50 protein-coding genes and 1 pseudogene (2 of these 51 cut by a window edge) are annotated in these 55947 nt (G+C 65.5%); 16 read left to right on the plus strand and 35 right to left on the minus strand.

The window, feature by feature from the left end; translation table 11 throughout:
• The 4 genes from AC1Q6Z_RS12305 to AC1Q6Z_RS12320 all read left to right on the plus strand — a co-directional run.
• Positions 1-1371, plus strand: the 3' portion of a protein-coding gene (locus AC1Q6Z_RS12305; protein WP_492648014.1) for a glycerol-3-phosphate dehydrogenase/oxidase. Its footprint begins 378 nt before the window's first position; the window shows 1371 of its 1749 coding nt (coding positions 379-1749); its start codon lies off the left edge, out of view; its stop codon occupies positions 1369-1371.
• Positions 1344-2186: a class I fructose-bisphosphate aldolase gene (locus AC1Q6Z_RS12310; RefSeq protein ID WP_492648015.1), complete on the plus strand. Its 843-nt coding sequence runs from the start codon at positions 1344-1346 to the stop codon at positions 2184-2186. The genes AC1Q6Z_RS12305 and AC1Q6Z_RS12310 overlap by 28 nt, the downstream gene beginning before the upstream one ends.
• Before the next feature lie 88 nt (positions 2187-2274).
• The gene (locus AC1Q6Z_RS12315) at positions 2275-3804 is read left to right on the plus strand and encodes an FGGY-family carbohydrate kinase (RefSeq protein WP_492648016.1); all 1530 of its coding nucleotides are present in this window, start codon (positions 2275-2277) and stop codon (positions 3802-3804) included.
• Between the two features lie 221 nt (positions 3805-4025).
• Entirely contained in the window at positions 4026-6035 is a 2010-nt protein-coding gene (locus AC1Q6Z_RS12320) for a putative bifunctional diguanylate cyclase/phosphodiesterase (RefSeq protein WP_492648017.1), read from the plus strand.
• 14 nt (positions 6036-6049) lie between these two features.
• On the opposite strand, the gene AC1Q6Z_RS12325 is transcribed toward AC1Q6Z_RS12320, so the two are convergent.
• On the minus strand, positions 6050-6712 hold the full coding sequence (locus AC1Q6Z_RS12325; protein WP_492648018.1) for a GntR family transcriptional regulator: 663 nt from the start codon (positions 6710-6712) through the stop codon (positions 6050-6052).
• Positions 6713-6953: 241 nt separating this feature from the next.
• Between AC1Q6Z_RS12325 and AC1Q6Z_RS12330 the strand changes: the two genes are divergently transcribed.
• The 5 genes from AC1Q6Z_RS12330 to AC1Q6Z_RS12350 are packed head-to-tail and all read left to right on the plus strand — an operon-like array spanning position 6954 to position 13144.
• A complete protein-coding gene (locus tag AC1Q6Z_RS12330; protein ID WP_435265742.1) occupies positions 6954-8216 on the plus strand; it encodes an NRAMP family divalent metal transporter in 1263 nt (420 codons plus the stop codon).
• Positions 8217-8229: 13 nt separating this feature from the next.
• Positions 8230-8997 carry a LamB/YcsF family protein gene (locus tag AC1Q6Z_RS12335; protein ID WP_492648019.1) on the plus strand — a complete coding sequence of 256 codons (768 nt, stop codon included), beginning with the start codon at positions 8230-8232 and terminating at the stop codon, positions 8995-8997.
• Between the two features lie 9 nt (positions 8998-9006).
• A complete protein-coding gene (locus tag AC1Q6Z_RS12340) occupies positions 9007-9816 on the plus strand; it encodes a putative hydro-lyase (RefSeq protein WP_492648020.1) in 810 nt (269 codons plus the stop codon).
• A gap of 6 nt (positions 9817-9822) precedes the next feature.
• Positions 9823-11418, plus strand: coding sequence for a 5-oxoprolinase subunit B/C family protein (locus tag AC1Q6Z_RS12345; protein ID WP_492648021.1), 1596 nt, complete (start codon positions 9823-9825; stop codon positions 11416-11418).
• Between the two features lie 4 nt (positions 11419-11422).
• Entirely contained in the window at positions 11423-13144 is a 1722-nt protein-coding gene (locus AC1Q6Z_RS12350) for an acetyl/propionyl/methylcrotonyl-CoA carboxylase subunit alpha (RefSeq protein WP_492648022.1), read from the plus strand.
• 25 nt (positions 13145-13169) lie between these two features.
• Here the strand turns inward: AC1Q6Z_RS12350 and AC1Q6Z_RS12355 are convergent, their stop codons facing one another.
• The 19 genes and pseudogenes from AC1Q6Z_RS12355 to AC1Q6Z_RS12445 all read right to left on the minus strand — a co-directional run bounded on the left by AC1Q6Z_RS12355 (position 13170) and on the right by AC1Q6Z_RS12445 (position 29556).
• Positions 13170-14015, minus strand: a complete 846-nt coding sequence (locus tag AC1Q6Z_RS12355; RefSeq protein WP_492648023.1) for a cupin domain-containing protein — start codon at positions 14013-14015, stop codon at positions 13170-13172.
• Positions 14016-14031: 16 nt separating this feature from the next.
• Positions 14032-14595 (minus strand): TetR/AcrR family transcriptional regulator, encoded by a 564-nt coding sequence (locus AC1Q6Z_RS12360; RefSeq protein WP_435265736.1) that lies wholly within the window; start codon positions 14593-14595, stop codon positions 14032-14034.
• A 30-nt stretch (positions 14596-14625) separates the two neighbouring features.
• Positions 14626-15711 carry a Gfo/Idh/MocA family protein gene (locus AC1Q6Z_RS12365; protein WP_492648024.1) on the minus strand — a complete coding sequence of 362 codons (1086 nt, stop codon included), beginning with the start codon at positions 15709-15711 and terminating at the stop codon, positions 14626-14628.
• 14 nt (positions 15712-15725) lie between these two features.
• Positions 15726-16565 carry a carbohydrate ABC transporter permease gene (locus tag AC1Q6Z_RS12370; RefSeq protein ID WP_492648025.1) on the minus strand — a complete coding sequence of 280 codons (840 nt, stop codon included), beginning with the start codon at positions 16563-16565 and terminating at the stop codon, positions 15726-15728.
• Position 16566: 1 nt separating this feature from the next.
• Positions 16567-17469, minus strand: a complete 903-nt coding sequence (locus tag AC1Q6Z_RS12375; protein ID WP_319314358.1) for a carbohydrate ABC transporter permease — start codon at positions 17467-17469, stop codon at positions 16567-16569.
• A gap of 1 nt (position 17470) precedes the next feature.
• Positions 17471-18544 carry an ABC transporter ATP-binding protein gene (locus tag AC1Q6Z_RS12380; RefSeq protein WP_492648026.1) on the minus strand — a complete coding sequence of 358 codons (1074 nt, stop codon included), beginning with the start codon at positions 18542-18544 and terminating at the stop codon, positions 17471-17473.
• A complete protein-coding gene (locus AC1Q6Z_RS12385) occupies positions 18541-19464 on the minus strand; it encodes an ROK family protein (protein ID WP_492648027.1) in 924 nt (307 codons plus the stop codon). The genes AC1Q6Z_RS12380 and AC1Q6Z_RS12385 overlap by 4 nt, the downstream gene beginning before the upstream one ends.
• Positions 19461-20246 (minus strand): 6-phosphogluconolactonase, encoded by a 786-nt coding sequence (locus AC1Q6Z_RS12390; protein WP_492648028.1) that lies wholly within the window; start codon positions 20244-20246, stop codon positions 19461-19463. Before AC1Q6Z_RS12390 ends, AC1Q6Z_RS12385 begins: the two co-directional genes overlap by 4 nt.
• Complete coding sequence (locus tag AC1Q6Z_RS12395) at positions 20243-21118, minus strand: sugar phosphate isomerase/epimerase family protein (RefSeq protein ID WP_492648029.1); 876 nt, start codon at positions 21116-21118, stop codon at positions 20243-20245. Before AC1Q6Z_RS12395 ends, AC1Q6Z_RS12390 begins: the two co-directional genes overlap by 4 nt.
• A gap of 28 nt (positions 21119-21146) precedes the next feature.
• Positions 21147-22415: an ABC transporter substrate-binding protein gene (locus AC1Q6Z_RS12400; protein WP_492648030.1), complete on the minus strand. Its 1269-nt coding sequence runs from the start codon at positions 22413-22415 to the stop codon at positions 21147-21149.
• Positions 22416-22518: 103 nt separating this feature from the next.
• Complete coding sequence (locus AC1Q6Z_RS12405; RefSeq protein WP_492648031.1) at positions 22519-23694, minus strand: glycerate kinase family protein; 1176 nt, start codon at positions 23692-23694, stop codon at positions 22519-22521.
• Between the two features lie 146 nt (positions 23695-23840).
• On the minus strand, positions 23841-25256 hold the full coding sequence (locus tag AC1Q6Z_RS12410) for an SLC13 family permease (protein WP_492648032.1): 1416 nt from the start codon (positions 25254-25256) through the stop codon (positions 23841-23843).
• Between the two features lie 96 nt (positions 25257-25352).
• Complete coding sequence (locus AC1Q6Z_RS12415; RefSeq protein ID WP_492648033.1) at positions 25353-25724, minus strand: hypothetical protein; 372 nt, start codon at positions 25722-25724, stop codon at positions 25353-25355.
• Between the two features lie 178 nt (positions 25725-25902).
• Positions 25903-26619 (minus strand): DUF6065 family protein, encoded by a 717-nt coding sequence (locus tag AC1Q6Z_RS12420; protein ID WP_492648034.1) that lies wholly within the window; start codon positions 26617-26619, stop codon positions 25903-25905.
• An 85-nt stretch (positions 26620-26704) separates the two neighbouring features.
• Positions 26705-26935, minus strand: a pseudogene (locus AC1Q6Z_RS12425) (DUF6958 family protein); the annotation flags it as partial.
• A 55-nt stretch (positions 26936-26990) separates the two neighbouring features.
• Complete coding sequence (locus tag AC1Q6Z_RS12430; protein WP_492648035.1) at positions 26991-27527, minus strand: GFA family protein; 537 nt, start codon at positions 27525-27527, stop codon at positions 26991-26993.
• A gap of 1 nt (position 27528) precedes the next feature.
• Entirely contained in the window at positions 27529-28161 is a 633-nt protein-coding gene (locus tag AC1Q6Z_RS12435; RefSeq protein WP_492648036.1) for a TetR/AcrR family transcriptional regulator, read from the minus strand.
• Positions 28162-28291: 130 nt separating this feature from the next.
• Positions 28292-29017, minus strand: coding sequence for an anti-sigma factor family protein (locus AC1Q6Z_RS12440; RefSeq protein WP_492648037.1), 726 nt, complete (start codon positions 29015-29017; stop codon positions 28292-28294).
• Positions 29014-29556: an RNA polymerase sigma factor gene (locus AC1Q6Z_RS12445; protein ID WP_064329375.1), complete on the minus strand. Its 543-nt coding sequence runs from the start codon at positions 29554-29556 to the stop codon at positions 29014-29016. Before AC1Q6Z_RS12445 ends, AC1Q6Z_RS12440 begins: the two co-directional genes overlap by 4 nt.
• Before the next feature lie 99 nt (positions 29557-29655).
• On the opposite strand from AC1Q6Z_RS12445, the gene AC1Q6Z_RS12450 reads away from it, so the two are divergent.
• The gene (locus AC1Q6Z_RS12450) at positions 29656-31044 is read left to right on the plus strand and encodes a S8 family serine peptidase (protein ID WP_492648038.1); all 1389 of its coding nucleotides are present in this window, start codon (positions 29656-29658) and stop codon (positions 31042-31044) included.
• A 3-nt stretch (positions 31045-31047) separates the two neighbouring features.
• Here AC1Q6Z_RS12450 and AC1Q6Z_RS12455 read toward each other — a convergent pair whose 3' ends face one another.
• The 6 genes from AC1Q6Z_RS12455 to AC1Q6Z_RS12480 form a co-directional block, all read right to left on the minus strand.
• A complete protein-coding gene (locus AC1Q6Z_RS12455) occupies positions 31048-31914 on the minus strand; it encodes an ABC transporter permease (protein ID WP_256116459.1) in 867 nt (288 codons plus the stop codon).
• Between the two features lie 2 nt (positions 31915-31916).
• The gene (locus AC1Q6Z_RS12460; RefSeq protein WP_256116460.1) at positions 31917-32786 is read right to left on the minus strand and encodes an ABC transporter permease; all 870 of its coding nucleotides are present in this window, start codon (positions 32784-32786) and stop codon (positions 31917-31919) included.
• 5 nt (positions 32787-32791) lie between these two features.
• Positions 32792-33865 carry an ABC transporter ATP-binding protein gene (locus AC1Q6Z_RS12465; protein WP_492648039.1) on the minus strand — a complete coding sequence of 358 codons (1074 nt, stop codon included), beginning with the start codon at positions 33863-33865 and terminating at the stop codon, positions 32792-32794.
• Positions 33866-33961: 96 nt separating this feature from the next.
• Positions 33962-35038, minus strand: a complete 1077-nt coding sequence (locus tag AC1Q6Z_RS12470; RefSeq protein ID WP_256116462.1) for an extracellular solute-binding protein — start codon at positions 35036-35038, stop codon at positions 33962-33964.
• Positions 35039-35221: 183 nt separating this feature from the next.
• Complete coding sequence (locus AC1Q6Z_RS12475) at positions 35222-36709, minus strand: aldehyde dehydrogenase family protein (protein ID WP_492648040.1); 1488 nt, start codon at positions 36707-36709, stop codon at positions 35222-35224.
• A 1-nt stretch (position 36710) separates the two neighbouring features.
• Positions 36711-37814, minus strand: coding sequence for a mandelate racemase/muconate lactonizing enzyme family protein (locus AC1Q6Z_RS12480; RefSeq protein ID WP_492648041.1), 1104 nt, complete (start codon positions 37812-37814; stop codon positions 36711-36713).
• 172 nt (positions 37815-37986) lie between these two features.
• Between AC1Q6Z_RS12480 and pdxR the strand changes: the two genes are divergently transcribed.
• Complete coding sequence (gene pdxR, locus AC1Q6Z_RS12485; protein ID WP_492648042.1) at positions 37987-39504, plus strand: MocR-like pyridoxine biosynthesis transcription factor PdxR; 1518 nt, start codon at positions 37987-37989, stop codon at positions 39502-39504.
• Here pdxR and AC1Q6Z_RS12490 read toward each other — a convergent pair.
• Positions 39501-41117: a GMC family oxidoreductase gene (locus tag AC1Q6Z_RS12490; RefSeq protein ID WP_492648043.1), complete on the minus strand. Its 1617-nt coding sequence runs from the start codon at positions 41115-41117 to the stop codon at positions 39501-39503. The genes pdxR and AC1Q6Z_RS12490 overlap by 4 nt on opposite strands.
• A gap of 202 nt (positions 41118-41319) precedes the next feature.
• Between AC1Q6Z_RS12490 and AC1Q6Z_RS12495 the strand changes: the two genes are divergently transcribed.
• Complete coding sequence (locus tag AC1Q6Z_RS12495; protein WP_492648044.1) at positions 41320-43902, plus strand: AMP-binding protein; 2583 nt, start codon at positions 41320-41322, stop codon at positions 43900-43902.
• On the opposite strand, the gene nadE is transcribed toward AC1Q6Z_RS12495, so the two are convergent.
• The 5 genes from nadE to AC1Q6Z_RS12520 are packed head-to-tail and all read right to left on the minus strand — an operon-like array spanning position 43883 to position 49707.
• Complete coding sequence (nadE, locus tag AC1Q6Z_RS12500; RefSeq protein WP_492648045.1) at positions 43883-44857, minus strand: NAD(+) synthase; 975 nt, start codon at positions 44855-44857, stop codon at positions 43883-43885. The genes AC1Q6Z_RS12495 and nadE overlap by 20 nt on opposite strands.
• Positions 44854-46365: a class I adenylate-forming enzyme family protein gene (locus AC1Q6Z_RS12505; protein ID WP_439615711.1), complete on the minus strand. Its 1512-nt coding sequence runs from the start codon at positions 46363-46365 to the stop codon at positions 44854-44856. The genes nadE and AC1Q6Z_RS12505 overlap by 4 nt, the downstream gene beginning before the upstream one ends.
• A 14-nt stretch (positions 46366-46379) precedes the next feature.
• Positions 46380-46634: an acyl carrier protein gene (locus tag AC1Q6Z_RS12510; RefSeq protein WP_439615710.1), complete on the minus strand. Its 255-nt coding sequence runs from the start codon at positions 46632-46634 to the stop codon at positions 46380-46382.
• A 2-nt stretch (positions 46635-46636) separates the two neighbouring features.
• Entirely contained in the window at positions 46637-48592 is a 1956-nt protein-coding gene (asnB, locus tag AC1Q6Z_RS12515) for an asparagine synthase (glutamine-hydrolyzing) (RefSeq protein ID WP_492648046.1), read from the minus strand.
• Positions 48593-48597: 5 nt separating this feature from the next.
• The gene (locus AC1Q6Z_RS12520) at positions 48598-49707 is read right to left on the minus strand and encodes a hypothetical protein (RefSeq protein WP_492648047.1); all 1110 of its coding nucleotides are present in this window, start codon (positions 49705-49707) and stop codon (positions 48598-48600) included.
• A 284-nt stretch (positions 49708-49991) separates the two neighbouring features.
• Here AC1Q6Z_RS12520 and AC1Q6Z_RS12525 point away from each other — a divergent pair, with 284 nt between their 5' ends.
• The 4 genes from AC1Q6Z_RS12525 to AC1Q6Z_RS12540 are packed head-to-tail and all read left to right on the plus strand — an operon-like array spanning position 49992 to position 55016.
• Entirely contained in the window at positions 49992-51527 is a 1536-nt protein-coding gene (locus tag AC1Q6Z_RS12525) for an FGGY-family carbohydrate kinase (RefSeq protein ID WP_492648048.1), read from the plus strand.
• Positions 51524-52300: a DeoR/GlpR family DNA-binding transcription regulator gene (locus tag AC1Q6Z_RS12530; RefSeq protein ID WP_492648049.1), complete on the plus strand. Its 777-nt coding sequence runs from the start codon at positions 51524-51526 to the stop codon at positions 52298-52300. Before AC1Q6Z_RS12525 ends, AC1Q6Z_RS12530 begins: the two co-directional genes overlap by 4 nt.
• Complete coding sequence (locus tag AC1Q6Z_RS12535) at positions 52297-54021, plus strand: glycerol-3-phosphate dehydrogenase/oxidase (protein ID WP_492648050.1); 1725 nt, start codon at positions 52297-52299, stop codon at positions 54019-54021. The genes AC1Q6Z_RS12530 and AC1Q6Z_RS12535 overlap by 4 nt, the downstream gene beginning before the upstream one ends.
• Complete coding sequence (locus AC1Q6Z_RS12540) at positions 54018-55016, plus strand: hypothetical protein (protein ID WP_492648051.1); 999 nt, start codon at positions 54018-54020, stop codon at positions 55014-55016. Before AC1Q6Z_RS12535 ends, AC1Q6Z_RS12540 begins: the two co-directional genes overlap by 4 nt.
• On the opposite strand, the gene AC1Q6Z_RS12545 is transcribed toward AC1Q6Z_RS12540, so the two are convergent.
• From AC1Q6Z_RS12545 to minD, 3 genes are all read right to left on the minus strand, one after another.
• Positions 55013-55219, minus strand: a complete 207-nt coding sequence (locus tag AC1Q6Z_RS12545) for a hypothetical protein (protein ID WP_256116478.1) — start codon at positions 55217-55219, stop codon at positions 55013-55015. The genes AC1Q6Z_RS12540 and AC1Q6Z_RS12545 overlap by 4 nt on opposite strands.
• A gap of 92 nt (positions 55220-55311) precedes the next feature.
• Positions 55312-55575: a cell division topological specificity factor MinE gene (minE, locus tag AC1Q6Z_RS12550; RefSeq protein ID WP_256116479.1), complete on the minus strand. Its 264-nt coding sequence runs from the start codon at positions 55573-55575 to the stop codon at positions 55312-55314.
• Positions 55572-55947, minus strand: the final stretch of a protein-coding gene (minD, locus tag AC1Q6Z_RS12555) for a septum site-determining protein MinD (protein ID WP_256116480.1). 440 nt of this gene lie beyond the right edge of the window; only the last 376 of its 816 coding nucleotides appear in the window; its start codon lies beyond the right edge, outside the window — the gene reads right to left on this strand; it ends in the stop codon at positions 55572-55574. The genes minE and minD overlap by 4 nt, the downstream gene beginning before the upstream one ends.

Here is a 55947-nt window from a genome sequence, read left to right on the forward strand (position 1 = left end):
CGCGGCGCCATCGCCATCAAGACGGGCCTCGGCATCTACGATTTCCTGACGCGCAAACGCGCGCTGATGCCGAAACACCAGTTCCGCGGCCGCAAGGCGACGCTGGAAAAATGGCCGGCGCTCAATCCGGCGATCCGCAATTCCGCCACCTACTACGACGCCTGGGTCAGCCACCCGGAGCGCATCGGCATCGAGCTTCTGCGCGACGGCCTCTCCGCCGGTTCGAATGCCAAGGCGCTGAACTATGCGAAGGTCGAGCAGGCGGGTGCGGGAGAGTTTTTACTCCGCGATGGCGTGTCCGGCGAGACGTTATCCATCCAGCCGAGGCTGGTCATCAATGCGACCGGCGGCTGGATCGATATCGCGAACGGCACATTGTTCCCGGAGGAGGCGCGTCCCGCGCCGCTGGTGGGCGGCACCAAGGGCTCGCATCTGATCATCGACAATGCCGGCCTGCGCGACATGCTCGACGGGCACATGATCTATTACGAGAACGAGGACGGGCGCATCTGCATCCTCTTCCCCTATCTCGGCAAGGTGCTGGTTGGCTCGACGGATATCCGCGTCGACGATCCCGGCACGGTGCGCTGCGAGGCGGATGAGCGGGACTATATCCTGCAATCGCTCGCTTTCGTGCTGCCGGGCGTCAAAATCCGGCCGGAGGAGATCGTCTTCCAGTTCGCCGGCGTGCGCCCGTTGCCGGCCAGCAATGACAGCTTTACCGGCCGCATCCCGCGCGACCATTTCTGCACCGTGCTCGAAGGCCAGGACGGCGGGCCGCCGGTGCTCTGCATGATCGGCGGCAAATGGACGACGTTCCGTTCGTTCGGCGAGATGGCCGCGGACATGGCGCTGGAGCGGCTTGGAAAGTCGCGCCGCGTCGATACGGCGGAGCGCACCATCGGCGGCGGCCGGGCGTTTCCGAAGGACGGCAGCGGCTGGGTTCGCGACCTCGCAGCTTCGACGGGCATTTCTACGGAACGGGCCGCTTTGCTGTTCGAGCGTTATGGCACGGATGCCGCCGATGTCGCCCGCTTCATCGCCGCAGCGCCGGACCATCCCTTGCCGCATGACGGCTACAGCGTCCGCGAACTCATCCATCTCATCCGCTGCGAAGCGGTCGAGCATCTCGACGACCTGCTGGCGCGCCGCACGACGCTTGCCATTACCGGCGAACTTTCGCTGGCCATGACCGAGGCCGCCCTCGACGTGCTGGCCGCCGAAAAGGGCTGGTCCGCCCAGCGGGCCGGCGAAGAGCGCAGCCGTTTTATAACCCTCATGGGTGAGCGCCATGGCGTCACCGAAAAAAGCCTTTCCGCAAGGAACGAACAAAGGAGTGAATTATGCGAGACAACCGCAAGGTCCGGATGAACCGGCTGTTCGGCAACGGCCGTTGCCTGGACGTGGCGATCGATCACGGCGTGTGCAACGAGCCGTCCTTCCTCGACGGGCTGGAGAATGTGCCGGCCGTGGTGAAGGCGTTGGTCGATGCCGGGCCGGATGCCATCCAGATGAACTACGGCCAGGCCGACCTGTTGCAGGACATCCCCGGCAAGGACAAGCCGGCGCTGGTCATGCGCATCGACATGGGCAACCCCTATAACCGCATCCGCCACCGCGACATGTGGGCAGTGCTTCAGAACGAGGCCGAGCCGCTGATCGGCGCCCTGCAGATGGATGCCGCCTGCGTGGTGGTCAACCTCTTCATGCTGCCCGACGAGCCGGATCTCTTCCGCCAATGCGTGCAGAACATTGCTCGCGTGCGCGCGGACTGCGAGAAATACGGCATGCCGCTGATGATCGAGCCGCTTGTCATGCAGCCCGTCACCGAGCGTGGCGGCTACATGGTCGATGGCGATGCGGAAAAGATCGTGACCCTGACGCGGCTCGCCCGCGAGATGGGCGCCGATATCGTCAAGGCCGATCCGACGACCAATGCGGAGGATTTCCACCGCGTCGTGGAAGCCGCGCGCTGCCCGGTTCTGGTGCGCGGCGGCGGCAAGGAGGATCTTCGCGCCGTGTTCGACAAATCGGCGGCCTTGATGCAGCAGGGCGCAGTGGGCATGGTCTATGGGCGCAACATCTACCAGCATGCCAATCCGAGTGCGGTGGTGCGCGGGCTGATGGCGATCATCCACCAGGATGCGAGCGGCGAGGAAGCCTTCGCGCTGTACCAGAAGGCTTGATGGGGCACGAGCAATTCCAGGAAAAGTGTGAAGCGGTTTTCCGGCCGGAATTGCGTAAACGATAAATGCGCCTTGGGAGGGGTTCAGAATGCAAAACTATCTGCTGGGGCTCGATGCCGGCAACACCGTCATCAAGGCGGTGATTTTCGACCGCACGGGCCGGGAAGTGGCCTATGCGGGGGAGGAAGGCCATAGCCGCATGCCGCATCCCGGCCATGTCGAGCGCGATCTCGGTGAACTCTGGGCCAATGCCCGGCGCGTCATCCGCACCTGCCTCGACAAGGCGGGCATCGCGGCGAGCGACATCGCCGCGATCGGCTGCGCCGGCCACGGCAACGGGCTTTATGCGCTCGACCGGGGCGGCGAGCCGCTCATCGGCATCCAGTCGCTCGATACGCGGGCGACCGGCCTCGTCGAGGAATGGGCCACGCAGGGCGTCGGCGACCGGACCTATCCGCTCGCCCGCCAGCGCCCCTGGCCGTCCCAGACGCCGACCTTGCTCGCCTGGCTGAAGCGCAACCGGCCGGAGCTTTTCCAGCGCATCGGCACGGTGTTCTTCTCCAAGGATTTCGTGGTCAACCGGCTGACGGGAAAGCGCGTCAGCGAGGTATCGGACATGTCCGGCGCCGGGCTGCTCGATCTGGCAGGGCGTCGCTATGACAGGGCGCTGATGGAGGCCTATGGCCTTGGGGACTGCATGGACCTGCTGCCGCCGCTCATCGAAAGCGCCGACATTGCCGGCACGGTGACGGAAGAAGTGGCGCGGGAAACCGGGCTTGCCGCCGGCACGCCGGTCATCGGCGGGCTGTTCGACGTCGTTGCCTCGGCGCTGGGCTCGGGCGTGTCGCGCACCGGCAGTGCCTCGATCATCGCCGGCACCTGGAGCATCAACCAGGTCATCATCGACGGTCCGGATCTCGACGGCCCCGTCTTCATGTCCTCGACCTTCGACCGCACGCGCTACATGGCGATGGAAAACAGCGCCACCTCGGCCGCCAATCTGGAATGGCTGGTGCGGGAGTTCTTCGAGGGCGAACATGAGGAGGGCGTCTCGCCCTTCGATGCCTGCTGCGCCTTTGCCGCGGCGGTGGAGCCGGCGGCGGACGATCCGCTCTACCACCCCTATCTCTACGGCGCCCAGCAGGACGGCCACGCGCGGGCCGGCTTCTACGGCATTGCCGGCTGGCACACCAAGGGGCATCTCGTGCGCGCCCTGCTCGAAGGCGTCGCCTTCGGCCATCGCCACCATATCGAGACGATCCGCAAGGCGGGCGCCACCTTCGATGAAGCGGTGCTGTCGGGCGGCGGATCGCGCAGCAAGCTCTGGCCGCAGATCTTTGCCGACGTGCTCGGCGTGCCCGTGACCGTCGCCGTCTCACGCGAGACGGGGGCATTGGGCGCGGCGATCGCGGCGGGCACGGGCGTCGGCCTCTTCGCCGATTTCACGGAAGGGGCCAATGCCATGGTGCGGGTCGAGCGGCATTACCGGCCGAGTGGCGCGCTTGCCGCGCACTACAATCGCCGCTATGCGCTCTACAAGGATATCACCGAGGCCATGACGCCGCTCTGGCGGCGGCTTTCGGCGAGCGAGCCGAGGGCGGCGGACGCCGCGGCTTGATCACTTCGGGTAAGGCCCCGGCGATTTCATCGCCGGGGCCGGCTCGTTCGATCTGTGCCAAATAATGCCCGATAGAATGCAATCTCAAGGTTGTATTAGCACTTTCATCACTCTCTTGTGCTCCAATCGTCGATACCGAAGCGATGGCGTGGAATGAACGTGGTGAGACGGGGACGGCCTTTGGACGGGACGACAGCGACCGCTAACGCCAGAGGGCGGCCATGAAGCGATCCCCCAGGAGCACGCTTCGCCTGATTTCCGTCGCCTGGCCCTTCGTGTTGATCGTGCTTCTCCAGACGGCGTTTGCAACGTTCAGCCTTGAGGTCACCTCGTCGCTGCGCGCCTTCGTCAGCGGTGAAAGCCTGTGGTCCAAGGGCCAGCACGATGCGCTCTATTACCTCAACCGTTATGCCGAATCCGGCAATCGCTCCTTCGTCGACCGTTACCACGAGGCGATGGCGATACCGATGGGAGACCGCGCGGCGCGCCTGGCGCTGGAGGCGAGCCCGCCGGATATCGAGGCCGCATACCAGGGTTTCCTCGATGGCGCCAACCATCCGGACGACATCCCGAGCCTCATCTGGCTTTTCCGCTATTTCCGCTGGCTGCCCGTCATGGAAGCCTGCATTCGCGACTGGCGCACGGCCGAAGGCGTCCTGATGCAGTTGCTGCCGATCGGCGAGGCGGTTACATCCCAGCATGTCAACGATGTCGACCGCCGCGATATCACGCGCCAGCTCGACGAGATCAACGCGCTGGTGACGCCGCTCACCAAGCGCTTCTCCGATCGTCTCGGCGAGGGCACGCGCCAGGTGCAGACCGTGCTCCTTGTCAGCAACGTGGCGATGGCGCTGATCTTCATCCTGCTCACCGTTTGGCGGCTCAACAGCTTCCTCACGCACCGGCGCAGGATTGAGGAGCAACTGTCCTTCAGCGCCCATCACGACGACCTCACCGGCCTGCCGAACCGGCGGCTCTTCGAGGATGAACTCGGCCGCATGCTGGACGGGCCGCAGACCCGCCATGCGCTGATGTTCATCGATCTCGACCAGTTCAAGGCGGTGAACGACAATGGCGGCCATGCAGCGGGCGACGAGCTTCTGCGCCGGGTGGCGCGCGATCTCGTCAAGGCGATCCGCGGCACGGACCTGCTCGCACGGCTCGGCGGCGACGAGTTCGGCATCGTGCTGCCGAATTGTTCGCCGGAAGACGCGCTGCGTATCGCCATGCGGCTTCGTGAAATCACCGAGGCGATCGACTTTGTCTGGAACGGGCACCGTTATTCGATCAGCGCCTCGGTCGGCGTGGTGCATCTCGCCGAGCGTAGCTATACGCTGCAGGAAGCGCTGCGCGCTGCCGATATCGCCTGCTACATGGCGAAGGAGAAGGGGCGCAACCGCGTGCATGTCTTCGAGACGACCGATGCGGCGCAGACCCAGTTCACCGCCAATCTGCACTGGGTGCAGCGCCTGCACCGCGCGCTGGAAGAGGACAGCTTTCGGCTGTTCTCCCAGGCGATCGCGCCCGTCGGCGAGGCAGACGAGGCGGAAGAACATTGCGAAATCCTGCTCCGGCTGGAGGAGAACGGCAAGCTGCTGGCGCCGGGTGCCTTCATACCGGCTGCCGAACGTTTCGGCCTGATGCCCTCGCTCGATCGCTGGGTGGTGCGCAATGCGCTCGATATTATCGGCCGGCGCCGGGGTCCTATTTCGGGCACCTATTCCATCAACCTGAGCGGGCTAACGCTGAAGGACGATACCTTCCTGCCGTTCCTGCGCGATGCGCTGCGCCGCAGCCGGGTGCCGGCCGATGTGCTGTGCTTCGAGATCACGGAGACGAGCGCCATCGAGAACCTCGACGAGGCCATCGCCTTCATGAACGCGATGCGGGCCATGGGCTGCCGTTTCGCGCTCGACGATTTTGGCGTGGGCATGTCGTCCTTGACCTACCTGAAGCGCCTGCCGGTCGATTACGTGAAGATCGACGGCAGCTTCGTGCGCGACATGCTGAAGGACAAGGCGGACTGGATGACCGTCGAGATGATCAACCAGATCTCGCATCTCGCCGGGCGCAAGACGATCGCCGAATTCGTTGAAAATACGGAGATTTTCGCCGCACTGCAAACCATCGGCGTGGACTATGCGCAGGGCTATTCGATCGGCCGTCCGGAGCCTTTTCGCGCGGAGGCGACGGGTCTTGTCGTGCCGCTGCGCCGCGCCGACGTGGCCTAGGCGCGAGACGCGCGCTAGACCTGTTCCGAGGCCCGCTCCAGCGCCTTCAGCATCGTGCGTTCGGCGAGGTTGAGATAGGTCTCCATCTGTGCTGCCGCCTCATGCGGCTTGTTGGTCTCGACCAGCGTCGTGATGGCGTCGTTCATGTCGACGAAGGGGGAATGCAGGTGTTCCGGGTCGTTCAGGAGCCCGAAGCACAGGCGCAGTTCGGCCGCGATGCGCTCATAGAATTCGTTGAGCCGCACGCTGTCGGAGAGGTCGATGATGGCGGCGTGGAATTTCATGTTGGCGCTGCCGACGCCGATCCAGTTCGCCTGGTCGCGCTCTAGCCGCGCCATCGTCACGGCCTCGCGCATGACGCGGATGGCCGGGTGCTGCTGCCAGGCCTGGCGCAGCGCGCCACATTCCAGCATGCGCCGCACGCGGTAGATATCGATGATCGACGCCATGCTGGGCACCGCGACGAAGACGCCGCGATTGGCCTCGTGGCGCAGCAATCCATCCTTGGTAAGCAGGCGGAAGGCTTCGCGCAGCGAATTGCGCGAGACGTCGAAACGCTCGCTAAAGGCGGCCTCCGACAGGCGCTGGCCGGGCGCAAGCTCGCCCGAGATCAGCAGCGTGCGAATGCGCCGCGCCAGTCGATCCGCAAGCGGCAGGCCATCTCCGTCGTCCGTCATTCCACTCTCCCCGGCCCGGCATTTCCGCGTCCGAACCCTCTTTCATCGCTGCCATTAGCACGAATGCGGGGGCAGTGGAGCCGGAAACTGTCCCGAATCTCGCGCTATGTGGTTGGTAAAAAGGCATAAATAAGGAACGATACAGAAATATTGTTGAACAATATTGACATTTTTGTGTAGCAGTTCATCATTCGGTCATGGAATCCGCGAGGGGCGGATGGAGTGAGAGCGGAGAAATCTCATGGAACAGAGTTCAGCCGTGCCTGCCGGCCAGGGTGTGGTCGCGCAAGGCATTCATACGGTCAAATCCCGTCGGTCGGCGCTTGTTGCCGCAATCTTCCTGATGGCGACATCCGCCATCGGCCCGGGCTTCATCACCCAGACGGCGACCTTTACCACCAAGCTGGGTGCCGCCTTCGCCTTCGGCATTCTTGCCTCGATCCTCATCGACTTCGTCGTTCAGCTCAATATCTGGCGCATCGTCACCCTGACGCGCATGCGCGCCTCCGATGTCGCCAATGCCGCCATTCCCGGTTCCGGCCATCTGCTGGCCGTGCTCGTCATCGTGGGCGGGCTGTTCTTCAACATCGGCAATATCGGCGGCACGGGCCTCGGCCTCAACGCCATCTTCGGCCTCGATCCGAAGATCGGCGGTGCCATCAGTGCCGTTTTCTCGATCGGCATCTTCCTGTCGAAGCGCGCCGGGCTTGCCGTCGACCGCTTCATCATCTTCGCTGGCATCCTGATGATCGTGCTGACGCTCTACGTCGCGTTTGTCTCCGGTCCGCCCGTTGGTGACGCGCTGTTCCAGACGGTCCTGCCGGACACGATCGATTTTGCCACCATCACGACGATCGTCGGCGGTACTGTCGGCGGCTACATCACCTATTCCGGCGCGCATCGTCTGCTCGATCGCGGCATGGTCGGCGTCGAGAACCTGCCCGCCGTCAACCGCGCGGCACTGACCGGCATCACCGTTACCGGCCTGATGCGCTACGTGCTGTTCCTCGCCATCCTCGGCGTTGTTGCCAGCGGCGTTGTCATCGATACGTCCGGCCAGGGCGCAAACCCTGCCGCGCAGGCCTTCCAGGCGGCAGCCGGCAATGTCGGCCTGCGTCTCTTCGGCATCATCTTCTGGGCTGCGGCCATCACCAGCGTCATCGGTGCGGCCTATACGTCGGTCTCTTTCATCACCGTCTTCAAGCAGGACATCAGCGAACATGCCCGCAACATGGCAACGGTGGTCTTCATCGCCATCTCGCTCGTCTGCTACCTGCTGATGACGACTCCGCCGGCCGCGATGCTGGTCTTCGTCGGCGGCCTCAATGGCCTCATCCTGCCGATCGGCCTTTCCATCTTCCTCTTCGCCGCCTGGAAGCGCGAGGACCTGATGGGCGGCTATCGTTACCCGCGCTGGCTGCTGGCCCTAGGCGTCCTGGTCTGCGCACTGACATGGTATATGGGCTACAAGTCGGCCGGCACCATCTTCAGCCTGCTCGGTTAAAGGGAGAAAGACCATGGTAGCGATCGATCTCAACAGTGATCTCGGCGAAAGCTATGGCGCCTGGCGCATGGGCGACGATGCCGCCATGCTCGCCGTCGTCTCCTCGGCCAACATCGCCTGCGGTTTCCACGCCGGCGACCCGGCCGGCATCTACCGCACCGTCAAGGCGGCGGCGGAAAACGGCGTCGTCATCGGCGCCCATGTCTCCTATCCGGACCGCGTCGGCTTCGGCCGGCGCGACCTGGATGCGACCTCGGAAGAACTGATCGCCGACGTGATCTACCAGATCGGCGCGCTGAAGGGCGTCGCCGCGGCGGCCGGAGCGACCGTGCGCTACGTCAAGCCGCACGGCGCGCTCTACAACCGCATCGCCCATGATGCCAAGCAGGGCCAGGCGGTGATCGACGGTATCAAGGCGATCGATCCGTCGCTCGTCCTGATGGGCCTCGCCAATGCGCCGATCCTCGATCTCGCGCGCCGTGCCGGCCTTGCCGTCGTCGCCGAAGCCTTCGCCGACCGGGCCTATACGCCGAAGGGCGAGCTCGTCTCCCGCCGCGAGGCCGGTGCCGTGCTGCACGACGCGCAAAAAATCGCCGACCGCATGGTGCAACTCGCCCGCGAAGGCACGCTGGAGGCGATCGACGGCAGCGTCATCCGCATCGAGGCGCAGTCGATCTGCGTGCATGGCGACAGCCCCGGCGCGGTCGCCATCGCGCAAGAAATCCGCCGTCGTTTCGAGGCGGAAGGCATCGCCATCCGCTCCTTCGCCGACAAGAGCTGAGGCGCGGCCATGACGATCCCCACAGCCTATCTCAACCACACCGATGCCACAGCCGCCCGCAATGCGCGAAAAACCTATCGTGACGGCCGCATCGAACCGACCTCTGGAGTGGCGCCGGGCTTCACGCAGGCCAACATGATCGTGCTGCCGCGCGACTGGGCCTTCGATTTCCTGCTCTACGCGCAGCGCAATCCAAAACCGTGTCCGGTGCTGGACGTTTCCGACCCGGGCGCGCCAACAACGCTGCTGGCGCCCGGTGCGGACCTGCGCACCGACCTGCCGCTTTATCGCATCTGGCGGGACGGCAAGCTTGTCGAAGAGACGCCCGACGCGACTGCGGCCTGGGCAGAGCGCGACGACCTCGTCGCCTTCCTGATCGGTTGCTCCTTCACCTTCGAGACGCCGATGGTGGAGGCGGGTATCGAGATCCGGCATATGACGGACAAGAGCAACGTGCCGATGTACCTCACCAACAAGGCCTGCCGCCCCGCCGGGCGCCTCAAGGGCAATATGGTCGTCTCCATGCGGCCGATCCCGGCCGCGCGGGTGGCGGATGCGGCAACGATTTCCGGCCGTTTCCCGGCGGTACACGGCGCGCCGGTACATGTCGGGGCACCCGAAGAGATCGGCATTACCGATCTCGCTAAACCGGATTTCGGCGACGCGGTGCGCATCGAACCCGGTGAAGTGCCGGTGTTCTGGGCGTGCGGCGTGACCCCGCAGGCGGCCGTGATGGCCTCGGGCGTGCCCTTCGCCATCACGCATGCTCCCGGCTACATGTTTATCACCGATATCCCCGATTCCGCCTATCATGCGTGAGGGTTCATGCGCTTTCTTCCCGTCAGCCTGACCACCATCCTCGTCGAGCTCGCCGATCTCGACGAGACGCTCGCCCTCTTCGCCTCGCTTCAGGCGGAGCCCATCGCCGGCATTGCGGAAATGGTGCCGGCCGCCCGCACGCTGATGATCCGCTTCCACCCGGAAAAGATCTCTGCCGCGGAACTCGCGGCGCGCATCGGCACGCGTGACCTTTCGGCGAGGATTGCGCCCTCGGAGAATCTGGTCGAAATCCCGGTGCGTTATGACGGCGAAGACCTGGCCGACGTGGCGGAACTCATCGGCCTCAGCGTCGAGGAGGTCATCCGCCGCCATACCGAAAGCGAATTCACGGTCGCCTTCTGCGGTTTTGCGCCCGGCTTCGGCTATCTCGTCGGCGGTGATCCGTCCTTGCATGTGCCGCGACGCAAGAGCCCGCGCACCCGCATCCCGGCCGGCTCCGTGGCGATCGCCGGTGCCTTCAGCGGCGTCTACCCGCAGGCAAGCCCCGGCGGCTGGCAGATCATCGGCACGACGCCCGTCAAAATGTGGGACATCGACCGCGATCCGGGCGCTCTGTTCCAGCCCGGCTACCGCGTCCGCTTCTTCGACCTCGAAAAATCGGGCAAGACGGTCAGCATACCCGCATCCGCGCCTCGCCCGGAAAGCAGCGTCGCGGCGGATGCACCGCAGTTCAAGGTGCTCGCATCCCCCATGCCGGCGCTGTTCCAGGACCTCGGCCGCTTCGGCCAGACGGGGCAGGGCGTTTCCGCCTCCGGCGCGCTCGACCGCGGCGCCTTCAATGCCGTAAACCGCATCGTCGGCAATCCGGCAAACACGCCGGCCCTCGAACTCACCCTCGGTGGCATTTCCTTCGAGAGCAATGTTCGTGCGGTGATCGGCCTTGCCGGCGCGCCGTGTCCCGTGACGGTGCGCGACGCCTCCGGTCGCGAAAACCAATTCGAGATCAACCAGCCCATCTCGCTGGAGCCCGGCGACGTCGTGACGATCGGCCATCCCCGCAAGGGTATGCGATCCTATCTCGCCGTGCGCGGTGGCTTCGATGTCGCGCCGATCCTCGGCAGCGCGGCGACCGATACGCTGGCGGTGGTCGGCCCCGAGCCGGTGACGGCCGGGACTGTGCTTGCGCTGAGAGACTGCAAGGACGGGCTCACGAGCGTCTCAACCGACGAAATCTCCGCTTTCGATCCGCCGTCGGCCGGCGATGTGGTGACGCTTGAGGTGGTGCTCGGCCCGCGCACGGACTGGTTCACGCAGAAGGGCATCGAGACGCTGACGGGCCAGCTCTGGCAGGTGACGCCGCAATCGAGCCGCGTTGGCATCCGCCTTGCCGGCGATACCCCGCTGGAGCGCAAGGACAGCGCCGAGCTGCCGAGCGAGGGCACGGCGACCGGCGCGATCCAGGTGCCGCACAGCGGGCAGCCGGTGCTCTTCCTCGCCGATCATCCGCTGACCGGCGGTTATCCCGTCATCGGTGCGGTCGCCGAATATCATCTCGATCTCGCCGGCCAGATCCCTATCAACGCCAAGATTCGCTTCCGCCCGATCGGCCCCTTCGCCGATATCGCGAACCGCCAGGAGTAACGCCATGAAGAAAGTGCTGATTGCCAATCGTGGCGAAATCGCTGTGCGCATCCTGCGCGCCTGCCGGGACCACGGCCTCCAGTCGGTGGCGGTCTATGCGGATCCGGACGCCGATGCGCTCTTCGTGCGGCTTGCCGACGAGGCCTACGGGCTCGGCGGCGTGCGTCCGGCGGAAACTTATCTCGACATCGAAAAGCTGATCGCCATCGCCAAGCGCGCCGGCGCCGATGCCGTGCATCCGGGCTACGGCTTCCTCTCCGAGCGCGCCGAATTCGCCAAGGCGGTGCAGGATGCCGGCCTTAACTGGATCGGGCCGGACCCGCATGTGATCGAGGCACTCGGCGACAAGGTCGAGGCGCGGCGCATCGCGCAGAATGTCGGCGCCCCGCTCGTTGCCGGCAGTGATGGTCCGGTTTCCTCCGCGGCCGAGGTCATTGCCTTTGCGGAAGAACATGGCTTGCCGGTCGCCATCAAGGCCGCCTATGGCGGCGGCGGGCGCGGCATCAAGGTCGCCTGGAAGATGGAGGAGGTCGCCGACCTCTACGAATCCGCCGTGCGCGAGGCGACCGCCGCCTTCGGCCGCGGCGAATGTTTCCTCGAACGTTTCCTCGACCGGCCGCGCCATATCGAGGCGCAGGTCATCGCCGACAAACACGGCAATGTGCTGGTGCTCGGCACCCGCGACTGCTCGGCGCAGCGGCGCAACCAGAAACTCATCGAAGAGGCGCCGGCGCCCTTCCTGACACCGGAACAGCGCCAGAAGATCCACGATGCCGCAAAGGCGATCTGCGCCGCGGCCGGCTATTCCGGCGCCGGCACGGTGGAGTTCCTGCTCGGCGTCGACGGCACGATCTCCTTCCTGGAGGTTAATACCCGCCTTCAGGTCGAGCACCCGGTGACGGAAGAAACCACCGGCATCGACCTCGTCATCGAGCAGTTCCGCATCGCCGAGGGTGAGCCTTTGCGCGTTCTCGAAACCCCGGAACCGCGCGGCCATTCCATCGAGTTCCGCATCAATGCCGAAGACCCGGGCCGCGGCTTCCTGCCGACGCCGGGCACGATCACCGTCTTCGATCCGCCGTCCGGCCCGGGCGTGCGCGTCGACAGCGGCGTCGTCAGCGGTTCCAGCATCCCGGGCGTCTTCGACTCGCTGATGGCCAAGCTGATCGTTACCGGTGCGACGCGCGAAGAGGCGCTGCGCCGCGCCCGCCGGGCGCTGAAGGAATTCCGCATCGAGGGCGTGGCGACGGTCCTGCCGTTCCACCGCGCGGCGATCGACACCGCGGATTTCATCGGCACCGATGGCTTCAAGGTGCATACCCGCTGGATCGAGACCGATTTCGCCGCCATGCCGGACGCCATGGCACGGCCGGAGCCGGCGGCCGATCCGACGCTGATCCGCACCCACCTGGAAATCGACGGCAAGCGCGTCGCGCTGGCGCTGCCGAGCCTGCTGTTCGCGGGCTTCGGAACGGCCGACCAGGGCGTGGCCACTGCTGGCAGCAAGCCGGCCGAGGATGGCATCGCCGCCCCGGTCTCCGGCACGCTGCAAAGCTTCAAGATCGCTGATGGCGCAACTGTCACCGAAGGCGAGCTGGTGGCGGTGATGGAGGCGATGAAGATGGAAACGCAGGTTCTCGCCCCGAAGGCCGGAAAACTGCGCCTCCGCGTCAAGGAAGGCGATTACCTGCAAGCCGGCGACACGCTGATGGTGTTCGAAGGCTGATGTCCCTGGGCTTCCGCGTCCCGGATCAATAATCCGGGGCGGTGCCGAAGACGAATTCGCAGGGCGTGTGCGCCATGTTGAAATACTGGTGGTCGAAGCCGGCGGGAATGTAGAAGCCGTCGCGCGGGTTGAGTTCGAACCAGGCCTGGCCCTCGGCATCGGGAATGTGGATGTTGAGCACGCCGGAGACGACATAGAGGCATTCGTCGCCCTTGTGGCGCTCCACGCGCGTACGCTTGCCCCCGAGCACTGTCGTCTTGCCGACGGTCAGCTGGTCCGTCGCGCAGTAAAAGCCGGTATAGGCGCCCTGCGTTTCCGCATCGAGGCTCCAGAGCATGTCGGCATCGCGCTTCGGATGGATCGTGCGGGCCTCGCGCTGCGCCTCCGCCGCCATCGGCCAGCGGCCTAGAAAATCCTGCTGGATGTAGCGGTTTTCAGAAAGCAGCGGCTTGGTGCGGGCATAGGGACCGGAGGTGCCCTTGGCCGGCGGCGGCGCGAAGAATTCCAGCACGCGCACCTGCTCCTCGCCGAGGTTGAAGCCGTGGTGCCAGGTGTCCTTGCGGAAGAACAGCGCCTCGCCCTGCTTGGCGATGCAGACTTCGCCGGTTTCCGGGTTGGCAAGGCCCAGCGTGCCGCTGATCACATAGAGCAGTTCATCCGCGCCAAAAATCGTGCGGAAGGCGTCGGTGTGCTTGAAGCAGCCGCCGGGCTGCATGCCGAAGACGATCTGGTGGATGTTTTCCGTGGACGCATAGATCCAGTCGTCGACGAGGCCGGCATTTTCCTCGCCCCACAGATGGCGTGTGACGCCGGCATAGGGAATGTGGCTCGGCCGGTCGAAGACGGGACGGGGGGACGGCTTGTAGCCCATGGAAAACTCCTTTGTTTCAAGGCGATGAAGCGGGGCGGGTGCGGGCGATCAGCCGCTCGATGACGGCCTGCTTCATGGCGGGGTCGAGATGCATGACGTTGAAGACCTCCGCCATCCACATGCCTTCGATGGCAAGGCGGATGATGGTGGCTTCCACCGGGTCGAGGCCGTCCTTTTCGACGGCCGCCTGGCAGCGGATGTTCTGCTGGTGGACGATTTCGAGAAGATCGGGAAAGTTCGACAGCGCTGCGGTGATGCTGGCGCCGAGGCGGTCGTACTGGTCGCCGGTGCTGGCGGCGTCGCCCATGGTCGCCGCCACATAGGCGCGGGTATAGCGGCCATGCGGCTCGGCGTCGGTGCCCTCAAGCCCGGCAAGGCCGGTCTCGAAGCGATAGACGAAGCGTTCGACCATGGCGCGCACCAGCGCGTCCTTGCTGGCAAAATGGTAGAGGATGCCGCCCTTGGAAAGCCCAGTCACCTCCGCCACCTTGTCGAAGGTGAGCGTCGAGACGCCGTCCTTGACGACGATCTCCTCGGCCGCGGTGAGGATGCGTTCGCGTGCGGTGCCACGTCTTGCCATGTCGATACCCATGCTGTTGCGATCTTCCCGCTATAGCTGCGAACTCTCGCGCAGGCGACCGACGATATCCGCCATCAGGGCGAGGTCCTGGCGGGAATCGTCGAGCGTCGTCTTCGGCGTGGTGCCGTTCACGAGATGATCGTGGAAGGCGCGCAGCTCGATGGCGAAGGGATCGGTGTAGTTCGGGCCGAAGACCCGCGTTTCGGTCTCGGTGTCGGTTGAATCCGTCACTTCCAGCGAGGTCGGCAGGTTGCGGATGTAAGGCGTGTCGTAGCCGAAGCTGAGGCGGCGGCGGTCGGCGTAGACCTCGATGCGGGCGTCGAAGCGCGCGACATTGTCGATCAGGGCCTCGTAGATCGCGGTAAAGTGGCCATAGTCGAAGAGCGCCACGATCTGCTCGCCGTTCTGCTTGTGATGGGCGGCGATGACGCGCTGCGGCAGGCCGATCAGCTCGCGCATGGCAGAAAGGCTGTGCGAGGAGAGCCCCGTCAGCACCTGGTAGGCGCGCATCAGGCTGGGGGAGGCGTCCTTGCCGGCGACGTCGCACAGCAGTGCTTCGGTTTCCGATCGCGACTGCGCGAGGAAGCCGGCATCGAGATCGGGCGGATAAAAGATGTTGCGGGTCTGGCGGATGAAGAACGGGCCTTCGCAGATGAGGTCGCGGACGCGCACGTACCGCAGGTCCTCCTGCGGCGGCATCATCTCCTTCGCCTTCAGGAAGCTTGGCGAATAGCGCCGCATATAGGCGACGAAGACGAGGAGGCCGGACGCTTTCGCCAGCGGCGCCACGTCGTCGATTTCGCCGAGCGTCAGGCAGGCGGGTTTTTCGAGGAAGACATGTTTGCCGGCCTTCAGCGCCAGGTCGAGATAGTGGCGGTGCGTCTGGTCGGGCGTCAGGATGAAGACGGCATCGATATCCGGCGATGCGACCAACGCCTCGGCGCTCTCATAGGCGCGGGTGGTTGCATAGCGCTCGGCGCAATGGGCCGTCAGGCTCGGCGAGACGTCGAAGACGCCCGCCACTTCGAACAGATGGCGGTGATCGGCGAGGATCGGCAGGTGCATCAACTGGCTCACCTCGCCAAGACCGATGAGACCGACACGAACGATACGCATGAAAAGAACCTTTCCTAACCCTTGACCGCTCCGGCCGTGAGGCCGGAGACGATGTATTTCTGGAAGATGAGCGCCAGCACGATCAGCGGCACGGTGACGATGGTCGAGGCGGCCATGATGGCGCCATAGGGGAACTCGTAGCGGCTGGAGCCGGAGATGAGGGCAATCGCGACTGGGACCGTGCGGTTCTCGTCCGTCAGGATGAAGGTCAGCGCGAACATGAACTCGTTCCACGAGGCGATGAAGGCGAGCAGGCCCGTCGACATCAGCGCTGGCCCCATCATCGGCAGGAAGATGCAGCGCACGATCCTGAGCGGCGAGCAGCCGTCCATGATGGCCGCCTCCTCGATCTGCCGCGGCAGGCTGCGCATGAAGGTGGTCAGCACCCAGATGTTGAAGGGCAGGGTGAAGATCATGTAGGCGAAGATCAGCGAGCCCAGCGTGTTGTAGAGCCTGAGCCAGCGGATCATCTCGAAGAGGCCGGAGAGCAGCGCGATCTGCGGGAACATCGAGACCGCGAGGAACAGGAGCATGATCGGCGAGCGACCGCGGAAATCGATGCGGCCGAGCGCATAGGCGGCGGCGATCGCCAGCCCCAGCGAGAGCGCCACGACGGAGGCGGCGACGATCAGCGAGTTCATCAGGCTGCGCAGGAACACGCCATCCGACAGGATCGCCTCGTAATTGTTGAACTTCAGGTCCGGCAGGAAGGTGACGTCGAAGATCGCCTGGCCGGATTTCAGCGAGGAGGCGATCATCCAGTAGAAGGGAAACAGCGTGTAGAGCGCGACCACGGTGAAGAGCGAGTAGATCGCGATGCGGTGGAGGCGTCTGTTGGCTCTGCTGCGCACCATGTCACACCCCCAGGAGCCGGCGGTTGAGCCGGAAGACGGTCACGTAGATCGCGGTGACGATCGCGATCATCAGGAAGATCGCCGCACTTGCCGCCGAGCCGACGCCCATGTCCTGGAAATTGACCAGAACCTCGCGGGCGTAGATCGACACGGTCTTCGTGTCGTCGCTGTTCGAGGAGAGGACGAAGCTCAGATCGAACATGCGCAACGCATCGAGCAGGCGGAAGAGCACCGCGACGGCGATGCTCGGCGCCAGCAGCGGCAGGGTCAGCGCGGTGAACTGCCGCCATTCCGACACGCCGTCGATCGAGGCGGCCTCGTAGATGCTTTTGGGCAGCATCTGCAACCCGGCAAGGATGAGCAGCACCATGAAGGGGGTGGTGATCCAGACGTCGACGGCGATGATGACCGGCATGACGAGATCCGGATTGGCCGTCCAGGCGATGCCGTTGTCGATGAGCCCCATCAGCTTCAGCACATGGTTGAGAATGCCGAACTGGTCATGCAGCATCCACTGCCACATGCGCGCGCTGACGACGACGGGGATGGACCATGGAATGAGGATGACCGCACGCATCAGGCCGCGGCCGCCGATATGGGCGTTCAGCAGGAGCGCGATGGCGAGCCCCAGCACCGTCTCGATCGAGACCGAGATAACGGTAAAAAACAGCGTGTTGCGCACCGACTGCCACCAGAGCGGATCCTCGAACAGGGTGAAATAGTTCTCGAAGCCGATGTAGTCGTAGATGTCCGGCTCGGTGAGATAGGCATCGGTGAAAGAGAACAGGAACGTCCGCCCGAGCGGCCAGAGTGCCACCGCGAAGAGCACGACGAGGCTCGGTGCGAGAAACAGCCAGGCCGTTCGCGCCCGCATCGCGTTGAGGCCGATGCGCATCGTCGCCATGTCAGGCCCTCCCCGGAAGAAGCGCGCGGTCGTCCTTGCCGAAGAGATGCGCGCGCTCGTGTTTCCAGCCGATAAGGGTCGTGGCGCCGGGCCGGATATCCGGCTTGCCCTGCGCCTTGACGACGATGGACCGGCCATCCCCCACATTGAGGTGGACAAGGGATTCCCCGCCGAGCGGCTCGACGAGCAGCACTTCGGCCTCCAGCGTCGCTTCGCCGCCGCCGAGCATCAGGTCTTCGGGCCGGATGCCGAGCGTGACGTCGCCGGCATAGTCGTGCGGTGCAAGCCGGTGACGTCCGCCGGAAAGCGACAGCACGCTATCCTCGCCTTCGCGGGCCAGCAGGCCCGGCAGAAAATTCATGCGCGGGGAGCCGATGAAGCTTGCGACGAAGCGGTTGGCCGGGCGCTCGTAGAGCTCCATCGGCGTGCCGATCTGGGCGATGAAGCCATCCTTCAGCACGACGATGCGGTCGGCAAGCGTCATCGCCTCCATCTGGTCGTGCGTCACGTAGACGGTGGTGGCCTTCACCTCGCGGTGGATGCGGGCGATCTCGACGCGCATCTCCATGCGCAGGTCGGCGTCGAGATTGGACAGCGGTTCATCGAAGAGGAAGAGCTTTTGCTGGCGCACGAGGGCGCGGCCGATGGCGACGCGCTGCTGCTGGCCGCCGGAAAGCTGTGCCGGCCGGCGCTCCAGCAGGTGGTCGATCTTGAGGAATTTTGCCGCCTTGGTGACGCGCTCGCGGATTTCGGCGGCGGGAAGCCGGGCGGTTTCCAGCGCGAAGCCGAGATTGCGCTCGACATTCATGTGCGGATAGAGCGCGTAGGACTGGAAGACCATGGCGATGTTGCGCTTGGCCGGCGGCGTCTCGTTCATGCGGTTGCCGGCGATACGAAGCTCACCGTCGGAGATTTCCTCCAGCCCGGCGATCATGCGCAAAAGCGTGGACTTGCCGCAGCCGGAAGGCCCGACGAAGACGACGAACTCGCCCTCGGCGATCGCGAGGTTGAGCTTGTCGATGATGGTCAGCGCGCCGAAACGTTTGACGACATTGATGAGATCTATACCGCTCATGACCGTTCCATCTTGAATGTCCTGTGGGCCAGCGCCGCCACGCCGATGGCGCAGGCCGTGTCGCCGATGAGGCTCGCCACGATCGGCATATCGCGCGCGCCCTCGGCCCAGATGAACTGGCGCGTCAGCGCGGCAAGCCGCGGGGTCACTTCGGGATCGCTGCCGATGCCGCCGCCGAGCACGAGCACGGCGGGGTCCAGCGTGTTGATGAGCTGGCCGAGATAGGAGGCGAGCGAGAGCAGCGCGTTCTCCACCATTTGCGCGGCCCGCGGATCGCGCGCCTCCGCCTCGAACAGCGAGAGCGCGGTGGCATCCGGCCGGCCGATGAGCGCGCCGTAGCGCTCGCCGAGCGCCTTGCCGCCGGCGAAAAGCTCCAGATTGTGCCGCACCTGCCGGTCGCGCGCCGGCCCGTCGAAGGCGACGAGATCGCTGCCGGAAAAGTGGATGGCAAAGCCGCGCGCCCCTTCATAGGGCGCGCCGCCGATCACCAGCGAATGGGAGAGGCCGGTGGAAATCGTGACGTAGACGAAGGGATCGACGCCCCGGCCGGCCCCCATCCAGCCTTCCGCGAAGGCGGCGGCGCGGACGTCGCTATCGATGTGCAGGGCGCCGACGCGGCCGAGGCGGGCGCGATAGTCGAGCCCGCGCCAGTCGAAATTCCAGGCCGAGGCCGGCTCGCCGTCGCGCGTCACCAGTTCCGGCAGGCAGATGCCGAGTGCCGCGGCCTCCAGCGCCTCGCCGTCCGCGCGCTCCCGCATGGCGGCCGCGAGGTCGCAGACGAGATCGAGCACCGCGCCGCCGCCATTCTGGCAGGGCGTCGCCTCCGTGCGCTCGGCGACGACGGCGCCGTCCGAGAGGCGCACGATGCAGGCCTTCGTCTTGGTGCCGCCGACATCGATACCGATCGCGTGCCGGGTCATGGTGCCGCCCTGGCCGCCGCGTCGGCGTGCAGTTCAGCGTTGCGGCACTCTACGGCGATGGTCGCCGGCCAGTCCGGATCGTAGGCGGATACCGTCGAAAGCCGCCGGAAAGCTTCACGTTTTCCCTCGCCCCAGACGATCATCGCGACCGCCTTGGAGAGGTTCGCGATCGAGCCGGTGCCGATGGTGAGGCCGTGCGTCGGCACTTCGTCCAGCCCGCGAAAATCCGGAAAGGTCGCGAGATTGTCGCGCCGTGTCTGCTCTGCGAGCGTCACGATGCGTGAACGGCTGTCGCGTGTTGAACCCGGCGGGTTGAAGGCGATGTGGCCATCGCCGGCGCCGGAGGCGAGCAGGAAAAGATCGATGCCACCGAGGCTTTCGATCTCGGCGTCATAGGCTTCCGGCTCGGCGAGGGAGGGCATGCGGAAGTTCGCTTCCGGCATGCGCAGCTCTACCGGCAGCGCCCGGTTGATCCGGCCAACGATTTCCCGCTCGCCAAAACCACGGCAGGAATAGTGGGCGGAAGCCGGCGGCGGAGAGAGGCCGTCGGGGCCGGACAGCAGGTATTCGTCCATCATCGCGACGATCAGCCCGGAGCATTCGATCGGGTCGGCGGCAAGCTGGCGTTCCAGCGCCTGATAGACGGGCATGGGGCTGCGACCGCCCGGGCAGCCGAGCACATAGGGCCGGCCCGCCGCATTGGCGGCGCGAAGTTCCGTAAGGATGCGGGTGGCGAGATGTTCGCCGATCGCCTCGGGATTGTTGTGGATCATAACCTTCATCGGCCGGCCTGCCCCTGAAGCAGAGAAGAGACGAAGCGGTAGTTCCGCGCGGCGATCGCCTTCGGCGTTTCGGGATGTTTCGGTGCAAGGTCCTGCTCGATGACCAGCGGGCCGTCGTAGCCATGTGCCAACAGCGTCGCCATGAAATCGGCGATGTCGACCACGCCACGGTCGAGATCGGTCATGATGCCGTCCTCGAAGGCGCGGTCGCAATGGATGTTTTCCGCCAGGACCTTTTCGCGGAACGCCCCGTCGACGTTCTTCAGGTGGATGGAGTTGATGCGCGCTTGGTGACGCAGGAAGAAGCTCTTAGGATCTGCCTTCCAATAGGCGTGGTGGCCGGTATCGAGGCAGAGACCAACCAGCGCCGGATCGGTCTCGGCAAGCAGACGCTCGATCTGGCTTTCATGCTCCACACAGGTGCCGACATGGGGGTGGAAGCTGAATTGCAGCCCGTGCTCGCGGGCGATACCGGCGGAGAGCATGGTCAACTCGACGACGCTGCACCAGCCGGCTTCATCGACGACGCCCATCCGGTCCTTCGGATAGAACTCGGACTCGTCCATCAGGATGAAACGCGTGCCGCCGACGGCCGACAGCAAGGCGCAGATCTGGTGCGTCTTGTCCGCCAGCGCCGCGGCCGTATCGGCATCCGCCAGCGTGTGAACATGGGCCGCCGCGACCACGGAGAGGCCGCGGCGGTCGAGTTCGTGCGAAAGCACTTTCGGGTCTGTCGAAAAATAGCCGTAGGGGCCAAGCTCGGTGTGGCGGTATCCGGCCGCGACGATGCGGTCGAGATAATCGGTCCAGCCGAGGTCGTTGCCGGTGGGCCAATAGACGCCCCAGCAGCACGGTGCGATCGCGATATTCACTGTCATGTCCTCGATGGGTCGGCGCGGCTTACCAGCCGCGCTTCTTCAGCCGTTCCAGATCGCTGCTGACATTGGTCAGCGCCTCTTCCGCGCCTTCCTTGCCGCTCAGCACGTTGTGCACGCCGTTGAAGATGCGCTGCGAGACACGGTTGTAGGAGGCGCCGGTGACCTGCGAGGGGCGGGAGGCGCTTTCGGCATAGGCCTTTTCGGCAAAACGCAGCGCCGGGTTGGCCTTCAGGATTTCCTCGTCCTGGTAGAGCGCCTTCAGCGTCGGGCTATAGGCTTGCAACGCGCGGCGCTTCTGCTCCTTGGCGCCTGTGAGGTAGCGCACGAGGCTCACCGCCGCGTCGGTATCCTCGGCATATTTGGACACGCCGAGCAGGCCTGCGCCGTAGCAGCCGCTCGACTTCTCGCCCTCGGCGCCGACCGGCAGCGCCATCACGCCGACCTTGCCGGCGAGCGCCGACCCTGCGGCTTGGCTGGTGCCCCAGACATAACCCCAGTTGCGGTGGAAGACGGAATTGCCGGCCTCGAAGACGCCGCGCGAGCCTTCCTCGTCATAGTTCAGCACGCCCTCCGGGCTGATGCCGCCGATCCACGAGCGGGCAAGGTCGAGGGCCGCGACGGCCTTCGGATTGTTTGCGGTGATCGTGCCGTCCGGCGCGATGAAAGTGCCGCCGCCATAGGAGGCGACCCATTCCAGCGCGTCGCAGGTCAGGCCCTCATAGGCGCGGCCCTGCCAGACATAACCCCACATGTCCTTGGTGCCGGCGGCGCGTTCCTGTTCCTGGATGGACTTGGCCGTTTCGGTCAGTTCCGCCCAGGTCTTCGGTTCAGCCTTGCCGTATTTTTCAAGCAGGTCCTTGCGGTAGAACATCAGGCCCGCATCGACGAACCAGGGCATGGCGAGCAGCTTGCCCTCGATGGTGCTATCGGCGAGCGCGGAATCGAAATGCGCCGCAAGCTCTTCCGCCGGCACCTTTTCCTTGAGGTCGATGAGATGGGCGGCAAGCGCGCCGACCCAGATATTGTCGAGCGTCAGCACGTCGATGTCCCCGGACTTGCCGGCGAGAAGTTGCTGGTAGAGCGGCAGCGCCTCACCCCAGTTCGCCGGCATCTTGTTGATCTTGACCGTGTTGCCGGTCTCCTTCGCCCAGGCCTCGGAGGCCGATTGGCAAAGTTCCAGTTCGGCGCCGGCCGAGCTGCAGAAGATCGACACTTCCGCCGCGCCCGCAGAACCGCCCCACAGGACGGCGCCAGCCAGCGCCGTCGTTCTCAGAAATCCATCCCAATGCACTGTGTTCTCCTCCCACACCGCGTTAAGTTCGCAAAATTACTATACCGTCTGGTCGGTAAAGTAAAGTGGATGAAATTGCACTGTGGAAGGTTGTTTCAGTGGGCTATGCGGCGTCGTCCAACCGGTTCTTCAGGCTCATGCCGACCATCACCATGCGGGCGGCATCTTCGGCTGCTCGGGCGAGCAGTTTCGGCGCCGAGGAAATCGCGTCTTCCAGCGAGCAGGGCCGGCTGAGGATGGAGGCGAAGGCGTCGATGCCGTGTTCGAAATTGAGGCGCACGCCCTTGCCGATGGTGCCGGCGAGCGCGATGACGGGCACGCCGGCGCGTTTGGCGCGCTGCGCCACTTCGGCCGGCACCTTGCCGAAAGGCGTCTGGCCGTCGAGGCTGCCTTCCGCGGTGATGACGAGATCGGCCTTAGCGATGAACCGGTCGAGTTCCAGATACTGCATGACGATGTCGTAGCGCGGATGCAGCCTGCCGCCGACGAGGCCGAGCACCGCGGCACCAAGCCCGCCGGATGCGCCGGAGCCGGGCGCCTGCCCGACATCGATGCCCGTCGTGCGCCGGATGGCGGCGGCATAGGTCTCCATGGCGGCGGCGAGGACCTCCACCTGTGCCGGCGTGGCGCCCTTCTGCGGCCCGAAGATGCGCGCGACACCGCGTTCGCCGAGCAGTACATTGTGCCAGTTGACGGCGGCATCGATGCGCACGCGGTTAAGGCGCGGATCGCGGCCGCTGATATCGATGGCGGCGAGGCGGGCGAGCGCGGCACCGCCACGGGGCAGGAGGTCGCCTTCTTCGTCAAGCAGCCGGATGCCGAGCGCTTCGGCCATGCCGGCGCCGCCATCGTTGATGCCGCTGTCGCCGCAGCCGAGCAGGATGCGGCGTGCACCCCGGTCGAGCGCCGCGCGCACCAGTTCGCCGACGCCATAGCTCGTCGTCAGGCAGGGATTGCGCCGGTCGCGCGGAACCAGTCTGAGGCCTGCCGCGGCCGCCATCTCGATGACGGCGGTCGGCTCGCTGCAACCACCGAGGAAGCCGAAATGCGCTTCGACCGGATCATTGACGGGGCCGGTGACCGTCAGATGATGCAGCACGTCGCCGGTCGCCTTGACGAGGGCCTTGGTAAAACCCTCTCCGCCATCGACCATCGGCGCCTTCAAGACGGTGGCCCCGGGGAAGGCGCGCTTGACGCCGCTTTCGATGCAATCCGCTGCCTGATCGGCCGAGAGGCTCTCCTTGAAACCGGAGGGGGCGACGAGAACCGTGAAAGACATGGGGATGTTCCTTTTACTATGACAATCATGTGACAGGGGAGGAACGGGATGGCTCGGTATCTATTCCGCCAGAATGAAAATAAATTTAGTCGGCTAAATAAAAAGAGGCCGCGCTTGGCGGCCGTTTTCTTTTCGGTGTGCGCGGTTCAGCGCAGGGGCAAGCCTTGCAGCGGCCAGACGAGCGTGGCGAAGACGATGAGCAGCACCACGAAGGGCACGACCAGCACCATGGCGAGCCGCAACAGGTCGGCCTGACCGAAGGGCGGCGGGTCCATCGCGCCGAACAGCGCCACCGGCTTGGCGGAGACCATCAGCGTCTGGCAGAAGCCGCTCGCTAGCGTCACGACCATCACGAGGTTGAGCGGATCGACGCCGAGGGCGGCGAGCGGCAGGGCAAGGGCGGGAATGAGCACGGTCGCCCGCGCCGTGCGCGAGGTGATGACGAGGTGGGAGAGCGTCGCCACGATGGCGGCAAACCCGATGACGAGCGCGGGCCAGGCCGCGATGCTTTCGCCGGCGAGGCCGACCACCCGCTCGGCCAGCACCTGCGCCGTGCCGGTCGCCAACAGCGCCTCGCCGATGACGAGCGTGCCGGCGAGGAACAGCAGCAGGTTCCATTCCACGCCCTTGAGAGCGGCCTTCAGCGGCAGGCGGGAGACCCGCTCGGTCGCCAGCAGCAGGGCGGCGGCGATGCCGATGAGCGGCATGCCGATGCCGTGCAGGGGTTGGGCCGCGAAGAGCAGGATCATCGCGCCGGTGATGGCGAGCACGGTCCATTGCTGGCGCGTCAGCGGGGTGGGGGTCTCATCGGGGCTGCGCGCCGCGATCGCCATCGTACGTTCCTCACGGGTGAGGAAAAGTCGTAGCAGCACGGCGCAGGCGAAGAGCGAGCACAGCAGCGAGAAGGGGCCGGCGAGCGCGATCCAGCCGAGGAAATCGGGGCTTTGGCCGCGCAGGCGCTCCATCATGCCGGCCGCGACGAGATGGGCGCCCGCACCGATCAGTGATGCGCCGGCGGAAAGCAGGATGACCGAGGGAAAAAGCAGCGCCAGGGCGCGGTTGACCCGCGCATGGCCGATCGCCGCAGCAAGGCCGAGATAGACCGGCGCCAGCATGGCGGCGCGCGCCGATGTCGAGGGGATGATGAAGGCGGTGGCGAAGATCAGGAGCGTCAGCGCCCAGAACAGGCCCTGCACGGTGGTAAGCCGGGCAAGCAGCCGGCGAATGATCTGCTCGATCACGCCGACCTGCCGCAGCACGCCGGCCACGACGAAGGCCGCCAGCATCAGCCAGACGATATCGTTGCCGAGCGAGCGGTAGAGCACGTCCTCGTCGATCGCGCCGACGACCGGCAGGAGTGCTGCACCCGCCAGCGCCACGGGCGTATCCGGCAGGTCGAGGATTGTCCAGGCGGTGATCGTCGCCACGAAGACGGCGAGTGTCAGCCGCATGTTGAGGGTGAGGCCGTCGATCGTGAGGAAGATCAGCATGGCGCTGAAGGCGAGCACGATCGCCGCGACGATCTGTTTCACGCGGGCGAGCGGCATGCTCGGCTCCAGCATCGGGGACGGTTCCCCACGCCGATCGGCGTGGGGTCCGGGAGGGGCGATTGCATAAAGGGCCACGATCGCCCTCCTTTCGGTCTTTCAGGCTGCGGCTCAATCGTTGTCGGACGACGAGTTCGACGAACCGTTCGAGTTCGAATTCGAGTTGCTGTTCGAATTGGAGTTCGAGTTGGAATTGCTGTTACTGTTGGAATTCGAATTCGAATTGGAGTTGGAATTCGAGTTGGAGTTCCGGTTCGAGTTGGAATTCCGCGAGGAATTCGACGAGCTGTTGGAGTTGCGGTTCGAGCTCCAGCTGCCACGACGGTCGTCGTCGCGGTCGCGGCCGTAGCGCGCCTGGCTCGCCTTGCTGGTGCGCGTCATCTTCTGCAGGAAGCGGTAAACCGGGTCGTCGGCGACGGCGGGCGCGGGGGCTGCGGCGCCGACCACCAGGAATGCGCTCAGGATTGCGATGACCTTCTTCATGGTGTTTCTCCTTTGAGTGACAGCCTCGTTGGCTGCGAGGGAGAAACGGCGGTGCGTAAATCTTATTCCCGATAAAACAGAAATAATTTCAATGTGATAGCCTATTCCTAAGACGCATGCGGCATCGCCGCCGCTGCGGGGCGCAGCGACGGCCAAGGCGATGTATCCGGCTCAGAGCCTATCGCTGGGCGCGGGCGAACTTGCGATACCAACCGTCGGCGGCGAGCGTCTTGCGCAGGATCGTCTTGCGCACGGTGCCCTCTACCGGGTTTTCCGCACGAATGTCCGCGTCGAGATCGGAGGCATCGCGGCGGAAGGGGATGACCTGCACGATCGGCGTGCCGCGTTCCAGCATATGCAGGCCGTCCTCGCCGATGGCGAAGAAGGGGAAGTGGATTTCCGACTGGTAGGTATCGGTATCGACCACGCCGGCGACGACCTCGAAGACGCCGTTCGGCCGGTTGAGCGGCGGCACGAACAGGCAGCTCCAGCCGGGCGGCGTGCGGATGGTCCAGTAATTGTGGAACTTGCAGGGTGGCAGCGGCTCGCGCGGATTGCCGGCGACCTGGTGGCTGGCATGGTTGCTGACCAGCGTGCGGTCGAAATCCCAGCCGCAATCGACCGTCTTGCCGCCATCGGAGATTTCCATGCGCACGCTTGCCGCAAGGCCGATCACCCAGCCGGCGGCCATGGCGTCGAGGAAGGGCATGCAGCGCTTTACGGTGATGCCGCTGTTGGTGGGCGAGACCTGCGTCTCGTCGATCGCGGGCAATTTGCGGAACCAGTCGGGTAGCGCCGTCTTGGCGCGCACGGGGGCGGGGATCACGCCCTCGTCCTCCTTGCGGCAGAGAAAGGTCAACCGGGGCTGCGGTTTCTTCAGAAGGGCCAGGGCCATCGCTGTTCTCCTCATCAATCGATGCGAGAAGAACGGCGATGGACGAAACCTATTCCCGGCGGTGCGAAAAATTTTTGGCCGGGCGTCAGGTCACCCGGTAGAGTTGGACCGGCCGCTTCGGCGCGCGCTTGATGATGCCCTTGGCCTCAAGGTCGAGCTGCACGGCCTTCATCCACCAGCCCGCCTTCTGCCGCTCCGGAAAATCCGTCTCCGAGAGGTGCGGCAGCAGAGCCTCCTGCGCCTGCGCGACCGTCATGCCCGGTGCGATGTCCGGCAGGGCGGCAAGTAGTGCCGCGCGCATCGCCATATATTTCGTGCGGTCGAGCCGTTAGGTGCGGCCGGGCGTGTTGGTGTTCTCGACTCCAATCTTGTCAGACATCGATCGTCCCCCCGACAGCGATTTTCGGATTGCGGAAGCCCATGGCGATCCAGGCCGCCAGGAGCTTTCCGTAAAAGGCGACCGTGTGGGTCTTGAGGTTGGGAATGTCGGCGGGCAGGCCGGAGCGATCGGCGAGGTCGCTCGTCATGGTGCGCAGCTCCGCCTTCGGTCTCTGGGCTTCCGGCCAGAGGTGCAGGTAGAGGCTCAGCCAGTATGCGCCCTTCATCTCCAGGAACATGGGCGTGTTGCAGCAGGTGGCGACGACGCGCCGCGAGCCGGCGGTGGGGGAGAGACGGAATTCCTTGAGGTTTTCAGCGCCCGCCAGGATGCGGACCCGATCCTTGCGGTATTCCGCGGCTGGTGTCGCGTGGTAGCTGGTCAGCGTGTTCTTCGCGCCGGGAAGCGTCGCGAGCCTACCGGCGGCGGCCCGGCAGCTGTTGCACAGGCATTCGGAAACCAGGATCGGGCTTCCCTGCACTTCAAGGCGCGTCTGGCCACAGGCGCAGCCGATCTGGGTTGTTCTGCGCATCTCAGTCATCCTCCGTGACGTTGAACAGGTATCGAATGTAGCGCTCCAGATGGTCGAGGCTTTCGCGGGCGAGTGCGGGGTCGTTGGCCGCCTTCGCCAGGATGAAGCCGCCCTGGAGAACGGCCTGCGTGTGGCGCGCGAGGCTCTCGGCCGTCCAGTCGGTCGCCGTGATGCCGCGCTCGCGCCGCGCCATCTCGATATCGGCCTCCAGCGTTGCCGTGTGCCCGAACATGCTGCGCCCGCAGGCATCGCGAATGTCGGGCGCGCTCACAAAAACCTCCTGTGCCATCGTGCCGACGAGGCAGGTGAACTCCTGCAATTCGCCAGCAATGATCGCCTTGCGGAAGGCGACATAAGCGAGCACCCGCGCCAGCGGCTCGCTTGGGCCGTGATAGGGGGCGGCGGCGAAATAGGCCGACGTCGTCTCGCCCCAGAACTCCGCGGCCGCGACCCCGAGAGCCTCCTTGCTCCCGAAGTGATGGAAGAAAGCGCCCTTGGTGACATCGGCGGCCTTGCACATGTCCTCGATGGTGGTCGCGGCAAACCCCTTTTCGCGAATGATGTCGCGTGCGGCCTCCAGGAGGCGGATCCGCGCATTGCCGCGTTCGGGCGATTGTTTGGTCGGTCTGGACATGCGGAAAACATACCATACAGTCGGTATGTGTCAAGTGTGAATTGATGTCAACCTATTTGCACGTTTGGGCTGGAAGCAAACGGTGCTGAACCGGCCTCGAAGGAAGCCGGTTCAGCACGTTGTATCGAGTTTAAGGTGCGAGCGCCTTGCGCTCCTCTTCGGCGGAAAGCGGGGCGCCGGCCTGGATAGACGTCAGATAGGCGTCGATGGTCTCCTGCGAGGAGGCGGGCACGTAGCCTTCGACCTGCGGGGTCGTCAGCGCCAGCCGCGTCGCCCAGGCGCCGTTCTGGCGGCAGGCGACGGTTAGCGTGCTGCTCGCCTGCTGTTTCAGCTCGTATTCGCGGCAGAGTTCGCCGCGCTCGTCGCGGAACGAGGCGACGACATGCAGCACCGCGCCCGAAAGCGTCACGTCCCTGCCGGAAACCTCGCGGTCGAGGGCGGCGGCGATCTCGGCGCCGGAATCCGTTGCGGACGGCCCCATGCGGCCGAGCGTGAAACCGATGACACCTGTCACCACCGCCACGAGACTGGCCGCAACCGGCATGAGCCAGCGCCGCACCGTCGGCTGCGCCGCCTGTCGCGGTTTCGGACGGAAGGAGACGATATTGTCCCGGGGCGCCTGCGCCTCCTCCGCCATCTTGCGCACTGAGGCCAGCAGCGCTTCCGGCACCGGCTCGTCGATCAGTGGTTTCAGCGCGTCGCCCACCAGCCGGCGGCTGTCGAGGAAGACGGCCAGCCGTTCGGCCAGCGCCTCGTCTATCGCAAGCGCCTCTTCCAGCGCGAGGCTTCGCGCCTCGTCCAGCTCGCCATCGGCGAAGGCCATCAATGTCTCGTCGTCGAATTCGTCTTTGTTCATGAAACGCCGCCTTTCGTATCGGGCGAACGTCTCTCGCCAAAACTTATTCCCGTCAGCTCCATCAGATTTTTTCGCGCGCGGGCAAGACGGCTCATTACGGTGCCGATCGGGATGGCGAGAACCTCGGCCGCATCGCGGTAGCTGAACTCCTCGACGCAGACCAGCACCAGCACTTCGCGCTGCTCGTCCGGCAGCTTCTGGAGGGCGATGGTCACCTCGGCCAGATCCATGCGGGCATGGGCGGCGGCCTCGCCGGAGGGCACGGAGACGTCGCGCGCCTCGTCGATGTCGTCATGCGGGCCGGCGGTCTTCAGCCGGCGCAGGTGGTCGATCCACAGGTTGCGCAGGATGCGGAACATCCAGGCATCGAAGCGGCTCTCCGGCGCAAAACTGTCGGCGGCGAGGATGGCGCGCTCGCAGGCCGCCTGCACCAGATCGTCGGCGAGCTCCCGCGACCGGCAGAGCGAGATCGCGAAGCGTCTGAGGTTCGGCAGGAAGGCCACCAGCCGTTCCGGCACCGTCGGCATGTCATTCGTCATGCGATTTCTTTGGCACGCCATGGAATAAGCTGTCGAGTCAAACGTATGTCAGGATACCAGTCACCGATCCGCCCCACCGATCGACCATGGAGAACGACCATGCCGAGCCGCCTTGCAGCCCTCTCCGGAAGCCTCTCCCTCCTCGTGGCCATGACCCTGGCCGGCACGGTGGCGCTGCCTGCGCCGGAGCGCGGCTTTGCTCCCGGCGTCGCCGTGGTGCTCGCCGACGACGATGATGATGGCGGGGACGACGATGATGGCGGCAGCAGCCGTGGCGGTCGCGGCGGCGAATGGCAGCCGAAAGCGCGGGGCGACCTGCGCTCGCTGTTCCGCTGGCCACCGCGCGAGGTGCGGCGTGCGCCTGTGCGCCGTGCCGTGGTGGCGGTGCCGGACCGGGCGCCGAACGAAATCGTCGCGACCGGCCTTGACGACGATGCCATTGCCGGCCTGGCGCAGGACGGTTTCGTCGTGGACGACCGGGTCGAGATCGCGCTCATCGGCGGCGAAATGGTACGCCTCATCGTCCCGCAGGGCATGACGCTCGATGCGGTGCGCGCCGCCGTCTCCGCTCGCAGCGCCTCGGCGACGGTGGATTTCAACCATTTCTACCAGCCGCAGGCCGGGGACAAAGCCGCCTGCGTGCGGGAAGGCTGCGCGCTGGTGCGCCACATGGTCGGCTGGCCGACCGGCGAGGCGGGAAGCGGTGTGGCCTGCTTGAAGCCGCAGCGCATCGGCCTCATCGACACGGCGATCAATGCCAAGCATACGGTTCTCGCCAATGCTCGGCTGGAGGTTCTCGACCTCGGCGATGGCGACGGCGCACCCTCGGGCGAACAGCATGGCACGGCCGTGGCGGCCCTTCTGGTCGGCGCGCCGGGCAGCCGCGTGCCGGGCCTGTTGCCGGGCGCGGAGCTTGTCGCCGTCGATGCTTTCCAGCGCTTCCGCAAATCCACCGACATCGCCAATGTCTACGACCTCGTGCGCGCGCTCGACCTGTTGATCGGCCGCGACATCAAGGTCGTCAACCTGAGCCTGACGGGGCCGGAGAACCAGATCCTGAAGCGCGCCGTCGAGGCCGCCGCCGACCGGGGGACGATCCTCGTCGCCGCCGCCGGCAATGACGGGCCGAATGCCAAGCCTGTCTATCCCGCCGCCTACGAGGACGTAATCGCGGTGACGGCCGTGGACAAGGCGCGCAACCCCTATCGCCGGGCGGTGCGTGGGGACCATATCGATATCGCTGCTCCCGGCGTCGGCGTGTGGACGGCGGCGTCGATTTCCGGCGCCCGGCAGAAGAGCGGCACGTCCTTCGCCGCACCCTTTGTGACGGCTGCCGTCTCCATCCTGCTTGCGGAAAAGCCCGGCCTCTCGCCGCAGGAGGTCGAGGCGGAACTGATGAAATCCGCCGAAGACATCGGCAAACCCGGCAAGGACGCCGTCTACGGCTGGGGCCTGCTTAATGCCCGCGCGCTTTGCGGCAGCGGCTGACGCTCAGGCCTCCTTGTTGCCGCCGCGCTGCACCACCACGCTCAGCAGCGCGAGCAGGCCCGATCCCACCATCAGGAAGAACGAGACGGCGTTCAGCACCGGCGTCGAGCCGACCTTCACCATGCGGTCGTACATGGTGATGGTCAGCGGCGCGTCAGAGCCGACCAGCATCAGCGTCGTGTTGAAGTTCTCGAAGGAGACGAGGAAGGCGACGACGAAGGCGGAGAACAGGGCGGGCATCAGATAGGGCAGCGTCACGGTCATCAGCACGCGCAGCCGCGTGGCGCCGAGATTGAGGGCGGCTTCTTCGAGCGCGATGTCGAATTTCCGGAGCCGGGCGCCGATCACCAGCGATGTGATTGTCGTCAGGAACGAGAACTGGCCGAGGATGACGAGGAAAATGCCGGGGCGCAGGAAGTCCCATTCGATGCCGAAAGTTTCTTCGAGGCCGTTGGCGATCATGCTGGCGAAGACGAGGATCGAGATGCCGAGGATGACGCCGGGAATGACCAGCGGCACGATCATCATGATGTAGAAGATGTTCTTGCCGGGGAACTGCTTGCGCTCGAACAGGAAGGCGTTGCAGGTGCCGGCGGCGACCGCGAGTGCGGAGACGGCGACGCCGATGATCAGCGAATTCTGCAAGCCGCGCAGCAGGCGCCGGTCATGGAACATGCCGATCTTCGGCTCGGTGCTGCTGAAGAACCAGTCGAGCGTAAAACCGTTCCAGGGCAGAGCGGGGAACATCGAATCGTTGAAGGCGAACATGCCGGCGGCAAAGAGCGGTGCCGCCAGATAGACGAGGAACGCCAGCATATAGAAGCGATAGACCCACCGGAGGAAGGACGATTGGGGAGCCGCGACGTTCATGCTCAGTCCTTTGCGACGGTGGAGGCGAGGTTCTGGCCGGTCAGCCGCAGGCCGAGCCAGACGACGAACGAGGTGAAGACGAGCAGCAGCACGCCGAAGGTCGCGCCGGACTCCCAGTTGTACCGCGTCACGAACTGCTCGTAGATCTGCTCGGTGAACCACATGCTGTTCTTGCCGCCGAGCAGGATCGGCGTGAGATAACTGCCGGCCGTCAACATGAAGACGATGATGCAGCCGGCGACGATGCCCGGCATCGCATAGGGCACGACGATGCGGCGGAAGACCGTGAGCCGGCTGCCGCCGAGATTGTAGCCGGCCTCGATCAGCGAATTGTCCATGCCGTCGAGCGTCGAGACGAGCGGCACGATCATGAACAGCACGACCGTGTAGACGAGGCCCATCACCACCGTGGCGTCGTTATAGAGAAATTCCACCGGGCCGCTGATCAGGCCGATCTTCTGCAGGAAGGACGAGACGAGACCGGTTTCGCGCAGGATGACGATCCAGCCGAAGGCGCGCACGAGGTCGCTCACCCAGAGCGGGATGAGGCACATCAGGAAGAGCGCGGCGCGCGAGCGGCGCTGCGCGATCTTGGCGATGTAGTAGGCGACGGGAAAGCCGATGATGAGCGCCATGACCGTGACGAGGATCGACATCCAGGCGGTGCGAAGCAGCGTGTTCCAGTAGATCGGCTCGCTGACGAAGGCGGCGTAGTTGGCGAGCCCGAAGGTGTATTCGCCCGGCCCTACTTTTTCCCGCAGCGAAATATAGCCGATGCCGAGCTGTGGCAGGATGATCAAAAGCACGATCCACAGCGCGAAGGGGGCGAAGAGCAGGATGAAGGAGAGTTTTCCGATGTCCGTGCGTGGCATCGCCGTCACCTCGACACGCTGAAGCAGCGACCGTGGCTGTGGCTCCAGCCGATATCGACGGCCGCACCCGGCACGATGCGGCCGGTGCCGTCCATCACGGCCTGGCCGACCTCGACGAGGTTGCCGCCCTGGCTGCGCACGAGGATGCGGCTGCTGGCGCCGTTGAAGAGCAGGCTTTCGACGGTGCCCGCCAGCCGGTTCTCGCTGCCCGCACCGACCGAAAGCACTTCGGGCCGCACGAACAGCTCGACCGCGCTGCCGGCCGCAATCCGGTCGTCGCCCGCCTGCGCGATCGCCTCGCCGCCGCCGTCGAGCGCCACGCGCACCTTGCCGTCCGAAACCGAAACGGCGCGGCCCGGCCAGCGGTTGCTGTCGCCGACGAAGCCGGCGACGAAGCCGGTCTTCGGATCGTTGTAGAGTTCCTGCGGCGAGCCGATCTGCTCGAACTGGCCGGCATTCATCACCGCCACATTGTCCGACATCAGCAGGGCTTCCGACTGGTCGTGGGTAATGTAGAGGAAGGTCGTCTCGAACTGGTGCTGCAATTGCTTCAGCTCGATCTTCATGCGCTCGCGCAGCTTGAGGTCCAGCGCGCCGAGCGGCTCGTCGAGCAACAGCACGTCCGGCTCCAGCACCATGCAGCGGGCGATCGCGATGCGCTGTTTCTGGCCGCCGGAAAGCTGGGCGACCTGCTTTTCCTCCGTGCCGGGCAGGCCGACGCGGTCGAGCACGGCCGCCACCTTGCGGGTGATGTCGGCCTTGTTCTCACCGCGGCAGCGCAGGCCATAGGCGATGTTCTCGCCGACATTCATCATCGGGAAGAGGGCGAGATGCTGGAACACCATCTTGACGGGGCGCTTGTTCGGCGGCGTCGAGAGCACGGATTTGCCCTTGATGCGAATGTCGCCGCTCGTCGGCTCCTCGAAGCCGGCGATCATGCGCATCAGCGTGGTCTTGCCGCAGCCCGATGGCCCGAGAATGGAGAAGAACGAACCGCGCGGAACGTTGAAGGACACGCTGTTGACGGCGGTATAGGCCCCGAAGCGCTTGCTCAGGCTTTCGCATTGAAGGTCGTGCATGGAGTGCTCGCAAATCAGAGCCGCATTGCGGCTTATTCTGAAGCCAGCCGGCCGAGGGAAGGCTCCCGACCGGCTGGCGTCATGTCCTGGGACGGATCAGTTCGACGTGGCGGCCTTGATGCGCTCGAGCGCCTTGCCTTCCATGTCTTCAAGCCCTGCCGGGATGTTGGCGAAGAATTTCAGGTTCGCCAGATCCTTTTCGTCGAAGGCGGCCTGCACGGCGGCCTTCTTGTCGTCCGGCAGCAGGTCGATGCCGTTGCTGACGGCGGCGATCGCGCCGGTGGAGTCCGACATCAGCTTGACGATCTCGGGCTTCATGACGAAGTTGATCCACTTGTAGGCGGCGTCGTCAGCCTCGCCCTTGCGCGGGATGACGAAGGTGTCGATCCAGGCGAGCGCACCGGTTTCCGGCGGCACGTAGACCAGGTTCTTGTTCTGGCCGTAGAGCTTGAAGGCAGTCGAATCCCAGGCTTCCGAGACGACGACTTCGCCGGAGAGCAAGAGCGTCGACAGGTCGTCGCCGCCGTTCCAGTAGGTCTTGACGTTGTCCTTGCAGGAAATCAGCTTTTCCGTCACCTCGTCGAGCATCGTCTGGTAGGCCGCCTTGTCGCCGTAGAGCGCGAAGGGGTCCTTGCCGAGCGCGAAGGCCGTGCCGAGCAGGATGGTACGGCGCAGGCGCATGGAGGTGCGGCCCTTGTATTCCGGGTTGCAGAGGTCGCCCCAGCCCTTGACGTCCGGCGCCTTGGAAACGTCGGCGACGATGCCGGACGTGCCCCACTGGTGCGGTACGGCATAGAGCGCGCCGTCGATGGTCGCATTGGCCTTCACGCCTTCGAGAAGGTTCGGCGCGAGCGAAGCCGTGTCGATCTTCGACAGGTCGAGCGGCTTGTAGATGTTGTATTCCTGCTGGGCCGCGAAGATGCGGTCATGGCTCGGCTGGGCGAGGTCGTAGCCGGCGCCGCCGGTGGCGCGGAGCTTCGCGACCATTTCCTCGTTGTTGGAAAGCGTCACCTCGACGGTGATGTCGGGGTTCGCTTCCTCGAAGAGCTTGATGACGTTGTCGGGCGCGTAACCGCCCCAGGTGAGCAGTCGCAGGGTTTCGGCCTGGGCTGCGGTGCTTGCGACGAGCAGGGCAAGCGCCGTCGTCGCGGCGAGCGCGAATTTGGTTTTCATGCTGTTCTCCTCTTCCATTTGGCTGTTGAAAGTCGCCGTTTTTCCGGCGTTCTTTTCTGCTGAGGACCATCTCACTCCCGACGATGGCGCTCGATTCCCGATTTTTTAGCCGTTGGCATCAAAGAGTGAGATTGGCTTCCCCGAAAGGTCCATTATCTCCTTGCCGTAAGACCATTATGACGTTCAGCTTATCTTCGCCGCCAGGCTCTTGGTCCGCGTGTAGCTCTTGAGCGCCGCAAAGCCCTTTTCGCGGCCGAAACCCGACAGCTTGTTGCCGCCGAAAGGCACCTCGATGCCGCCGGCAAAATATTCGTTGATGAAGATCTGGCCGACGTCGATATCGCGCGCCATGCGGTGGGCGCGACCGAAATCGCGGGTATAGATGCCGGCGACGAGGCCGAAATCGGTGCCGTTGGCGATGGCGACCGCTTCCTCTTCACCGTCCACGACCTGCACGGAGAGCACCGGCCCGAAAATCTCTTCCTGGATGACCGGGTCGTCCGCCTTGACGGCATCGAGAATGGTCGGCTCGAAGAACCAGCCCGTGCCGCTCTCCTGATCCACTGCGCGACGGCCACCGGCGGCGACAGTGATGCCGCGCTCGCGTGCCCCGTCTACATAACCGGCGACCTTGTCGAGATGGGCGGCGGAACTCAGTGCTCCGACCTGTGGCCGGCGCAGGCCATGGCCGATTTTCAGGGCGCCGGCGCGCGCCGCGATGCGCTCGACCAGTTCCGCATGCACCCCGCGCTCGACGACGAGGCGGGAGCCGGCCGAGCAGATCTGCCCGGCATTCTCGTAGATCGCGCCGAGCACGCCTTCGACGGCGGCATCGAGGTCTGCATCGGCCATGACGATGACCGGCGACTTGCCGCCGAGTTCGAGCACGACGCTGGTGACGTTGACGGCAGCCGATTGCATGACCCGGATGCCCGTCGGCACGGAACCGGTGAAGGTAACGTGCCGGACATCCGGGTGCGACACCAGCGGTCCGCCAGCTTCAGCGCCGGTGCCGGTAACGACGTTGCACACGCCGGCGGGAACACCGGCACGGTGGAGGATGTCTGCGAGCATCAGTGCCGTCAGCGGCGTCTGTTCCGCCGGTTTGGCGACCACGGTGCAGCCTGCGGCAAGTGCGGGCGCGATGCTGCGGGCCGCTGTCGACAGCGGATAGTTCCACGGGATGATATGGCCGGTGACGCCGACCGGTTCCTCGATCGAATAACCGATATAGTCGGTGCCGAGCGGGAAGGTGTCGCCCTGGATCTTGTCGGCGGCGCCGGCATAATATTCGAAGCAGCGCGCCGCGCCCGCGACGTCGCCTTCCGCTTCCTGCAAGGCCTTGCCGCTGTCGAGGCTTTCCACCACGGCAAGCCGTGCGGCTTCCGCCCGGATGATCTGCGCTGCACGGAACAAGATTGCGCCGCGGACGCCCGCCTTGGTGCGTCCCCAGTCGCGCTGCGCCTTGCGGGCGGCAGCGACGGCGCGGTCGACGTCGCTTCCGTCACCGGCGGCAAAGGCATGGAAGGCGCGGGCGGAGCCGGGGTCGAAGGTCTCCATCGTGCGGTTGCCCGCGGCGGCCACGAAGGCGCCGTCGATGAAATGGCCGGCGGGCAGGCCGGTGAGCGTGCCGGTCGAAAAATACTCGCTGACGAGGGTTTCGGTGCTCATGTCAGTTCGCCTCGCTTGCCTGGTAGCTCGACTTGGCGAGCCATTCCGGATCGATTTCCACGCCCCAGCCGGGTTCGTCCGTCACGGTCGCCTTGCCGTCGACGATGTCATAGGGCGACTTGCGGAACAGGCCGTCCTGCCAGGGGTAATAATCCTCGCCCTCGATCGAGAATTCGAGATATTTGCCGGCATTCGGGATGGCGCGCAGCAGATGCATGGTGAAGAGCGTCACCATGGAGAGGTTGGCGGCGTGCGGCGTAACCGGAATTCCGGCCGCCTCCGCCATGCGCGCGACGCGCAGCGTGCGGCTGATGCCGCCGAGATAGCAGATGTCGGGCTGCACGACATCGACCGCCCGCATCTCGATCATGCGACGCCAGGTCGGCAGGTCGCAATCCTGCTCGCCGCCTGTCACGTCCATATCGAGCGCCTCGGTGACTTCCTTCGTCTGTTCGAGCTCCCAATAGGGGCAGGGCTCCTCGTAATGCACGAGGCCGTTGTCCTGCATGATCTTCCCGACCTCGATGGCGCGCGCTGGCGAATAGCAGGAATTGGCGTCGGCCAGCAGGGCGGCGCTTTCGCCGACCGCTTTGGCGATCGTCGGGATGATCTCTTCGGTGCGGCCCGGCCATTCGTCCTGGTTGCGGCCGCACTCCGCGCCGACGCGGAATTTGAAGGCATCAAACCCGTATTCGCCGCGCAGCCGCCTGAAGCGCTCGGCCTCGTCGGCCGGCGTGATGTCGCGCTTCATCGAGGAGGCATAGGCGCGCAGCGGGCCGGCGGAACCGCCGAGCAGCGCCGCCACCGGCTTGCCGGCGTGTTTGCCGCGCAGGTCCCAGATCGCGGTGTCGAGGCCGCACATGGCGCGGTAGAGATAGGAGCCCGGAAACTTGTGCTCGCGCTCGAAGATGCGGTCGAGATGGTCGTCCAGGTCGATGATTTCGGCGCCCACCGTATAGGGCGCGACCTGGCGGTGCAGGACTTCGGATGTGATGTCGGAATTGTAGGTCGAAACCTGGCCCCAGCCGGTCGCACCGGTCTCGTCGGTCACCCGGACGAAGCCGACATACCGGTTGCAGAAGGTCTCGATGCGCTTGATCTTCATGACGCTCTAACGTGTCCCTGGGCCAATCTGGCTGGCGGATGGCGTAATGTGGATGGCCACTTGACGCCGCGAATTGGTATGACAATCATCGCAAAGTCTTTGAGCGGTAAGGTCCACTTTGCTTTATGTAGCGGACCATTATTGCGGGCGGACGACAGGGCGGGAGTGGGACATGGTGAAGTATCCGGGCGGGGCGCTGCTGCCGTCGTTGCATTTCGACCGCACGTCCCGCACGCCGATCAGCACGCAGCTCTGCTCGGCGCTCCGGGAAATGATCCTGTCGGGCGAGCTCCCACCGGGCGAGCGCCTGCCGTCCAGCCGGACGCTCGCGAAGGACCACGCGGTCTCGCGCACCACTGCGATCAGCGTCTACGAGCAGCTCGCCGCCGAGGGGCTGATACGCTCCAGCATCGGCGCCGGGGCCTATGTCGCCGATACGCTTCGCGATGGCCGGCCGGTCGCGCCGCCGAAGAGCAGTCCGGAGGAGATCCGCAGCCCGCCGCGCCTGGCGCAGCTCAGCGCCGATGCGTCGGAGCATTATTTTCCCCGCTTGGCGCATCCGGAAAACCCGCGGCCCTTCATCACCGGCATCCCGGCCTTCGACGAATTCCCGATGGCGCTCTGGGCCAGCCTGGTGACACGCTACTGGCGCCAGCCGCGCAACCTGTTGCTGGGTTACCCGCCGCCGGAAGGGCTGATGGAGCTGCGCCGCGCCGTGGCGATGCACCTGCGCGCCAATCGTGGCATCACCTGCGAGCCCGAACAGGTCTTCATCTTCAACGGCGCGCAGGATGCCTTCAACCGCATCGGCAACACACTGCTCGATCCCGGCGATACGGTCTGGATCGAGAATCCCGGCGCGATCGGCGCGAGGAACAGCCTGATCTCGTCGGGCGCGAAACTCGTGCCGCTCAGCATCGACGAGGAGGGCATCAACGTCGCCGAGGGGCTGGAGGTCGCGCCGGATTTCCGCCTCGCCTTCGTCACGCCCGCGCATCAGCATCCGCTCGGCGTGACGATGAGCCTCCAGCGCCGCTTCGAGCTTTTGCGCGCGGCGGAGCGGGCGGGGGCCTGGATCATCGAGGACGATTATGTCGGAGAATTCCACTATGCCGGCCATCCGCCGCCGACGCTGAAGAGCGTCGATACGTCCGGCCGCGTCATCTATGTCGGCAGTTTTTCGAAGACTCTGTTCGCCGCCCTTCGCCTCGGCTACGTCGTGGCGCCGCCGGAACTGGTCGATATCTTCTACCGGATCGCCGGGGCGACGTTGCAGGGCTCGGCCGCCAGCCTGCAATCGGTCGTCGCGAATTTCATCGAGTGCGGGCATTTTTCCAGCCACATCCGGCGCATGCGCCGCGTCTATGCCGAACGGCTCCAGGCGCTGCTCGACGGTGCTGAAAAACACCTTGGCGGCATGCTGGAGGTCGCGCCGACCGAGACGGGTTTCCATACGGTCGGGCGCCTCGCGCCGGATTTCGACGAACTGGCGGTCGCCCGCCGCGCCGCTGAGCGCAACGTGCTCGTCTCGCCGATCAGCCGCTTTGCGATCACCCCGGTCAGCCAGCGCGGCCTGATCCTCGGCTTCAGCTCCGCGCCGCCGCGCATGATCGCAAGTGCTGCGGAGACGCTGGCGCTGACCCTCAAGGACATGCGCAAGGAACAGGCGAAGGGCCGCCTGACTGCCTAGCGGGCGGCTGCGAGGATGAGGTCGGCGCCCTTTTCGCCGACCATGATCGTCGGTGCGTTGATGTTGCCGGCGGTGATACGCGGGAAGATCGAGGCGTCGACGACGCGCAGTCCATCGACGCCATGCACCCGCAGGCGCGGATCGACCACCGATGTCGCCGGCTCCGGCCCCATGGCGCAGGTGCCGCAGGGGTGGAACACCGAGCCGGAGCGCTGGCGGATGTCCGCGACAAGATCCTCGTCGCTGGTGATGTCGGCGCCGGGCTTGATCTCGTGCTTGATGATCTCGCGCATCGGCCCGGTCCCGGCCAGCCGCCGCAGGAAATGCGCGGCTTCCAGCAGTTCCTGCACATCCTCGTCCGTCGAAAGATAATTCGGCCGGATTTCGGGTGCGGCGAAGGGATCGGCGGAGCGGATGCCCAACGCTCCGCGGCTGGTCGGGTGACAATTGGAGACACCGACGAGAAAGCCGGAGAACGGGTCCGGGCTCATCAGCGCCCGCCGGCCGGGGATCGCCCGCGTATAGCTGACGGGCGAGAAATAGAGCTGCATGTTCGGCCGCGTGCGCTCAGGGCTGGTGCGGAAGAAGCCGCCGCCCTGGTTGACGCTGAGCGACAGTGGGCCGCTACGGGTCAGCACGTACCGAAGCCCCACCGCAAGCCGGCCCCACCAGGGCCGCAGCACGTCGTTCAGCGTCGGACGCTGGCTCGCATAGAGGTGGTCGAAGCCGATATGGTCCTGCAGGTTGCGACCCACCTGGTCGGCCGCATGCACGACCGCGATGCCGTGGCGTTTGAGCATCGCCGGCTCGCCGATGCCGGAAAGCTGGAGGATCTGCGGCGTGTTGACGGCGCCGGCGGAGAGGATCACCTCGCGGCGCGCACGGATCTGGCGGATTTCGTTGCCCCGTCGGTATTCGACGCCCTTCGCGCGGCGACCCTCGAACAGCACATGCGTGACATGCGCGGCCTTGATCACATGCAGGTTCTCCCGGTCGCGGACGGGCGCCAGATAGGCGGTCGCGGTCGAGCAGCGAAAACCATTGCGCGTGGTGATCTGGTAGATGCCGATGCCTTCCTGCGTCGCGCCGTTGAAATCCGGGTTGCGCACGAGCCCCGCCTCGATGCCGCCGGCGAGGTAATTTTCACAAAGCGGATGCACGACCTTCTCGATGTTGCTGACCGTCACCGGTCCGCCCGCGCCGCGCCAGGAATCGGCACCGGCGACATTGTCTTCCATGCGCTTGAAGACCGGCAGCACGTCGTCATAGCCCCAGCCCGGATTGCCGAGCGCGCGCCATCCATCAAAATCCTGCGCCTGGCCGCGGATGAACACCATGGCATTGATCGAGCTCGACCCGCCAAGCACCTTTCCGCGCGGCCAATAGCTCTGGCGGTCGGCGATGCCCGGCACCGGTTCGGTCAGGTACTTCCAGTTCAAGGTGTTGTGGTAGAAGGCCTTGCCGTAGCCGATCGGCATGCGCACCCAGAAATTCAGATCGCTGCCGCCGGCCTCCAGCAGGGCCACGCGGTATGTGCCGTTTTCCGAAAGCCGGTTCGCCAGCACGCAGCCCGCCGATCCCGCGCCGACGATCACGTAGTCGAAGTCTTCCATGTCCCTGCCAGGTCTCCCGCCATGCGATGTCCAAGCCTATTGCTATATCGGAATTGGCCTTTGCGTCAGCGTCCATTGCGAAAGGTTCAGGATACCAGTCCGGGCGCGCCAGGAAGCTTTTCTTGACATATAATGTCATGTTAAATTAAGCGCGTGCCGAGACGGTCGCGGACGGCCGTTCCATGTTCAAGGCGTTCTGGCGATGTCGCTGTCCTTCATTCCCCAATTCGAGGCGCGGGGCGACCGGCCGGCCCTCGTTTTTCCCGGTCATCGCATCGTTACCTATGCGGAACTCGCCCAACGTATCGCGCGCCGCGCCGCGCTGTTCGGCAATGGCCGCCGGCTCGTGGCGATCGAGGCGGGCACCTGCGAACACGCCATCGTCTCCTATCTCGCAGCCCTTGCCGCCGGCCATGCCGTGGCCCTGCTGCCGCCCGGCCAGCTGGCGCTCACCGAGCGCTTCTGCGAGGACTTCCGGCCCGAAACCGTCTGCCGCTTCGTCGGTGAACGCTGGCGCACAGATGCGGACATCCACCTCGTACCCGAACCGCTCCACCCGGACCTCGCTTTGCTGCTCTCGACCTCGGGCTCCACGGGCGTCAGCAAGAGTGTCCGGCTCTCCGCCAACGCCTTGGAAGCGAACGCCCGGTCGATCGCCAATTACCTGGAACTCTCTGAAGCCGACCGGGGCCTCCTGCTGCTGCCGCTGCATTATTCCTACGGGCTCTCGGTCCTGAATTCCCATCTCGCCGTCGGCTCCAGCCTTTTCGTGCCGCGCCATTCGGTGCTGGAGGATGGTTTTGCCGAAGACCTCGCGGCGCACGGCGTCACCAATGTTGCCGGCGTGCCCTTCAGCTACGACCTCTTCGAGCGCATAGGGCTGCGGGCGCACGCCCTGCCGGCGCTGCGCTTCATGACCGTCGCGGGCGGACGGCTCTCACCCGATCTCGTCACCCGCTATCGTCGGCACATGGAAGATCGCGGCGGTCGGTTCTTCGTCATGTACGGCCAGACGGAAGCGACCGCCCGCATCGCCTACATGCCGCCAGCGCGGCTCGCCGGGCAGGAGGATTGCATCGGCGTCGCCATCCCGGGTGGACGCCTCTCGCTGATCGGCGAGGACGGTGCGGAGATCGTCGGGGCGGGCGTTTCCGGCGAGCTGGTCTATTCCGGCCCGAACGTCATGATGGGTTATGCGACCGGCCGGGACGGTCTTTCGCGCGGCGCGGAGATGGACGACCTCAGGACCGGCGACCTTGCCGAGCGCACCGGCGACGGCGTCTTTCGCATCGTCGGGCGCCTCAAGCGGCTGTCGAAGATCGCCGGCCTTCGCATCGCCCATGACGCGATCGAACAGGCCCTCGCGCGCGATGGCCTGGACGTCGTCGTCACCGGCACGGACAGCCGGCTCACCGCCTTCTTCACCGGCGCAGCGCGGGAGGAGGAGGTGCGGGCAAAGCTTGCGGCTGCAAGCGGGCTGACGCTGCTGCATGTGGCGGCCCGGCGCATCCCCGCATTGCCGCGCACGGCGAACGGCAAGCTCGATTATGCCGCGCTCGCCGCCCTGCCGCCGCACGAGGACCCTGCGTCCGGCGGCGTGCGCGAGGCCTTCCGGCGCGCCTTCTTCCCGAAAGCCATCACCGGCACGGACAGTTTCACCACCCTCGGCGGCGATTCGCTGCGCTTCGTCGAACTCTCGCTCGGGCTGGAGCGCGCGCTGGGCGCCCTGCCGGAGGGCTGGGAGCGCATGACCGTCGAAGCGCTTGCCGCCCGCGAGCCGCAGAAGGCCGCCATGCCGCGCGTCGGCATCGACATCCCGCTCCGCGTCGCCGCCATCCTGCTGGTGGTGCTGCACCATGAGATGCTCTGGCCGATCCCCGGCGGGTCGGCGTTGATGCTGGTCCTGGTCGGCGTTTCCCTGGCGCGCTTCCAGCCCGGCAATTTCGCCAGCGGCGACTGGAAGGCGATGCTGCGGCCGCTGATGACGGTGCTGGTACCCTATGCCGGCGTTTTGGCCGGCTATGCGGCGGCCTGGGGGCAGGTGCCTTGGGCCTCGGTGTTCCTCGTCGGCAATTTCGGCTTTGCCGACCCGGAAAGCCACACGATGCTGCCCTATCTCTACTGGTTCGTGGAGCTGTTCACGCAGATCCTGATCATCTTCACCGGGCTCGCCTTCCTGCCGCGGGCGCGCGCCGCCGTGGCGCAAAATCCGTTCGCGGCGGGGCTTTGCGCGCTGGCCATCGCGCTCGCCGCGCGTTTCATCGCGCCGTTCTTCGTCGATATCGGCAACCGGCAGATTTTTACGCTCTACTGGAACATGTATCTCGTCGCACTCGGCTGGTGCGCCTTCCACGCGCCGGGGCCGCGCAGCAAGGCCTTGCTCGTGGGGCTGGCGGCGGTGCTGTTCTTCATCCTCGGTTTCGTCGATGGCGTGTGGGTCGGCACCGCGATCAAATACCTCATCGTCTTCGCCGGCTTCGTCGCACTCATCTATGTGCCGGCGGTGCCCATGCCGCGCTGGCTGTTCCTCCAGTTGATGCCGGTGGCGGCGGCGAGCTACCACATCTACCTGTTCCACCGGCTGGTGCCCGACGTGATGATGGTGCCACTGCACGGCACTGGCATCGCACCCGCTCTCTTCCACATCACGGCGATTGCCGGCGGGCTGTCGCTCGGCATGGCGGTCTGGTTCGTCCAGCGCACCGCCATCCGCCGGCTCGCGGCATGGCGCTTCGAGGCGCCCTCGGCCTCCATTCTGACGGCCGTCAGGTCGCCGCGGCCATGACGAGCGGGGCTGCGTGCAGGTAGCGGGCAACCTTGCGCTTGGCGGCGATATCCGCCCAGACCAGCTCGACCTCGGCTTCCTTGAGGCCCGTTGCCGCGGCGATCTCTGATGGCGGCAGGGCGTTTTCCAGGCCGTAGAGGCAGACGTCCATCTTATCGTAGGGTAGTGCGAAGTAGAATTCCTCCTGCGTCTGCGGCAGCGAATAGGTGTCGGTCGTCGGCGGGCGGAGGAGGATTTCGGCCGGCACGCCGAGATGGGCGGCGAGCTGGTAGACCTGTGATTTGTAGAGATGGGCGATCGGCTTGATATCGGCCGCGCCGTCGCCGTTCTTGACGAAGAAACCCTGGTCGTATTCCAGCCGGTTCGGCGTGCCGAGCACGGCGAAGTTCAGCCGGTCGGCGTGGTAATATTCAAGCTGCTTGCGGGTGCGCTGCTTCATGTTCGTCGCCGCGACGATGCCGAGATAGGCGCTTGCCGAAAGCCGCACCTTGCGCATCTCGCCCTCCGGCGAACGCACGACGAGCGAGGAGATATTGTAGCCGCCTGTCGTCATCGTGCTGTCGAAGACGATCTTGGAGGCCCAGCCGACCTGGTATTCCGGCACGGCCTCGCGGATGAAGGCGTCGCGGCGCTCATAGCAGCCCATGGCGGCGAGCGACGGGCCGATATCCTCCAGAATGCTGTCGATGCCGAATGTCTGCGCGACGCTGCGCCCAAGCCGCAGGCTTTCCGGGTCGGAATCGTTTTCCGGCATGAAGAGGGCGAAGACGTTTTTCGCGCCGAGCGCGCGCACGGCAAGGGCCGCGCAGAGGCTGGAATCGATGCCGCCGGAAAGGCCGAGCACCAGTCCGCGTTTGCGTAAGTCGAGGCGCAGCCGCTCGCGCATCCAGCCGGTGATGCGCTCCACCTCGGCGGCGGGGTCGAGCACGAGCGGGGCGAAGGAGGGGACGGTCATGCGGTCGATCCTGTCGTGTTGGCGGCGAGCCGGCGGCTTGCCTTGCCGGTGTCGGTTTTGGGCAGGGTGTCGCGGAATTCGACGGTCTTCGGGACCATGTGGTCTTCGAGGTTCTGGGCGCAGAAGCGCAGGACTTCGCGCTCGGTGAGCGCCGCATCGGAGGCGACGATGATCGCCTTCACGGCCTGCCCGAGCACCTCGTGCGGGACGCCGACGACCAAGGCTTCCGCAATGCCGGGCATGCGGCACAGCACGTCCTCCACCGCCTGCGGCGCGACCTTCTCGCCGCGCGACTTGATGATGTCGTCCGTGCGCGCGACGAAGGTGAGATAGCCGTCGGCATCCGCGGTGAAAAGGTCGCCGGTGTGGAGGCGCAGCGCGCCGGTCCGCGGATCGGGCCTGAGCGCGCGGCGGGTTGCGGCCTCGTTCTGCCAGTAGCCGCGCATGACATGCGGCCCGCTGATCACCAGCTCGCCAACGGTCCCGGGCGCCACCGGCTCGCCCGCTGCGTCGACGACTTCGGCGCGTGTGCCCGGTATGGCGATGCCGACCGATCCGCGCCGAGCGTCAATTTCCACTGGCGGCAGGAAGGTAGCGCGGGTGCATTCGGTCTGGCCGTACATGCAATAGAGCGAGACGTGCGGCAGCAAGGCGCGCAGCCCGTCGAGATGAGTGAGCGGCAGGGGAGCCGCGGCGCTCGTCATGTAGCGCAGGCTGGCTAAGAGGGAGGGATCGAGATCGCGGGCCTGCAGCATCATCGCGGCCATCGTCGGCACGATCGGAAAGCCGGTGACGCGTTCGTCGCGGATGCGCTCGAAAATGGCCTGCGGGAAGGCGAAGGATTTTTCGATGACCAGCGTCGCGCCTGTGAGCATGGCGGTGATGAGCTGGTTGAGCCCGTAGCCGAAGGACATCGGCAACACGACGAGGATGGTGTCGGAGGCATCGTTTTCGAGATAGGCAGCGATGGAGCGAGCCGCAGCGTCGATGTTGTCGTGCGCGAGCATCACGCCCTTGGATTCGCCGGTCGAGCCCGACGTGTAGATCAGCGCGGCGAGATCGGTATCCGGTAAATTTTCGGAAACGAACGGGCCGGCTTCAAGCCCTGCATCGAAACTGCCGGCTTTGCCGGTTATGAGGCAGGGCAGGGAGGCAAGCTCGGCGATATCAGCGGCGCGTGTTTCGAGCCGGCCTTCCACGATCGCTAGGGCAGGCCGGCAATCGCGCGCGATCTGCGCAAGCCGCGCATTCTTGGTCGCCGGGTTGACGGGGCAGATGACCGCACCGGCAATCCAAGTCGCGAAGACGGCGACGGCCGCCTGCCAGCCGTTGTCGAGCAGGATCAGCACGCGGTCGCCCCGCCCGACACTCCGGCTGCGCAGCGTCGTCGCCATCCGGCTCGCGAGATCGAAAAAGCGGTCGTAGCTAAGCCGCAAGTCGCCCGCGACGATTGCCGTTATGGCGCCGTCCCGGCTGGCACTGTCCTCAATATACCGCTCGATCCGCATGGCCGTTTCCGCCGTCAGGCCGCCTGTTTGCGTGCGATGAAGCCGGCTATGCGCTCGATCGTGTCGAGATTGGCCGGCACGATATCGGCATCGGCGACCGTGATGGCGAACCGCTCCTCCAGGAAGCCGACGAGTTCGAGGATGCCGGTCGAATCGATCATGTCGTTGTCGATCAGCGACAGGTCGGCGGGCAGCGGATGGCTGGTGTCGCCGAACAGGAAATTATCCACGATGAAGGTGCGGATGGCGTCTCTGGTCTCGTCGGACATCTTTAAAGTTTCCCGATCTCTGATAGAGGTTGGTGTGATTGCGCCTTGCCGGCGACGCGCAGCAGTTCCGTCGACAGGATGCCGATGAAGGCCGCGTTGTCGCGGAACCCGGTCACCTGGCCTTTCACGACTTTTTCCTTGAGCTTGCCAACCGCCTGAACGTTGAACAGCCGGCTTTCCGCCAGCCGTTCCGGCGATAGGACGACGTCGAGGTAGGCGGGTGTCTCAGGGCCTGCGAAAACCTCGCTGTCCGGCGCCCGGTAGGGCTGTTTCGGGCGCTCGATGATGGCGGCCGGCACGAGGCCGCGCGCAGCCTGCTTGAGGATGTGCTTTTCCTTGAGGCCGTTGAGCTTGGCATCCGGCGAAAGGGTCGCGGCAAAGGCGACGACCCGGTGGTCGAGGAAAGGGAAGCGGCCCTCCACCGCATTCGCCATCATCACCCGGTCGCCCTGGCTGGAGAGGATATAGCCGGGCAGCAGGAAGGCCGTTTCGAGATATTGCGCCTGGTGCAGCGGATGCCAGCGGCGGAAATCGGCCGGGAGTTGCGCTGCAAGGTTGGCGGCGGCATCGTAGTCGCCGATTTCTTGCCGGAGGTCGGCGGAGAAGAACAGCTTTGCCGCGGCCGTGGAGCGGAAGCGCGGGCGATGGGAATAGAGCGGATCGTCGAGCGCCTCGGAACCGAAAGCGAAGAAGCGCGCGAGATATTCGGGCGACTGCTGCTTGAGGCCAGGCAGATAGGGGTAGAGCCGCTGGAAGAGGCGGGGCCGCCGGGCGGACTGCGGCTGGCGGCCGCAGAAACGCCGCACCCGCGCCTCGCGGAAAAGATCGTAGCCGGCAAAAATCTCGTCCGCGCCCTCGCCGGTGAGCACCACCTTCATGCCCTGTTCGCGCACCCGCGCCGAGAGCATCGAGAGCGGAACGGGCGCGGTGCGCAGGATCGGGCACTGGATGTGGTGCATGACATCCGGCAGATGCCGGGCGATCGCCGCCGTGGTGCATTCCACACTGTCCGACGCCACGCCGAGTGCCGCCGCCATTGTCCGCTGCCAGCCGCTTTCGTCATGCTCCGCACTGCGGAACGTCAGCGAGAAGGTTTTGAGCCCGCGCTCCACCTTCGGCGCGGCGAGGGCGGCGATCAGCGAGGAATCGAGGCCACCGGACAGATAGGCGCCAACCGGCACATCGGCGCGCAGGCGGATGCGGGTCGCATCGTCGAGCAGTGCCCGCAACGCCTCCACCGTGCCATCCCCGCTGCCAGCGGGCGGAGCATCGTTGCGATCGGGATAGGAAAGCTGCCACCACGGCCGGATCGTGCGCCGGCCATGCTCAACGATCATCACATGGCCGGGCGGCAGTTCGTGGATGTTGCGGTAGGCGGTGCGCGGCGGGATCGGGCACCAGAGCGTGAAGATCTGGTCGAGCGCAATCGGATCGATCTCGGCCGTGATGCCGGGAAGCGCCAGCAGCGCGCTGATCTCGGAGGCAAAGAACAGGGTGCCGTCATGCTCCGTATAGAACAGCGGGCGCACGCCCATGCGGTCGCGGGCGAGCAGCAGCGTGCGGGTTCGCGCGTCATGCAGCGCGAAGGCGAAGTCGCCGTTGAAATCGGCAAGGCAAGCGGCGCCCTTTTCGGCATAGGCGGCGAGTAGCACCTCGGTATCCGAAGTCGTGCGGAAACGATGGCCGCGCGCTTTCAGGTCGTCACGCAGCTCGACATAGTTGAAGATCTCGCCGTTGAAGGAGACGGCGAGCGTGTCGTCCTCGTTCACCATAGGCTGGGCGCCATCGATGAGGCCGACGATGGAAAGCCGGGTATGGGCAAGGCCGGTCTCGCCGCGGATCAGGGTGCCTTCGGCGTCCGGCCCGCGGTGCCGCAGCGCCGCCACCATGCGGCCGAGGTAATCCGCTGCCCGTTCGGGCGCGATGTTTCCTCCATGATATCCGGCGATCCCGCACATGGCCGCTACCCGAAACGATCGCCGATGAGGCGCGTCCAGCCTTCGCCGGCGAGACCGTTGAGAAAGGCTTGGCCGTTCGTCATGGCGGTCAGGAGATCGGGATTGCGGGAATGCACGATGGTCGAAGAGGCGTGCAGGAAGGCGCATTTCTTGCCCATCATTGCCTGCAGCAGCGCGGGCTGCGTGCGGCCGCGAATGGCGGAAAGGCCGCGCGCGTGGGCATTGCGCAACAGGCAGTCGATGACGATCGATTCCTGCCCCGGCTCCGCCATGACCTGCACCGTGCGGCCGATCCCGCCGGTTTTGCCATAGTAGAGATAGAGGCCGATCGCCTTGGCGGTGCGGGTCTTCACGACATGCTGCACCCGCTCGCCGTGCAGCGCCTTGCGCGCAGCATGCCGGAGCATGGTTTCCATCACCGGCTGGTCCCAGACGGGGTGCAAAGCATAGTGGCGCACGAACTGCCGGCACAGGCCTGTAAATTCCTCGTCCGTCGCCGGCGCATCGACAAGCGCGTCCGCCTTGCCGGCAAGCGGTGTGTAGTGAGACCAAGCCTGCTTTTCCCCGCGCCGGCAGACAATGGCGTCGGCGCCCCTTGCCAAGGGGCCGAGCAGCCTGAGCGCCGACAGGCGCCCGGCGGCGGCTTCCAGCGCAAAGGCGGCGGGTCTCAGGATGCGCAGCCATTCGAGGCTGTAGGGCGCCAGAATGGTCGCGCGCATGGAGCGCCACATGTCGGTGGAAACGTCGTTCGACGTTTCGGTGAAGGAAAGGTCCTGCGGACCGGAGAGCACGTCGCGCAACAGGCGCGCGCCGGCGAAGGGATCGGTGTCGCGGTCGTCGCAGGCGAAGGTGCCGCAATTGGCGGCCCGAAGCCGGCGCCCCTCGAATTCCATCTCGACCGGCAGCACGCCGATAAAGCCGGAGATGCTGCCATCGGAGCGCACATGGACGCGCGAGCGGATATCCGGCTCGCCGGCGGTAAAATCGAGAAAGAGCGAACGGAGATAGGCCTTCAGATCGTCGCTTGCCGGCTCGCCGGTCTTGCGCAGCAGGCGCTGGAAGAGATCCGCGACCGCACCGACATCTTCGACCTCAAATGAACGTACGCTCGACATCGCGACCCACGCAGAACCTGTCCCCATTGCGGTGTCGGCGGACAAAAGCCGCCTCGATCTGCTTACGCGAGGAGCGTGAACAAAGGGTCAAGACGCAACCTTGCGGCTGCGGCATAACGTCAGGGCGTCTTGGACCGGCAGCCTGTCCGGTCGTCGGGTCGGAACATAACGCACTCGAAATTTGTAACTTGTGTTTTTGATATAATATCGTATTTGTACGTTACATATGACGCTGGACGACGAAGCCGTTTTCCCGTGCGCAACCCGTGGCTATGGAGACGAACATGGCGCTGCTTCTGGGCATAGATAACGGCCTGACGGTCACCAAGGCCGTCATTTTCGAAGAGGACGGCACGCCGATTTCGGTGGCACGCCGGCGCGTCCCGCAATCCTTCCCCGCGCCGCGCCATGTCGAGCGCGACATGGCTGGCCTGTGGACGGCGACCGCCGAAGCGATCCGCGAGGCGATCGACAAGAGCGGCCGTCCGGCGGGCGACATCAAGGCCGTGGCGGCAACGGCGCACGGCGACGGCCTCTACCTGCTCGATCGCGACAAACGGCCGCTCGGCCCCGGCATCCTCTCGCTCGACAGCCGCGCTGGCGCCATCGTCGAGGCCTGGGAAAAGGACGGTGTCGCGAAAAGGGCGCTGGAGCTGACCGGCCAGACCGCGCATGCCTCAGCGCCCTCGGCGCTGCTGGCGCATATCAAGCAGCACGAGCCGGAGCGTTACCGCGCCATCGGCCATGTCTTCACCTGCAAGGACTGGCTGCGCTTCTGCCTGACGGGCATCGTCGGCACGGACCTGACCGAGGCGAGCACGAGTTTTACGGATGTGCGCACGCAGGCCTATGACCCGGCGGCGCTGGAGGTCTTTGGGCTCGGTGACCTCCGGCCGGCCTTGGCGCCGGTTTCGCGGCCGGACGAGATTGTCGGCACGGTGACGCGGGCTGCGGCGGAGGCGACGGGCCTTGTCGAGGGCACGCCGGTCGCTGCCGGCCTGCATGACGTGACGGCCTCGGCGCTCGGCATCGGCGGCCATGCGCCGGGTGCGCTTGCGGTGGTTGCCGGCACCTATTCCATCAACGAACTGGTCACTGAAAAGCCGATGGTCGATCCGCGCTGGTTCTGCCGCAACGGCATTCGCAAGGGCTGGTGGAATTCCATGGCGATCTCGCCGGCCTCCACCGCCAACTACGACTGGTTCCTCGACAATTTCTGCCGCGACCTCTCGGAAAAGGCCGAGCGCGAAGGAACCGACATTCACACCCTGTTGCGGCCGGAGCTTGAGCGCGCGCTGGAAAAGCCGTCGGATATCCTCTTCCATCCTTTCCTCTTCGGCTCGCCTTTCGGCAGCGGAGCGAGTGCCGGCTTCTTCGGCGTGCACGGCTGGCATGAGCGCGGCGATTTGCTGAAGGCCGTGCTGGAAGGCATCGTTTTCAACCACAAGCTCCACATTGAGGAGCTGCTCTCAGCGGTTCCGGTGAAGCGCATGCGCATCAGCGGCGGCGGCGCGCGCAGCACGGTTCTGGCGCAGATGTTTGCCGATGCGACCGGGCTCGTCGTGGACGTTTCTTCCGCAGACGAGGCCGCTGCCTGGGGTGCAGCACTTGTGGCCGGTGCCGCGGTCGGCCTTTATCCGAGCCCGGAGGAGGGGGCGGCCCAAACGACCCGCATCCTGCGCTCGCATGAGCCGGATCCGGTGCGGGGCGCTGAACTTGCCGAGCGCTACAATCTCTATAGACAGCTTGCGGATGCGATGGCGCCGCAGTGGCGGGCCATCGAGGATCTCGCAAAACGGTCAGGGGAGGCCCGGGGATGAAGGCGGACACACGGCGCGAAGAGATTGCCGATTACATCATGCGGGCCGGCCAGGCGCGCATGGAGGACCTCGTCGAACATTTCGGCGTGTCGCGCATGACCATCCACCGGCATATCGATGCGCTCGCCCAGCAGGGCGTGCTGCGCAAGCTGCATGGCATGGTCACCGTCCAGCCCTCCGGCCTCTACGAAAGCACGTTCCGCTACCGCGAGACGATCGGCAAGGCGGAGAAGGAAGCGCTTGCGCGCGCCGCCATGAGCTATGTCGAGGCGGGGCAGGCGGTGATGCTCGATGATTCCTCGACGGCCTGCGCGCTCGCCGACCTCCTGCCGGAAGCCCATCCGCTCACCGTCATTACCAACAGCTACGTCTCGGCCGGCAAGCTGATCGATGCGGACGAGGTGGAGCTGATCAGCCTCGGCGGCAAATATCATCGCAACTACAATGCCTATATCGGCATCACCTGCGAAAAGGCCGTGGCGAGCCTTCGGGCGAACGTCCTGTTCTGTTCGGCCTCGGCCATCGACGGGGTGACGGCCTTCATCCAAGACGCGCAGGTCACCAAGGTCAAGCAGGCGATGATGGCGTCTTCCAGCCGCAAGATCCTGCTCGTCGATTCCTCGAAATTCGGCAAGGTCGCGCTCAACGTGCTGGGCGACCTCACCGCCTTCGACGTCGTGCTGACGACGGACCGTGTCGGCGAGGAGGACCGGGCGCGGCTCATTAAGGCCGGCGTCAATCTCGAAATCGTGAAAGTGGGCAAGAGTACATGAATGCGACGGCAGCAAGCGCCTTTCCCGGCGGCATGGGCGAACGAATGGCGGCGATGGAAGCCCGTGGCGAGATCGATGTGCTGATCGTCGGTGCGGGCGTGAACGGTGCGGGTCTCTTCCGCGACCTGACGGCCCAGGGGCTCGATTGCCTGCTCGTCGAGAAGAACGACTATGCTGCCGGCACAAGCGCGGCGCCTTCCCGCCTCATCCATGGCGGGCTCAAATATCTCGAAACCGGTGAATTCCGCCTGGTCGCGCAATCGACGCTGGAGCGCAACCTGCTGCTCGCCAACGCGCCGCATTACGTCAAGCCGCTGCCCACCCTCATCCCGATCTTTTCGTGGACGAAGGGTATCGGCGCCGCCTTGCGCACCCTTTTCGGCTCGAAGAGCGCACCGCGCAGCCGCGGCGCCTTGCTGATCAAGATCGGCCTGATGCTCTACGATTTTTACGGCGCCCGCCACCGCGTCATGCCCAAGCATTCGACCGCAGGCCGCACCGCGTCGCTGCGCGATCTGCCGGCTTTGACGCCGGACATCGTGGCGACCGGCACCTATTACGACGCCACCGTCACCCATCCCGAGCGCCTGATCCTCGAACTCGTGCGTGACGGCCTCGCCGACAGCCCGAGGTCTGCGGCGCTCAACCATGTTCGGCTGGAACGCGCGGCGGATGGCGCGCTCACCGTGCATAGCCTCATTGGCGAAGCGGCCGCGACCGTTCGACCCAAGATCGTCGTCAACGCGGCCGGTCCCTGGATCGACGAGGTCAACGCCATCCTCGGCGAGCCCTCGCGCATGATCGGCGGCACAAAGGGTTCGCATATCCTGCTCGACCACCCCGATCTCCTGAAGGAGCTGAAGGGACGGATGATCTATTTCGAGGCGGATGACGGGCGCATTTGTCTGGTGTTCGAATATCTCGGCCGCGCGCTTGCCGGCTCCACCGATATCAAGGCCGCCAACCCGGATACGGTGCGCTGCGAGGCCGACGAGGTGGACTACCTGCTCGAAAGCCTGCGCAAGCTTCTGCCGAAACTGCGTTTTACCCGCGACCAGATCGTCTATGTCTATAGCGGCATCCGCCCGCTGCCGGCCTCCGACGCCAAGGACCCCGGCCTCATCACGCGTGACCACGCCACGCCGATCCTCGAACCCGTCGCGGGGCGTCCCTATCCGGTCTATTCGCTGGTCGGCGGCAAGTGGACGACGTTCCGCGGTTATGCGGAAGAGGTTGCCGACATGCTGCTTACGCGCCTGTCCAAAACGCGCAAGGTTTCCACTCGCGATCTCGCTATCGGTGGCGGGCGGGCCTATCCGAAGAACGATGCCGATCGCCGCGCCTGGATCGCAAAACTTGCGCGTGAAAGCAGTCTGCCGGAAGCCCGCGTGGAAGAACTGCTCGCGCATTACGGCACGGGCGCCAGCGCGGTCGCAGCCCATATCTCAGGTTTCCCGAGCGACGCGCCACTTCCCGATGCAGCGGACTACAGCACCGGCGAGGTGGACTATGTGCTGCGCAACGAGCAGGTCGGCTCGCTCTCCGACGTCGTCTTCCGCCGCACGACGCTTGCCGTGACCGGCCGACTGACGATCCGGCTGGTTGAGGCCGTGGCCCAACAGACCGCCGAAACCTTCGGCTGGGAGGCCGCCCGTCAGAACGAAGAAATCGCGGCTGTTCGCGAACGGCTGAAGACGTTCCATGGAGTGGACCTGAAATGACCCCCAAGAGCTACGACGAGAAGATGGCGCGCATCCGCGCCGGCGCCTATCGGGCGGGTGATTTCATTCTCGTGGACGCCAAGGATGCTGACATTTCCGGCGGTATCCTGACGATGGGCCAGCGGCTTGGGCCGGAGGGCGCGATTGCCGGCAACCGCACGCGGCAGGAATTTTTAGCGGAGATGGAGACGCTCGTCGCGGAGAAGGCTGTCGACGTCATGCTCGCCTCGGCGGGCAATATCGAGCGGCTCGTCGAGCGCGGCGTTTTCGAGGTTAGTTCCGTCACGCCGGCCTTCCGCGCCAACGAGACGACCGATGTCTGGCTCAACATCCGCGGCGGCCGTTATCGCGAAACCCTGGCGCAGCCCTATCGCGGTGCCGATCTTTCACGCGCGCGGGCGGATCTCTGCCTGTTCTCCATGACCTTCAACAACGACGCCGCGTCGGACGTCGCCATGCTGGAGGCTTACCGCACCTTCCGGGCGGATGCGCGCGCTGCCGGCAAGCGGCATTTCCTCGAAGTGTTCAACCCAAATGCCGAGGCCGGCTTCGGCGTGACAGAGACCGGCGCCTTCGTCAACGACTGCATCGTGCGGGCGCTGGCCAGCCTCACGCGGGCCGAGCGGCCGGAATTCCTAAAGATCGTTTATAATGGTCGCCGGGCGCTTGAAGAACTGGTCGGGCATGACGACACGGTCGTCGTCGGGGTGATGGGCGGGGCAAGCGGCACGCACCGCGATGCGCTGGAAATGGTTGCCCGCGCGGAGGCGAGCGGTGCGCGCCTCGCCATCTTCGGGCGGAAGATCAATCTGGCCGAACACCAGTTGTCGCTGACCAAATGGATGCGGGCGGTCGCCGATGGCGATGCGAAGCCGGAGGAGGCAGTGCGGGGCTATCATGGCGACTTGCAGCGCCTGGGTCTCCGGCCGGACCGCGAACTCGGTGTCGACAACACGATCACCGATGCGGCCCTGCGGGAAGACGGAAACCTTTAAGCAGAGGCGGTCGGCGTTCCGGCCGCTTTGCCGGCCGTCGCGACCGGCGGCGGGACGATGCCGGCTGCCTGTTCGCAGACGTCGACATGCCGCGCGAGTGCCTGGTTCGACAGCACGGCGCTGATGGTGGTGATATCGCGCCCCTGATATTTGGGCATCTGCTGGACTGTCTTCAGTCTCTCCAGAAGTGCGAAACGGCTCATGATATCTCCTGCTCTGAATGGTGTGTGGTGGTCGGTGGAAGCCCTTTGAAGTGCTGGATCGGTAAGAGGTGACCAGAAGGGTGGGGCGGCCGTCAGGCCGCCTTCTTGCCCGCGTCGAACGGGATTTCGATGTCGACGGCCAGCGTCGAGACCTGGGCGCCGCGTTCCATCTTGATGGTGACTTTCTCGTCGTCGACCTGCATGTGCTTCGAAATCGCCTTCAGGATTTCGTCGCGCAGTTTGTTGATCAGGTCCACGTCGCCGGTCGAGGCGCGCTCATGGGCGAGCAGCACCTGCAGCCGCTCGCGCGCGGCTGGCGCCGATTGGGGGCGGGAGAAGAAACGGAACAGATTCATGCCGCTTTCCTTCCGAAGATCTTGCCGAGGAAGCTACGCTTGTCGCCCGGAATGGTGACCGGCAGGTTTTCGCCTTTCAGCCGGCGCACCGCCTCGAAATAGGCAAGTGCCGGGGCACAACGGTTGTCGGCGAGCGTGACTGGGGCGCCGACATTGGAGGCGCGCAGCACGTCCGTGCTTTCCGGGATGATGCCGAGCAGCGGGATGGAGAGGATTTCCAGCACGTCGTCGACTTTCAGCATGTCGCCGCGCTCGGCGCGGGCGGCGTCGTAGCGGGTCAGGAGCAGGTGTTTTTCCATGCGTTCGCCATTTTCGGCCTTCAGCGTCTTGGAATCGAGCAGGCCGATGATGCGGTCGGAATCGCGCACCGAC

Source organism: Shinella sp. GW835-FHT14H05, from assembly GCF_058793575.1.

Bases quoted from the DNA above. Each gene is read 5' to 3' on its own strand.
- AC1Q6Z_RS12310 (WP_492648015.1), top strand. From the start codon at position 1,344: ATGCGAGACAACCGCAAGGTCCGGATGAACCGGCTGTTCGGCAACGGC.
- AC1Q6Z_RS12315 (WP_492648016.1), top strand. From the start codon at position 2,275: ATGCAAAACTATCTGCTGGGGCTCGATGCCGGCAACACCGTCATCAAG.
- AC1Q6Z_RS12320 (WP_492648017.1), top strand. From the start codon at position 4,026: ATGAAGCGATCCCCCAGGAGCACGCTTCGCCTGATTTCCGTCGCCTGG.
- AC1Q6Z_RS12325 (WP_492648018.1), bottom strand. From the start codon at position 6,712: ATGACGGACGACGGAGATGGCCTGCCGCTTGCGGATCGACTGGCGCGG.
- AC1Q6Z_RS12330 (WP_435265742.1), top strand. From the start codon at position 6,954: ATGGAACAGAGTTCAGCCGTGCCTGCCGGCCAGGGTGTGGTCGCGCAA.
- AC1Q6Z_RS12335 (WP_492648019.1), top strand. From the start codon at position 8,230: ATGGTAGCGATCGATCTCAACAGTGATCTCGGCGAAAGCTATGGCGCC.
- AC1Q6Z_RS12340 (WP_492648020.1), top strand. From the start codon at position 9,007: ATGACGATCCCCACAGCCTATCTCAACCACACCGATGCCACAGCCGCC.
- AC1Q6Z_RS12345 (WP_492648021.1), top strand. From the start codon at position 9,823: ATGCGCTTTCTTCCCGTCAGCCTGACCACCATCCTCGTCGAGCTCGCC.
- AC1Q6Z_RS12350 (WP_492648022.1), top strand. From the start codon at position 11,423: ATGAAGAAAGTGCTGATTGCCAATCGTGGCGAAATCGCTGTGCGCATC.
- AC1Q6Z_RS12355 (WP_492648023.1), bottom strand. From the start codon at position 14,015: ATGGGCTACAAGCCGTCCCCCCGTCCCGTCTTCGACCGGCCGAGCCAC.
- AC1Q6Z_RS12360 (WP_435265736.1), bottom strand. From the start codon at position 14,595: ATGGCAAGACGTGGCACCGCACGCGAACGCATCCTCACCGCGGCCGAG.
- AC1Q6Z_RS12365 (WP_492648024.1), bottom strand. From the start codon at position 15,711: ATGCGTATCGTTCGTGTCGGTCTCATCGGTCTTGGCGAGGTGAGCCAG.
- AC1Q6Z_RS12370 (WP_492648025.1), bottom strand. From the start codon at position 16,565: ATGGTGCGCAGCAGAGCCAACAGACGCCTCCACCGCATCGCGATCTAC.
- AC1Q6Z_RS12375 (WP_319314358.1), bottom strand. From the start codon at position 17,469: ATGGCGACGATGCGCATCGGCCTCAACGCGATGCGGGCGCGAACGGCC.
- AC1Q6Z_RS12380 (WP_492648026.1), bottom strand. From the start codon at position 18,544: ATGAGCGGTATAGATCTCATCAATGTCGTCAAACGTTTCGGCGCGCTG.
- AC1Q6Z_RS12385 (WP_492648027.1), bottom strand. From the start codon at position 19,464: ATGACCCGGCACGCGATCGGTATCGATGTCGGCGGCACCAAGACGAAG.
- AC1Q6Z_RS12390 (WP_492648028.1), bottom strand. From the start codon at position 20,246: ATGAAGGTTATGATCCACAACAATCCCGAGGCGATCGGCGAACATCTC.
- AC1Q6Z_RS12405 (WP_492648031.1), bottom strand. From the start codon at position 23,694: ATGTCTTTCACGGTTCTCGTCGCCCCCTCCGGTTTCAAGGAGAGCCTC.
- AC1Q6Z_RS12410 (WP_492648032.1), bottom strand. From the start codon at position 25,256: ATGCTGGAGCCGAGCATGCCGCTCGCCCGCGTGAAACAGATCGTCGCG.
- AC1Q6Z_RS12415 (WP_492648033.1), bottom strand. From the start codon at position 25,724: ATGAAGAAGGTCATCGCAATCCTGAGCGCATTCCTGGTGGTCGGCGCC.
- AC1Q6Z_RS12420 (WP_492648034.1), bottom strand. From the start codon at position 26,619: ATGGCCCTGGCCCTTCTGAAGAAACCGCAGCCCCGGTTGACCTTTCTC.
- AC1Q6Z_RS12430 (WP_492648035.1), bottom strand. From the start codon at position 27,527: ATGCGCAGAACAACCCAGATCGGCTGCGCCTGTGGCCAGACGCGCCTT.
- AC1Q6Z_RS12435 (WP_492648036.1), bottom strand. From the start codon at position 28,161: ATGTCCAGACCGACCAAACAATCGCCCGAACGCGGCAATGCGCGGATC.
- AC1Q6Z_RS12440 (WP_492648037.1), bottom strand. From the start codon at position 29,017: ATGAACAAAGACGAATTCGACGACGAGACATTGATGGCCTTCGCCGAT.
- AC1Q6Z_RS12445 (WP_064329375.1), bottom strand. From the start codon at position 29,556: ATGACGAATGACATGCCGACGGTGCCGGAACGGCTGGTGGCCTTCCTG.
- AC1Q6Z_RS12450 (WP_492648038.1), top strand. From the start codon at position 29,656: ATGCCGAGCCGCCTTGCAGCCCTCTCCGGAAGCCTCTCCCTCCTCGTG.
- AC1Q6Z_RS12455 (WP_256116459.1), bottom strand. From the start codon at position 31,914: ATGAACGTCGCGGCTCCCCAATCGTCCTTCCTCCGGTGGGTCTATCGC.
- AC1Q6Z_RS12460 (WP_256116460.1), bottom strand. From the start codon at position 32,786: ATGCCACGCACGGACATCGGAAAACTCTCCTTCATCCTGCTCTTCGCC.
- AC1Q6Z_RS12465 (WP_492648039.1), bottom strand. From the start codon at position 33,865: ATGCACGACCTTCAATGCGAAAGCCTGAGCAAGCGCTTCGGGGCCTAT.
- AC1Q6Z_RS12470 (WP_256116462.1), bottom strand. From the start codon at position 35,038: ATGAAAACCAAATTCGCGCTCGCCGCGACGACGGCGCTTGCCCTGCTC.
- AC1Q6Z_RS12475 (WP_492648040.1), bottom strand. From the start codon at position 36,709: ATGAGCACCGAAACCCTCGTCAGCGAGTATTTTTCGACCGGCACGCTC.
- AC1Q6Z_RS12480 (WP_492648041.1), bottom strand. From the start codon at position 37,814: ATGAAGATCAAGCGCATCGAGACCTTCTGCAACCGGTATGTCGGCTTC.
- pdxR (WP_492648042.1), top strand. From the start codon at position 37,987: ATGGTGAAGTATCCGGGCGGGGCGCTGCTGCCGTCGTTGCATTTCGAC.
- AC1Q6Z_RS12490 (WP_492648043.1), bottom strand. From the start codon at position 41,117: ATGGAAGACTTCGACTACGTGATCGTCGGCGCGGGATCGGCGGGCTGC.
- AC1Q6Z_RS12495 (WP_492648044.1), top strand. From the start codon at position 41,320: ATGTCGCTGTCCTTCATTCCCCAATTCGAGGCGCGGGGCGACCGGCCG.
- nadE (WP_492648045.1), bottom strand. From the start codon at position 44,857: ATGACCGTCCCCTCCTTCGCCCCGCTCGTGCTCGACCCCGCCGCCGAG.
- AC1Q6Z_RS12505 (WP_439615711.1), bottom strand. From the start codon at position 46,365: ATGCGGATCGAGCGGTATATTGAGGACAGTGCCAGCCGGGACGGCGCC.
- AC1Q6Z_RS12510 (WP_439615710.1), bottom strand. From the start codon at position 46,634: ATGTCCGACGAGACCAGAGACGCCATCCGCACCTTCATCGTGGATAAT.
- asnB (WP_492648046.1), bottom strand. From the start codon at position 48,592: ATGTGCGGGATCGCCGGATATCATGGAGGAAACATCGCGCCCGAACGG.
- AC1Q6Z_RS12520 (WP_492648047.1), bottom strand. From the start codon at position 49,707: ATGTCGAGCGTACGTTCATTTGAGGTCGAAGATGTCGGTGCGGTCGCG.
- AC1Q6Z_RS12525 (WP_492648048.1), top strand. From the start codon at position 49,992: ATGGCGCTGCTTCTGGGCATAGATAACGGCCTGACGGTCACCAAGGCC.
- AC1Q6Z_RS12530 (WP_492648049.1), top strand. From the start codon at position 51,524: ATGAAGGCGGACACACGGCGCGAAGAGATTGCCGATTACATCATGCGG.
- AC1Q6Z_RS12535 (WP_492648050.1), top strand. From the start codon at position 52,297: ATGAATGCGACGGCAGCAAGCGCCTTTCCCGGCGGCATGGGCGAACGA.
- AC1Q6Z_RS12540 (WP_492648051.1), top strand. From the start codon at position 54,018: ATGACCCCCAAGAGCTACGACGAGAAGATGGCGCGCATCCGCGCCGGC.
- AC1Q6Z_RS12545 (WP_256116478.1), bottom strand. From the start codon at position 55,219: ATGAGCCGTTTCGCACTTCTGGAGAGACTGAAGACAGTCCAGCAGATG.
- minE (WP_256116479.1), bottom strand. From the start codon at position 55,575: ATGAATCTGTTCCGTTTCTTCTCCCGCCCCCAATCGGCGCCAGCCGCG.